Consider the following 55,618-nt stretch of genomic DNA (forward strand, 5'->3'; position numbering starts at 1 on the left):
CAATGTCATCAGCGAACTGAATGGCGAGCGTTACGTCGATCACGATGTTTTGAAAACAAACTAATCAGGTTAGAAACACCTTCTTACCATTTGGAAGAAGGTGTTCTCTTTTTTCTTCCACTTGCTTACGTCTTCTTGGCAATATGAATCGCTTGTATCGTGATCTCGTTTTTGACATAATGAAGCTAATTGTGCTTAGCGAAGAGAAGAATCCTGTCAGGTTGAAGAGCGTTCCTGTATACGGATTCTATTTTTATCTAGATTGCCCTATGTAAGAAGGGAGGGAGACAGGTAGCATGTTCGTCAATCATGTGGTGATAAGCTTGATCGTTTCTTCCTGCACGATGGCCCTTATTTTCTTGATTCGAAAAGTATTTCGCTCCCAGCTGTCGGCTAGATGGCAGTACAATTTGTGGTTTCTCTTGCTGGTCGCTTTGACGCCAGTTTTTATTCCGAATTACTTTTTTGATTTTGGAAATCTATTTGTCTCAGGCATGAATCAGCGTAATGTAGCCGGTAGCTCGACGCTCGCTGCGCAAGCTCCTGTGTTTGAAAATGCGAATTGGGTACAGGATTTAACGTTGTCCGTAAATCGCTATACACCTGACTCCTTTCCTACGATTCTCGTCGGCATATGGGTAGTCGGCATGATCGTTTGTGCTTCGATCACGTTATCCGCCTGGTTAAAAATCCAGCAGATCAAGCGAAGAGCTTCTCTGATCACCAATCAAGAAATCATCGATTTGTTTGAACAATGCAAGAAGGATGTAAAAATAAATCGGAACATCGTGTTAGCAGAATCCAAGCAGGTCAAGTCTCCGATGACGTTTGGCGTTTTTACGACGTATGTTGTTCTTCCCAGTCATTTTGATGAATGGCTGTCGAGCAATGAAATGAAGTATATCTTTTTGCATGAACTCATGCACAAAAAAAACAATGATATCGTCATGAACTACGTGACCGTCGTGTATCAGCTTTTGTACTGGTTCCATCCATTAGTCTGGCTGGCTTTTCGGGAAATGAGAGTGGACCGTGAAATTGCTTGTGATGTAGCTGTGTTGAACTTTTTAGACAAGCGAAATTATGTGGAATATGGTCATACCATCATTAAGTTTTTGGATAAAGAAAGTCGAGCCGGAAATGTTGTTTTGGCCAATCAGTTAAACGGTTCCAAGAAGGCAGTGAAAAAACGAATCGAGAAAATCGCATCCCACAAGACTGAATCAAAGCTGTTGCAGTTGAAAAGTACGTTCATTTTTTCTATGATGGGCGTCTTGGTTGCCAGTCAGGTTCTTGTTGGTTCCGCTTTAGCTGACGATCGCAGTCGCTATCATTTTCAAGATGATCGAACGATTTACGAGGATTTGGACAACTACTTCCGTGGTTATGAAGGTAGTTTTGTCTTATATGATTTGAAAGCCGACCAGTATCGGATTTACAACGAGGCAGGAAGTACACGAAGAATTTCACCGGACTCCACCTACAAGATTTTTCTCACCTTGTTTGGATTGGAGACCGATGTGATTTCGAGGGAAGATTCCCTGTTAAAATGGGATGGAATCCAATATCCGTATGAGCAGTGGAACCACGATCAAGATCTATTTACCGCGATGCGAAACTCCACAAACTGGTACTTTAAAGAGTTGGATAAGAGCATCTCGCTGGATATGATTCAAGATTATCTGGAACAATTGAACTATGGGAATTACAATACATCTGGTGGAATCGGCGAATATTGGATAGAATCGTCCTTGAAGATTTCTCCGGTGGAGCAGGTACAATTGTTAAAAGCGTTCTATACAAACCAGTTAAGTTTTCAAACAAACAATATCCAGACGGTGAAAGATTCCATCCGGTTATCGGAAAAGGCGGGTTCGACTCTTTCCGGTAAAACAGGTACGGGCACCGTCAATCAAAAAGATGTGAACGGTTGGTTTGTCGGATATGTAGAGAACAAGGAAGGCACCTACTTCTTTGCTACAAATATACAAAGCGAAGATTACGCGAATGGACCTGCAGCAGCAGAAATAACCTTGTCCATTTTGAAAGCGAAAGGTCTTTACTAGCCTTTGTTATATTAGTCATGATTATCGAAAGGGGGAGAATTCATGTCTACATCCATGCCAAGTATTTCAGAAGCGGAATGGCGAGTGATGAATGTGTTATGGGAAAGGTCACCGCTGACGGCCAACGAAATTATTTCCTCCTTGGAAGGTCAAACGGATTGGAACCCAAAAACAGTACGTACTCTTTTGAATCGTTTGGTTCAAAAAAATGCCGTTGGCGTCAATCAAAACCAAAGAGTCTATACGTTTTATCCGTTGTACTCACAAAATGAATGCCAGCACGCAGAGGCACAGTCTTTTCTGGAACGGATTTACAGTGGAGCTCTAAAATCGATGTTGGTTCAGTTCATCCAGAAGGAATCCTTATCGGACGAGGAGATTCAGGAGTTGCGTTCCATATTGGATGCGAAACAAGCATCGACTGAACATCCTAAAAAATAAAGCACGCCCTTTCAAGCTGACTTGGAGAAACCATTTACGGTTATCCAGTTTTCTTGAGAGGGCGTCTTTTTTATTTTAAGAAAGAATGGATGTAACTCTTTTCCTAACAGAAAAAAGGAGATTGACACTCTTGGATTACGCGTGTAATATTATCGTGAAATCAATTGATTACAAATGTAGTATGATATTACCAATGTAATCCGAAAGGGTTATCTTCTTAGAAAGAGGTTTGTTATTCCATGAAAATTCACCGTTCTAAATTGATCGGATTCACAGTGAATACGATTTTTCTCACGCTTCTCACGCTCACTGGTTGCTCTTCTCCAGAAGCACCTGTCGTAAAAACGGAAACGCCAGCATTTGCACTGGATCAAAAGTTCGCTGCGCTGGAAACCAAGTTTGATGCGAGACTCGGCATATATGCGATCGACACCGAAACCGATGTGGTAGTTGCTTATCGCGAAGATGAACGATTCGCTTTTGCCTCTACGTACAAGGCTTTAGCCGCAGGTGCAGTCTTGCATCAGAAACCGCTGGAAGAGCTCGACAAAGTCATCACCTACACCAAGGACGATCTCGTTACTTATTCACCCATCACAGAAAATCACATAGCGACCGGGATGACTCTTCGCGAGGTTGCAGACGCCGCGATTCGCTATAGTGACAATACGGCGGGAAATCTGTTGTTCAAAGAATTAGGTGGACCGAAAGGCTTTGAATCAGCTCTGAGACAGATTGGTGATAGTGTGACAACATCCGAGCGCTATGAGACGGAATTGAATGAGGCTAAACCAGAGGATACTCGCGATACAAGCACACCAAAAGCACTTGCAGCGAACCTAAGAGCCTATACGGTAGGGGATGTGCTGTCGTCTGACAAGCAAAAGATTTTCATCGAGTGGCTGCAAGGCAACACGACGGGAGATAAGCTGATCCGAGCGGGCGTACCCAAAGACTGGAAGGTCGGAGATAAGACGGGAGCTGCAAGCTACGGAACGCGAAACGATATCGGTATCATATGGCCACCGAATAAAAAGCCCATTGTCATTGCAGTGCTGTCTAGCAGAGATAAGCAGGACGACACTTATGATGATGCGCTCATTGCTGAAGCTACCAAGGTTGCTGTTGACGCACTGACGGCTGTAAAACCGTAACAGATCAACAAGTGAGGTGATCACCAGATGATAGACAACGGTGCATACTTACTCGTAAAAAAAGGGGACCCCACCCCATTTACCACACGCAAATATCTCACCAAGGATCGCTGTACAATCGGGCGGAGGGGAACTGGTTTTCAACTGGACATTACATTTTCCAGTCCGTACATTTCGAGAATGCATGCAGCCTTTCAAAGGATCGGGAATGATTACAAGATTATCGATCTAGAAAGCAAGCATGGCACAGAGGTAAACGGGACGCCCCTTCATTGTTCCTCTCTTATTCTTCGTCACGGGGATCAAATAAGCTTGTCAAAAGGGATAGCCGAGCTCGTCTTTTTACGAGAGACCAATAGACTTGATGATACAGTGGAGCTCCCTTTCACGCAGTCGGAGAACGCGTCGCTTTTGCCAGGATTGGAGTTTCGTTTGGAGAGAAGAGAAGTTCGTCTCGATGGGACTAGACTGCATTTGACCGGAAAAGATATGGACTTGCTGAAGCTTCTATACCAAAAGGCGAACAGCGCCGTTAGTTTTGAAGAAATCATGCTGACAGTATGGCCAGAGCGAATGCTGCATGAGGGGAATGTCCCAGATGTTGGACGAGTGGAAGTCAATGCGCTCGTCTATCGATTAAGGAAAAAGCTTCGGCGCTACGGGCAGCATATCACGACAATTCCACGATATGGATATCGCTTAGATGTTTGATACAGGGAAAAGAAAAATCCATGTTGAAAGGTGAGATTCGTTTGAAGATTCATAAGGGATGGATAGGGAAAGTTGTATGTAGTTTGTTCCTGACAGTCGCCGTTGCTCTAACACCGTTTCCTCATCAAACGATTGCCCAAGCTACAGCATCAACTCCCACTAAGATTACCAATCCAGGGAAAAGCATTGTGTTAACAAAATTGAATGACAAAGTATGGTTACATACATCCTATAATGAATGGAATGGCACAACCTACGACCACAATGGCTTAATCGTTTCTACGTCCAAAGGGATCGTCCTGATTGATACAGCATGGGGGGACACCCAAAAAACGGAGGAGCTATTACAGCTGATCAAGAAGCATTGGAAGAAGGACGTTGTGTTGGCGCTGATTACACATGCACATGATGACAGCATTTCAGGTATCCGTGCGTTACTCCATCAAAAAATAGATGTACGCAGTACACGTTTGACGGCAAAACTAGCACAAGAATATGGATATCCTTCGCCAAATCCGACCCTCGATGAAAAGCCCGTAATAAAGGTAGGCGACACCATCTTAGAAGCCTTTTATCCTGGGGAAGGGCATTCGAGTGATAACATTACCGTTTGGCTTCCCGAATCCAAAATATTATTCGGTGGATGCTTCGTCAAATCATTAGATGCCAAGGATCTCGGAAATCTTTCAGATGCCAATGTAGAACAATGGGATGGCTCCGTTCAGAAGGTAATCGAAAAATATCCACAGATCGAGACCGTTGTACCTGGACATGGAAACACGGGAGGCAAAAACTTGCTTGATCACACCATTGAGCTAATCAAACAACATTTACAGAAGCAAGCAGCTGCCTTGAAATGAATATCCTTCAAAACAAACTCCTTCTCAAAATCAACCTGAGAAGGAGTTTGTTTATGTAAGGTGTTTTCTTTTTTCTTCCAATCGTCTAAACTTTTGATATAGGCCAGAAGTCATTGCTCTATTGCCACAATTATTCAGTCATAGGAGTCCTCATTATGAAAAAAATCGTAGGTATTGCCTTGATGGTCGCTTTACTAGGCTTCAACGCCTATTTGTGGCCGACACTGATTCACGCGGTAAAAACAGATGGACGAACGGATACGAAAACAGCATCTGTCTCGCAAAAAGCAGGTACGGCAAAGCCCGCTATGGATTTGGCCAATCAAGGTCCGCGTGTCGGTAACGTTTCTGCCTATCCGGTTGAAAAGCCTGTGGCTGTGTCAGCACCTGCACCAGCGTCAGCGCAGAAACAAAGCGAAGGAAAGCCAAAAACAAAAGCGGTAGCAACTGCTAAAACGAACACACCGAAGAAGAAAACCCAAAAGACGAAAAACGCGACAAAACCAGTCAAGAAACAGACGGCACGTCCTCCGGTAAAAAACGTGCCAACGTATCCGGCCTGGGATGATAACGGCCTCTATGTCGTAGACGATGGAGGACCTGGCAGCAATTGGGTGAGGCTGTCGGATGGTTCTTTGCTGCGTAAGAGCGACGGGACAAGAACGTTTAACTTGCCCTATGATAAGAATCCATTCACTGGGGAGATTAAGCCGACAGTGGAGCCGATGTCAGAAGCGGCGTATAAAATGTGGAAGGGCAATCAAGCCCAGCAGCCTTCGCCATTCAGCCCGTCACCGTTCGGGCAATAATAGATTGTGAAAAATTGCTCCGCGAAAAGGAGCAGTTTTTTTCGATAAGTAGTCAAATTTGAATATAATAATGTATAGTACTTTGATTTGACCACTCAGGAGGGTGAAGCAATGATTGCAAGAGAAAGTAAAGTGAATAGGGTGGTAGCGGGGCTGCTGCTTGGTCTCCTGATGGCTTCCATGGACAATACCATTGTCGCGACGGCGATGGCTACGATTGTCGGTGAGATGGGCGGCATGGATAAGTTTGTTTGGGTGACATCAGCGTACATGGTCGCTACGATGGCGGGGATGCCGATTTTCGGTAAACTCTCCGATATGTATGGGCGAAAACGTTTTTACGTATTTGGTCTCATTGTATTTTTGTTAGGGTCCATTTTATGCGGGACGGCAAACAGCATCGTTGAGTTGAGCATTTATCGGGCGATTCAAGGGATTGGCGGCGGAGCGCTCATGCCGATTGCCTTCACGATTATTTTTGACGTATTCCCGCCGGAGAAGCGTGGAAAGATGACGGGACTTTTCGGAGCTGTATTCGGTACGTCCAGCGTATTTGGACCTTTGCTGGGTGCGTATATTACCGAATATGTCAGCTGGCATTGGATCTTTTACATCAATGTACCGATTGGTGCTGTGTCACTCTGGTTGATCTCGATGTATTACAAGGAGACGCTGGAATATCGCAAGCAGAGCATTGACTGGTGGGGAGCGATTACGCTGGTCGGTGCTGTAGTGAGTCTGATGTTTGCACTGGAGCTGGGCGGCAATCAATACGCGTGGGATTCGATGCAGATTATTGGATTGTTCTCTTCCTTTTTCTTGTTGTTTGTGATTTTTCTATTTGTCGAGAAGCGGGCATCTGATCCAATTATTTCGTTCTCCATGTTCAAGAAGCGGTTATTTGCCGCGACAAATGCGATTGCACTGTTGTATGGATCTGCTTTTATTATTGCTACAGTGTACCTGCCGATTTTTATCCAAGGGGTATATGGAGGGTCAGCGACGAATGCCGGATTGCTGTTGACACCGATGATGCTCGGCTCGGTTGCTGGCAGCCAGCTAGGCGGATTTTTGACGACGAAGACCAGCTTCCGCAATATTATGCTTCTGTCCGCAGTATTTTTCATACCAGGTATTTTCCTTTTGAGTACACTGACGCCTGATATTCCTCGTTCAATCGTTACGCTTTATATGGTGATTGCAGGGTTTGGTGTGGGCTTTTCTTTCTCCACCTTGGGAATTTCAGCGATTCATGGTTTTGATATGCGTCAAAGAGGATCGGCCAGTTCGACGAACTCTTTTTCCCGTTCATTGGGGATGACATTGGGAATCACCGTGTTTGGTATCTTGCAACGCAATTCGTTTGAAAACGGCATGTTCTCTGCTTTCGGGGGCCAAGGGATGACGAATGCTATTACGGACCCGCGAGCGATTTTGACACCAGCAGCGCGCGAATCCATTCCGGGGCCTGTTTTGGATCAAATGATCGATATTCTCGCTTCATCGATTGCGAACACGTTTATGTGGGCGCTCGTTCCTGCTGTTCTTGCTCTCGTGTGCATTTTGCTGATGGGAAATGATCGGGCGCTGGCAAAATCGCCTTCCGCACCGAAACCGAAACTGGAACGCGGGTAGAGGAGAATCGTCATGAGTCTAAAATTGCTTGTTCTGGGATTGCTGATGGAAGGGGAGAAGCATCCCTACGAGGTTCAGCAGCAGGTGAAGGCCAGGGGAATGGATTGTTACATGAAATACGCCAAAGGCTCCCTCTACTATGCCTTCGACCAACTGGAAAAGAGCGGGATGATTGAGGTCAAAGAAGTCATACGTGAGACTAGCCGCCCAGATAAGACGATGTATGGGATCACACAAAAAGGCGAAGAGCAATTTCAACAGCTTCTCTTGGAAGAACTGCAAAAACCGATGCAGCTGACCAATCCGATCTACGCGGCTCTTACGTTTGCTTCGTACGGTGATCCAAAGAAAATGGATAAGGCCTTGGAAGTGAACATCCAGGAGGTAAGACGGTTAGCTGGATTATTGGAATCGATCCAGGAGGAAAAAAGAGAGAGGCTTAGCTGGGGTGCACGAACGATTCTGATCGGCGCCATTGAGCATTTGCACGCAGAAATGCGCTGGATGGAACGCATCCGAGAAGAAGCTTGGGGCCGTTGATTTTGAATATATTATGAACATTGGACTATTTTCATCATTATGATAGTTTTTCGTTTATAATAGTGGTAATTTCAATGGCAAGGATGGTACCCACACATGATGAACTCTGCCCTCGGACGCTTCCGTCTCATCGGCCTGATCGAAGGTATCTCGTATTTGGTACTTCTCGGAATTGCTATGCCGCTTAAGTATTTTTGGGATTATCCAGACGCAGTAAAAATTGCTGGCTCGCTTCATGGATTGTTTTTTGTCCTGTATATTTTGGCGTTGGCACATGTTACAATGACCAATAAGTGGTCCTTCATGAAAGTAATCGGGGCATTTATCGCTTCATTACTGCCATTCGGCAACTTCGTTCTGGATGCACGCCTGAAAAAAGAGCAGTAAGTATACACATTACACATTATGTAAGCACTAGAAGGCGGGTCATTGTACCCGTCTTTCGTACATATTCAAAAGAGAAAAAAATGGAGGGGATCTATGTGGAGACCAGAATTTTAGCAGGAATTCTTTTGTGGGACAAAGAGGGGCAATATGTTCTCGAAACCGTGATGGAGGATCGTTACAAGCTGGTTCTACCGCAGATTATCACGCTTGCAAGCACAGAAGAAAAGGTAGCGACGGATGAATTGAACGAACAATACTTCGGTCAAAATGTCATTGCCAGATGCTTTGTTTGATAGGTACAGATAATTCAGAAAAAAGGTGTGGGTAGGTGTGGAGTTGCGTGACCGCTATGCTGGAAGTTTGCTTGGATTGGCCGTTGGAGATGCACTCGGCACTACTCTAGAATTTCGCAAACCGGGTACCTTCGAGCCGCTTACAGAAATGATCGGGGGAGGACCATTCGATTTAAAGGCGGGGGAATGGACGGATGATACGTCGATGGCCCTGTGTCTGGCTGAGAGCTTGATTACGAAAAATGGCTTCGATCCGGTTGACCAGATGAATCGATACGTAGCCTGGTTTCGAAATGGGTATATGAGCTGCAAGGATCATTGCTTCGATATCGGGAATATCACCAAAGAAGCGTTGTGGCGTTTTGAGCAGACGAAAAATCCATTCAGCGGATCTGACCATCCGATGTCGGCAGGGAATGGCTCCATTATGAGGCTAGCACCTGTCGCACTCTATTATGCCAATCAACCGGAGCTCGCCATCGATTACTGCGCGCAAAGTTCTCGCACTACACACGCAACGGCAAAGGCAGTAGACGGCTGTCGTTTTTTCGGGGCATTGCTCCTGGGGGCTATACAGGGTATTTCCAAAGAGGAGTTGCTTGCTGATTCGTTCTCTCCTGTAGCCGATCTATGGGAAAAGCAACCGCTTGATCCTGATATCGCCCGTGTCGCGAATGGCTCCTACAAAGAGAAAACAAGAATAGAGATCAAAGGATCGGGATATGTTGTCGATTCGCTTGAAGCGGCACTCTGGGCTTTTTATTCCTGTCGTTCTTTTGAAGAAGGCCTGTTCCTAGCCGTAAACCTCGGTGATGATGCGGATACGACGGGAGCTGTCTACGGTCAATTGGCAGGTGCTTATTACGGAGTAGAAGGCTTGCCTAAACGGATGCTTACGCTGTTGGCCAAGCGAGAATTGATGGAGGAGTTCGCACGGAAATTGTATCAAAACAACCAAACTTTACCGCTGTTATAAAATTACCTTCAATTATATGATTATCACGATTACAAAATCATCATAGTACCCGGTCTGGGTGGGGGTAGGAGAGCAATGGGCTTGGCGTTTGTTTTGATCATCATCGGGATCAACATTTTGTACGTTTCGTTTTTTACGCTGCGACTACTGATGGTGATCAAGGGCTATCGGGTGTTGGCATCCCTATTAGCGATGGTGGAAGTATTCGTGTACTTGAAAGGGTTAGAGATTGTTCTGGACAACCTGGACAATCCGATCAATCTCGCAGCCTACTGTATCGGTTGGGGAATGGGTGTATTCATCGGCAGCAAGATCGAGGAGTATTTGGCCTTGGGCTATGTCACGCTGCAAGTCGTTGTGGATTCCGTTGACTTGGGGGTTCCTGCGAAGCTGCGTGAACATGGCTTTGGCGTTACTTCCTGGGTAGCAGAGGGACGTGACGGGCATCGTCTCATGATGCAAGTGTTGACGAAGCGCAGCAATGAGAAAAAACTGTGGAACCTCATTCATGAGATTGCACCAAAAGCATTTGTGATCTCTTTTGAGCCGAAACATTTGAAGGGCGGCTTCTGGGTGAACCGCCTGCGGGGATAATCCCTTGTGACGATAACAAAAAAGCAGCCAGTCCTCTTTTGCAGATACAAAGCAAGAGAGGGCTGGCTTTTCGTATGGTTACTGCTGGCTTGCTTTTGCAGCCTGGAGCAGCATTTCTTTAGAAACTGTTGGCGAATCGGTACCTACACGATACATAATCGGTTGCTCTCCATCTTGATCCAACCAAGACAGCTCTTGATACTGACCGGATTCACTAAACAAGAACTGGTCGTTTTTCGTGTAATGCGCTTTTTTTCCGCTGACAGTGACTGCGTCGTATTTCGTTGTTTCTGGCGTGCTCAATTGTACATCTAGCTGTTCCTTCGGGAATTTCTCTACCGTGACAAAGATGCGTTCTTTTTGCTTGTTCTCATACAGGCTCGTATACGATTCGATAGGTGAAGTCGCTTGTGGAACGACTTTCCATACGATACTTTTACCTGTTTCCTTGCTCTCTTTTTGAAGCTCATGCAGCCACTGCTGTCCTTCTTGACCCATCATGACACCGTAGGGGGTACCTTGTTTGCCCTCAAGGAATGAAAAGCTGTCAGGAAGCTGGTGTGGCAAGGCATGTGAGAGTGAAGCTTCATCAATTAGGATGGCTGTCCATTCTTTCCAATCTTTCACGACATTCGGCTTTTCTATGCCGATCATGGGGTTTTGTTGAAAGAGAGGGTGCTTCTCTTTTTCCAGCGCTGCGAAATAGACGAGGGCGGTTTCGCCTGTTGCCAGTTTGTTCTCTACGTTTTCCAATTCCTGTCTTATTTCTTTAGGCGTTATTTGCGTCAATGTAAAATCCTTATGTGCTTGAACTTCCATACGGACAGAGCCTTCATCCATTTTGTACAACAAGCTGTGTGTCGCATAACCAAAACCAGTGAGTAGGGCGAACGCTGCTGCAGCATGTACCAGCTTTGGACGAAAGCGCGTTCCTATGTGCAAACGCCACTTGCCAGCTAACTCATTTTTGGCGATTCGTTCGATTTTGCTGTCCAATGCAGGATCAATGTGGAGCCCCCCTGCTGCGGATTCATACTCATTTCTCAGCTTTTTTTCAATGTACATGAAAAGATGCCTCCTCACGATTAATGCGATGCTCAAAATGCTCTCTCAACTTTTTCATCGCCAAGTGGTGTCTCGATTTCACCGTTCCGAGCGGGATTTGTAGAATCGCTGCAATTTCCTCCAAGGAACAGTTTTGATAGTAACGCAGTACGACGATTTCCTTGAGCTTGAAGGATAATTTCTCTACGGCAGGAATGACCTCCAGCTCATCACTGATTGCCCCCAGCTTATCCTCCATACCTGCGACAGGTGCTTCGTAGCCTTTTTCCTTTACCCGCTCCAACAGGCGGAATCTTCGCCAAATGCTTCGATTCCAGTTGCGAACCTGCCGCACAATCAATCCGTTGAACCATGGGATAAAGGGTTGCTCCACATCGTACCTGTCGACGCTTCGAATCAACTCCACATACACTTCACTCATCATGTCGTCTACATCCTGTTTGTGTGGCGCCAGAAAATAGATCAGGTTGTAGGCGTATGTGCGAGTTGCTCGATAGACTTCTTGAAAAGCTTCTTCTTCTCCTCGGCGCATCCGGATGAGCCAAGGCTTTACGTTTTCCTCTTTCATAGGCCGGCCTCCATTCAGGTGTTACATGATATATTGGCTCCCATTCGCCTGGGAGGTTCACTTTATTTTTTTATTGCTCATTATTAGAAAATTATAAACAGAAAAACTTTTCTTTGTCTTTTCCAGTAGTTTTGAGTAGTTCGACATTAGTATACAAAATAAGACATAGAGCAAGGGGGGATTCTGGTTGATCAGTTTTCATCAAGTAAATAAACATTACGGAAGCTTTCATGTCCTCAAAAACATCAACCTGCATATCAACCAGGGAGAAGTCGTCGTGGTCATTGGCCCGTCAGGATCGGGTAAAAGCACGATGGTTCGTTGCATCAACAGATTGGAAACGGTTACAAACGGAGAATTGGTGGTAGACGGGGTGAAAGTGAACGATAAAAACACCGATATCAACAAGCTGCGTCGGGACATCGGCATGGTGTTCCAGCACTTCAATCTATACCCGCACAAGACCGTATTGCAAAACATTACACTGGCACCAACCAAGGTTCTGGGCGTATCGCAGAAGGAAGCCGAAGAAACCGCTCTCTACTATTTGGAAAAGGTAGGGATTCCGGAAAAGGCAGAAATGTTCCCAACGCAACTCTCTGGCGGTCAACAGCAGCGCGTAGCGATCGCACGCGGACTGGCCATGCGACCAAAAATCATGTTGTTTGACGAACCGACCTCTGCGCTTGACCCAGAGACGATCGGCGAAGTGCTCGACGTCATGAAGAAGCTGGCGAAGGAAGGTATGACGATGGTGGTCGTGACGCACGAGATGGGCTTTGCCCGCGAAGTAGCAGATCGCATCGTATTTATGGATCAGGGCACAATTCTCGAAGATTCTACACCAGAGGAGTTTTTCGCAAGTCCGCGTGAAGAGCGTGCGCGTTTGTTCTTGAGTCGGATTTTGAATCACTAAAAAAAGAAAACGATAGAGAAAAGGGGTATTCAGATGAAAGCAAACAAGCTTTGGAAAAAAGTAGCGGGTATGGGTCTCGTTCTGATGCTAAGTGCAACTGCGTTGGCAGGCTGTGGTGGGGGTAGTACAACAGAAAGCGGCGCAAAAGGCACACCAGCTGGTACAGGCACATTGGCAAAAATCAAAGAAAGAGACAAATTCGTAGTCGGAGTTAAGTACGACCTGAATCTGTTCGGTTTGAAAGACCCGGCAACCGGAAATGTAGAAGGCTTCGATATCGATATTGCAAAAGCAATTGCGAAAAAAGTGCTCGGGGACGAAAACAAAATCGAGTTGAAGGAAGTAACCTCCAAAACGCGTATCCCGATGCTGAAAAACGGAGAAATTGACGCGATCATCGCAACGATGACCATTACAGAAGAACGCAAAAAAGAAGTAGACTTCTCTGACGTGTACTTCCTGGCAGGTCAATCTTTCTTGGTGAAAAAGGACAGCTCCATAAACGGTCTGAAAGACATGCAAAAAGGCATGAAAATCGTGACCGCAAAAGGTTCTACTTCTGCGAAAAACATCAGAGCGAGTGCTCCTGATGTAGAAGTACTTGAATTCGAAAACTACGCGGAAGCCTTCACAGCACTCAAAGCTGGTCAAGGTGACGCGCTGACAACTGATAACGCTCTCCTGTACGGCATGGCGAAGCAAGATCCGAACTACCGTGTAACAGAAGAGGCCTTCACGGAAGAGCCATACGGTATTGCAATCAGCAAGGGTGACGCTGAATTCGCGAAAACCGTGAACGATTTGCTAAAAGAAATGAAAGAAAACGGCGAATACGACAAGATTTATGAAAAATGGATCGGAACAAAACCTAAAAAATAATGCGGTTCGACTCCACAAAGAATGAGCGGTTTACTCTGCCGCTCATTCCCTTATATTCCTAACAGAATTTTGCACACAAGGGGGATCGCATAAGAGATGATCGATTTTTCTATCTTGTTTGATCACATGGATATGTATCTCGAAGGCTTTTGGAACACCTTGCAGGCGAGCCTGCTTGCTCTCGTTGGGAGCTTTGCACTGGGGACGCTCTTTGCGATCTTTCGGATTTCTCCGATTCGACCACTCAAGTGGATCGCTACGGTTTACATCGAGTTTGTGCGTAATATCCCGCTGATTCTCGTCGTTTTCCTCTTTTTTGTGGGCCTGCCGGCAATTGGTATCGTGCTGGAGCCTTTCATTGCAGGGACGCTCGGCTTGACCGTGTATACGGCAGCATTTATTGCGGAGACGATCCGCGCAGGTATTTTGGCGATTCCAAAAGGACAGACAGAAGCCGCTCGTTCCTCGGGATTGACGTACGGACAAACGATGCGCTATATCATTTTGCCGCAAGCGATCAAGGTCGTAATCCCGCCGATGGGTAACCAATTTATCAATCTCGTAAAAAACTCTTCGGTATTAGGTGTGATTGCAGGTCTTGACCTGATGTACTTTGGAGACCTGATCTCCGCCGATACGTTTGTTACCTTTGATGTGTACATTTTTGTAGCTGTTTTCTATCTGATTCTGACCCTTCCGTTGAGCGCGTTCGTCAGTTATTTGGAGCGACGCTTGGCTGGAAGCCGCTAAGAAGGAGGGGACATCATGGACTTTATCGGAGCCTATACGCCCAGTCATTTGACCTTCCTGCTCGAAGGCTTTTGGGTCACCTTGCAGGTCGCTTTCTTGTCAATTGTCCTCAGCTTTACCATTGCGATTCTCGTAGGGGTTTTGCGTTACGCAAAAATTCCCGGAGTTTCACAAGTTCTCGGGACAATCGTAGAGCTGATTCGCAATTTGCCGCTCTTGTTGATTATTTTCTTTACGTATTTTGCTCTCCCGGAAGTGGGAATCAAGCTGGACAAGTTTTGGGCCGCTGTTCTGGCGTTGGTTATTTTCGAAGCAGCAATGTTGTCGGAAATCGTACGAAGTGGTTTAAATTCGGTCGAAAAAGGACAGATTGAAGCTGCACGTTCTTCTGGTCTGAATTATGTCCAGACACTATGGAATGTTGTCCTTCCACAGGCTCTTAGAAGAATGGTTCCGCCGATTGTGAGCCAATTCATTTCGCTCTTGAAGGATACGTCGCTGGCTGTTGTAATCGCTTTGCCAGAGCTGATGAACCATGCGCAAATTATCAACGGACGCAATGTCAACTACGTCATCCCGACCTTCCTGATGGTGGCAGTGATGTACTTCGTCGTCAACTATGCGTTGTCAGTCGTCTCCAAGCGACTGGAAAACAAGCACGCTTAATCGTTCTATCTTTGCAGATCTCCGATTCTTAGTAAAATAAGAATAGGAGATCTTTTTCCGTAAGAAAGGAGCAGCTATGCGAGAACGCCTTTTGATCCTGTTTATTATCATGCTGGCAACTGCTTTTTTTGGAGAGATGAAGGTAAACCCCGTAGGAGGGTCGTTTCGTTTTTCCTTGGGCATCGCTGCTTTCTTTTTTGGATTGTTGTGGTTTTCGTCCGTACCTGTATTGGTGACGGGATTTTTTACAGGGACGTTTATCTTCGGATTTCGCGTCGGAATGGATGTCTTTTTTGCGTACCGTCCGTACATGGAGAGTGTGGCTGCGCATCTTCCCTCAGCCTTCTTCTATTTCAGCTTTACCGTTCTGTTTTATTTGCTCCGTGCGCGAAGCTATCGCGAGTTCCCCCTATGGTTGGGGCTGATAGGTGCATCCATTGATTTCGTCTCCAATGTGGTAGAGATCCAAGTACGACAGTATTTCACTGATTTTCCGCCGATCACTTGGCAGAGCTTTTTGATGCTTCTCTTCTTTGGGGTCCTGCGCAGCTTTTTTGCTGTCGGCTTGTACAACAGCTTTTCGATCAGGCAATTGCGGGCAGTGGGAGAGGTGAGGCAGCAGGAGCTGGAGCGTCTGCGGATGATTAATACGGAGCTGTATGAAGAAGCCTTTTACTTGCGCAAATCGATGACGCATCTGGAGGAAATCACGCGCGAAAGCTACCAGCTCTACAGGCGTCTGCTCACCTCGGATCATACGGAATCCCCGACGGCCTTGGCGATTGCCGAGAATGTGCATGAGGTGAAAAAAGATTCGCAGCGGATGCTGGCGGGGATTTCCAAGCTGATTAATCAAGAGGGGCTAGCACCACAGCTGCCGATCAAAGAGCTGTGTGAGTTGGTTGCCCGCGCGAATCAGAAATACGCAGAGATGTTGGGAAAAGATATACGAATGGAGTGGAGCTGTAACATCAACCTGTCGACCAGCCAAATCTATGCGTTGCTATCCGTGCTAAACAACCTCGTAGCAAATGCAGTAGAGGCGATTCCCACGTCTGGACAGATTGAGCTGAATGTGAAGCTGATTCATCGTCATCTGGTGTTCAGTGTACTTGACAGTGGTCCGGGAATTCCGCTAGAAGAGCAGGAATGGGTGTTTCAGCCCGGCTATACGACTAAATACGATGAGCAGGGCAATGCATCTACCGGAATTGGACTGACGCATGCCCGCGGAATTGTCCAAAGTCTGCAAGGAAGCTTGCGTATTTTACCGGATCAGAAGCAAATGACGCACTTAGAAGTACAAATTCCGACCGACCAATTGCTCGGAAAGGAGGGAGTGTAAGCAATGATACGTTTCTTTTTAATTGAAGATGATGCTGTAGTACGCCGCATGCTCGAACGGATTATTCAAGACAGCGGGTTGGGCGAAATTGTAGGGCAAGCTAGCGATGGCAGTCACGTATCGATTGATCAACTGTATGGGGTCGATGTCATTTTGATCGACTTGCTAATGCCGGGGCTTGATGGCATCCAAACGATCAAAAAGTTGCAGGCAGATGGCTTCGCGGGCCGCTTCATCATGGTGTCACAGGTGGAAAACAAAGAAATGATCGGGGAGGCTTATTTGCAGGGGATTGATACCTTTATTCAAAAACCGATTAACCGCTTGGAAGTCATGGCTGTGCTGAAGCGGGTATCGGATTACTTGTCCCTGGAAGCATCTTTGCAAACCATCCGCAAATCATTGCAAATATTGGATGTCAAAGCAAAAGAACCGCATATCGGCGGCTCGAAAAGTCAGTCTTCCGATCAGGACAATCTGGCACAAAAAGCGAGAAAACTGCTGTTGCAGCTAGGGATCGCGAGTGAAGCCGGGGCTCCCGATCTACTATTGATCATGGAATGGCTCGTACAGGATGAGCGACAAGGAGACAAGCTGCACGAATTGCAGCTCAAGGAACTGTATACACAAATCCTACTGAAGGTGCATACCAGCCTGAATGAGCATGGGATTACCAAAGAGGTGCGTGCCATGGAACAACGGATTCGCCGGATGGTCCTGCAAGCCTTTACGCATCTTTCCTCATTGGGGTTGACCGACTATGCCAACCCGACCTTTGAACACTTTGCACCACGACTGTTTGATTTTCAAGAAATTCGCCAACGGATGCAAGAGCTGGAGGCGGGCGAAAAAACGACGAAGTGCCGGATTAGCGTGAAAAAGTTTTTATCTGTCTTTTATATGGAAGCAAAGGCGCTATAAATAGCAAAAACGCGGGAGCCGATCGTAACAACGATCCAATCTCTCGCGTTTTTTTATTCATGCCTTTGCCTGATGAACAAGCTCAGAAAAGGCACCATACAAACCAATTGCCCCATACTGTTGTTGGTACTCCTCTATCGACCCATCGCGCACGATTTTCCCGTTCATCAGAAAAATTGCCCGATCGGCTACCGCATCTGCCACCTGCAACTGGTGAGTCGTAAAGAGAACGGATTGACCCGCGAGCTTTACTTCCCGCACGAGATCGACGAAGGCATCCATCCAATACGGATCGAGTCCATTGGTCGGTTCATCGAGGACGACGAGTGCAGGCTTGGCCAATATCGCTTGGGCAAACAAGAGGCGCTGCTGCATCCCTTTGGAGAACTGAGACACCCGTTTGTTTCTCACTTCGTGCAAACCCACCATTTTCAGCAGTCGATCTGCCTCTTCTGGGGTGCGATTGCGCAGGGAAGCGTAAAATTCGAGCGTCTCTCTTGCAGTAAGTCCCGCAGAAAATGTAAAGTGATCCGGCATATAGCCGATTTCTTGAAGATACTCCACGCGATTATCGTTCCAGTTCAACCCGTTTAGCTGAATAGTTCCCGATGAAGGCGGGAGAATACCTACCAGCATCCGCAGGATCGTACTTTTCCCTGCACCGTTACCGCCGCATAAGGCGACGACCTGACCGGGTGCAATGTCCATACTGAATGGGTGGACGATTGTTTTTCCATTGATTTCCTTGGTGACCTGATCGATGGTCAGACCTAACATATTCATCGCATTACCTTCTTTCCCATACCCGGATGGCTATGAACAAGGTCGCACTGATCCAGAGCAGACTGAGTGCGACAAAGATGAGATCACCAAGCGGAGAATCAGCCCAGTACACCCATTTGTAGTATTCAGGTCCAAAGATCGAGCCACCGCCTAATCTGGCAACGGAAAAGATTCGTACAAACTCCGCCGGGTTGAGAAATGTTGCAAGCTGAAGCAGAGGCTTGATCCATGTATAAGGGACGAAGCTGAGCATAGAGATGAGCAGAGTCGGCCATGCCAGAATATAGAAGAACCAGACGCTGACCCCCATTGTCAAAGCCTGCCAACGGTTTTTACTGATGGCGCCAATCAGCATGGCTAGACCTAAAAATAACAGAATGAGACAAACGGAAAAGGCAAGCAAAAACAAGAGAGTCGAAAATGCAAAGCTTTTTCCTAGCAGCATGCCAGCTACACCAGACAACCCATACCCGAAGCTGACGATCGCGACTAATACGAGTGCTTGTCCCAAGTATTTCCCCAATAAGAAGGAGGAGGTTGTCATGGCGTAAGTAGAGAGGAGCTGCCAGCTTCCCTCTTCTTTTTCCGCCGTCAAGGAAAAAGAGGAGAGAAGCATCGTCATTAGTGGCAGCAAATACAAAATCAGATTCAGCATGGTACCTGTCGTATACGTATAACCCTTCATGTAGGACTGCGATTGGATGATCAAGAGTCCCAAACTAAACAGGGAGAACAGAGCCATAAACGAGTAGGACCATGGATTGCGAAAGCCTACCTTCACTTCTCGTTTGGCAATCAGACTGATGTGCAAAGACTCCACTCCCTCTGTTAGTTATGTGTGGTTGGGGTAGTACTGTTGCTTCCATGATCAGCTGGTTTGCTTTCGTGACCGCCATTATGTTGACCTTCGGAAGACTGACCATCTTTGTTCATGTGCTTGCTCATGCCGTTTTCCCAGCTATGATTTTTCAACTCTTCCGCACTCATGACAATACCTTTCTTTTGCTCTTGAACGAAGCTGTCTGCAGCAGACTTCTCTTTGAAGGAATAGATGCCATACGTCATTGGCGTTTTGAAGTCTTTATCGTAAGCGTAGGTAGCTTGCTCTGCTTTTGTCCATTCTGCTGTGTAGTAATCGCGGACAAATTGTACAGCCACGTTATCGGTTCCATTTTCTTTCGTCCAGTTGTTCAGGCAGCCGAGATCATCAAACTTCAGTGTTTTTCCATCTTTTAAGACGATTTCAGTAGCATTGTGATCGTTAGGGACATGCATTTTGCAAAGGTCGCATTTGTCTACACCTTCCGCGATATCTACTGGTTTCGGCTCTTCGTTTCCGCAGCCGACCATAAGCAGGCTGATACCGATAATTGCTCCGATTGTTGTGCACCATTTGTTCATTTTATTCATGATTTTTTCACTCCTATATAAATGATCGAACAGCTTCCTAATAACAAGATAAGTCCAAGAATGCCAGCACCCCAACCACTCGTTTCCCCGGATTCAACCAGCACAGTGTCCGACGGCATCATCAAAGGAGATGCGTCCTTGATTGCTGAGCCGGCTCCACTTGTAAACAAGCCTTCCAGAAACACGAATCCCGGGGCTTGGAAAAACAGCTGGTAGGCAGGAACCGCATCGGTCAAACCCAGGTAAAAAGGATTCATCTCGTACGGCAAATCACTGCGGGAATCCCCGTTCACATCGAGTCCTTGCAGATTGTCCCAGTAGTTTTTATTTAAGTTGTTGTTCTGACTATCCTGGGCTTGCGCTTGGATGACGTTGGAGACAAATTGGTTATCGGTTAATACGTTGTCAGAAGAGGACAAAAACTGCATGCCGATAAAGTTGAGACTGAGTAAATTGTTTTTGACCGTAATTCCGGATGATTGCTCTAAGTACAGTCCAACGCGGTTGCCCTCAATCGTGTTGTTTGCAATCAGCGTATCCTGTACGGTAATGAGAAGAATTCCTTGCGAGCCAGGATTTTTTTGCGATTTCAAAAATTGATTGCCGGTAACCGTCAGTTTGCGCGACTCCATAAGCTGGGAGCCTGTCACATTTTCCATTCCAATGTTGTTGATGACCGTCGTATCAGAGGTGCCCATGAAGTGATAGCCGTACCGCGAGCTCGTCACCAGATTTTGTTCCAGATGGTTTCGATCGCTATTTTCGACGTAAAAGCCATCTTCGACATTCGTCACCTGATTTTTAATGAAACGGTTATGATGCGATTCACGGACGTCAATTCCGTTTCCTCGTCTCGCCTTTTCCGTTTGCTTTGGCTTTACTTCAGGCTGTGCTCCGTGATTATGTCCAGAACTGGTCGTTGGGCTGCCATCACCTTTGATTTTTCCAATGACTTGAACGTTGTGAAGCGTGTTGTAGTCTGCTTGCCGTAATTGAATACCGATCCCTTTCGTTTCAACGATGACATTCTCCAGGAAGTTTTGATCGCCACGGATGACAAGCGCGGCTACGTCACTGTTGATTCGCTTGTCCACGATATGGATTCCTTGCACGCTCACATTGTCGCTTTCAATCGTGAGCGTTGCCTCCTCCTCGGTCGGATTGATGATCTTCACTGGATCATTGGCTACCAATTGAATCGGCTTGGTAATGCGGATAGGACCTTTGTACAAACCATACGGGATGGTAACGGTATCGTTAGGGCGTGCTTGATCAATCATCGCCTGCAAGGAGTCAGAATCTGCAGGCGTCGCCTTGGCTGTGATTGGCAGCTGTAGAGCAACGATACAAATGACGGAGACGAAAAGTAGCGGGAGAGATAATTTTCGATTGTTCCATCGTAATGACAGGGTGCATCCTCCCCTATTCCACTAGAGAGCTCTCTTGTTTGTTGCCGGATAATCGGCTGCTAGCTACATTTAGGATAACAGCCTCTTTTCATTTTCGTATGACTCAACCGGGCTATAAAACGTGTCAAAAAACGCAACGATTTTAAAAAATGGAAGGGTGCGAGCGGCTTACACCTGAGGTGGCATTGTGCAATCAAAGCGGTCATACTAAATGGGAGAGAAGGAAGAGACGAAAAGGAGAGACGATAAATGGATACAAACATAGAGAAAGCACTGCGCACGACGCTGGAATATTGGGATCGGATGAAAAAAAGCCACGAGGACGACGCGGAGGACGATGCGAATCAGTTTGAGGCTTCGTTTTACCGTATGATGGAGCAAATCCGCGAGTGGTACGATCAACTGGAGACGAAACCTGATACGCTAGAGGATGCACTGCTTCTTCCAGACATGGCAAAGGTTGCGGAGCAGTTGCCTGTAGAGATCATGCTGAATTTTGAAACGGAGCTGGAATTGATCGTAGATGGGCAAATACGGGAGGATGATGAGAAATACGATTAAAAACAGAGAACTTGTTGCATCCTATCCTTGACATGATTTACTAGAATATTGTGTTTGGGGAGGGTAAGAACAAGTGGTACCTACTCTGTTATGCGTCATTATCTTCATCATTCTTTTACCACCCATTGTATTTTTCGGTTACATGTATGCCCTGTCTAAACAGCCGAAGCACTCTATTATTCGGTCTCATCCGTTTTTGGGGTGGATGCGTTATTTGTTGGAAAAGCTCGGGCCTGAGCTTCGCCAGTATTGGTTTGACGATGATACAGACGGTAGGCCGTTTTCCAGAGCTGACTTCGTGGGCCTCATGTATGCGTCAAAATACCGGACGGACCTGATCTCGTTCGGAAGTAAACGTGATTATGAGAAGCCCGGCTTCTATTTGTCCAATGCGATGTTCCCGAAGCTGACAAGTGAACTGCGTATTGATAATGAAAAAGTCGTCCCCGGCAGAAAATACGAGATTACCCACGAAGGACTGTTCACGAGAAGGGAAAAGTTTATCGAGGAACAAGAGGTAAAACCGTGGTTGCTGCATGACGAGGACGTCATTGTCGTGGGAGAAAACAGAAGGCAGCCCTGGCGGCTGAAAGGGATGTTTGGTGCTTCAGCTACCTCCTTTGGCGCAGTGGGAGAGAACTATATCATGTCCACGGGGCATGGGGCACGTATGGCAGGCGGCTCTTGGATCAATACAGGAGAGGGTGGCGTCGCAGAAGTTCACCTCTCGACAGACGCGGATATCATTTCGCAAATCGGGCCGGGGATGTTCGGCTTCCGTGATGACAAGGGCAAGTTTTCGATCGAAGAATTCAAGAACAAGGCTAACATTTCTAACATCAAGGCGTTCGAGCTGAAGTTTCATCAAGGGGCCAAAATACGCGGAGGTCACCTCGAGGGCTCCAAGGTTACGGAAAAAGTCGCGGCAGCAAGGCTGGTACCAGTGGGACAAACGGTCAATTCACCGAACCGCTTCGAGTTTCTCACCAATCCTGAGGAAGCCTTGCAATTCATCGACAGTTTGCAGGAGGCGGGGGGCAAGCCTGTCGGTGTGAAAATCGTCGTCGGCGATCCGAAGCGATTGGAGCCGTTTTTTGAGAAGATGGTGGAGCTGTCGATTTATCCGGATTTTATCACGGTAGATGGCTCTGAGGGTGGGTCGGGTGCGATGTATAAGGCAATGGCAGATGGCATGGGCTTGCCGCTTTTCGCCGCGCTCATCATTCTCGATGATACGATGAGGAAATTCGGCGTACGGGACCGCATCAGGATTTTTGCTTCCGGCAAGCTCGTTACCCCTGACAAAGTAGCAATCGCCATGGCATTGGGAGCGGATTGCGTCAACTCCGCACGCGGCTTCATGATTGCAACTGGTTGTATTATGGCGATGCAATGCCATACAGGCAAATGTCCGACAGGGGTCACTACGACGGATTCCAAATACCAGGAGGCGTTGGTTCCGGCAGAAAAGCAGTGGCGTGTCATGAATTATATTTTGCAGTTGAGGGAAGGCTTGTTCTCGCTGGCGGCAGCATGTGGCTTGGAGAGTCCGACTGAGCTTCGGAGAGAGCATGTCGTGTTTACCAACGAAAGCGGAGAGACCATGCGTGTGGTTGACTTGTTTCCGTACCCGGTTGTGTCCAGATAATGATTTACAAAAGAGATAAATAATGGTATGGTGAATGAATCAGGCTATAGTACACCTTCCTTCTAACCCAATCCGATTCTAGGGGTACTGCTTTCCTGATTTTTTTATGCCTATTATTAAAATGAGAAGGCCGTATGATCCTGTGTAAGCGATCATGCGGCCTTTGTTTATGTCGATCGATTAGGAAATCGTGTTTTGCCCAGGCTTCCAGTCCATTGGGCACAATCCGCCTGATTGCAGAGCTTCGATTACACGGAGCGTCTCATCTACGCTTCTACCAACCTTGGAGTTGGAGATGACTGCGTATTGCAGGATGCCTTCTGGATCGATGATGAAGCTGCCGCGCAGCGGAGCTTTGGTTGCTTCGTCCAACACACCGTACGCCATGGTCGCTTCTTTGCTGTAATCGGAAGCAAGTGGGAACGAGAGTGGACCGATGCCATCACTCGATCTCATCCATGCTTTGTGTGTATGTATACTGTCGCCGCTAATACCAAGCACCTCTACATTCAAATCCGTGAACTCCTTGATCCGGCGGTTGAGGCTGAGGATTTCCGTTGGGCATACTTTCGAAAAGTCAAACGGGTAAAAGAACAAAAGAAGCCATTTTCCACGATAGTCTACCAAGCTCTTTGGCAGGGGAAATCCGTTGTCAAACGTAACGGTGTCCATCGTAAAATCAGGTGCAGGAAGGCCAATACGTGCTGTCATAGATCGATCTCCTCGTTTCTGATACCGTATGTCGGGTACTGGTATCAAAGTATCACGAACGATCGAGACAATCAATTAGTTCTGAATATCAGAAGTATGGTGGAGCTTTTTTGCATCGTTCTTTTGTAGAAGGAAGAAAACGATCGGAAGGAAGGCTACCAAGAAACAACAGGCGGCGAGAATCGGAAATACGGACATTTCCAAAACAGCACGACCGAGATAGGTTTGCCAGCCGATTACAGCTAAACCGAGCAAGTAGGCGATACCTGCGAGATGGATGAATCCAGTACGAGCGGTGGACACATGCTTTTTACGTTCAGCTAACCAAGCGACAAAAGGTACTGCTTGCAGAGCATGAAAGCCAATACCATGGAGCCAAATGATATTCCCTTGTTGCCCGACCACTCGACCATCATTGAATGAAATCCAGAGGCCTGCCGCAAACGATAGCATAACCGCAATCAATGCATAGCGAATGCCGACTGCCAGCTCTGGGTGTAGGGAATAAGCTTTTCTGCGGAAAAACTGAATGGCTATGAATACATAAAAGAGGACCAAGAGAAGAGCCACAAAAGTAAAAATGGAACCGACAGCGACGTCGAAGGGTGTGCCATTTTTGACGAACCTCGGGTCCACGCCGCGGAAGTTTTGTATGGTTTCCGCTCCGTACGAGTAGAAAGCAAGCAGGATATACGGCCAGCGAAAGAAAGCTTTACTTCGTGTGCCCATGGCAGATAACGGAATGATTGCGGCTGTCGATAATAAAAATATTCCGAGTGCGGCATTAAAGGAAAACGCTTTCGAGACATCGCCATTTGGAGCGACCGGTCCTCCGTACAGCATGACCCAGATTGCGCATATGGCAGCCAGTAAGAAGCCAAGCAGGCCAGTAAACACTAACCATTTCTCCCCTTGAAAGAAAGGGGGTGCTGTATGACTTTCCATAACAGATTGATTCATGAATCGAGTTCTCCCTCCTGTAAGGTTTTGGTACTCTGCTACTCACTTTACAGGGATGAAGAATACGGAATAACGGGCAGCGGAATGAAATCGAATTAGGTCCGGGGACGGATTTATGTCTCGTTCTTGCCGGAAAGCTTTACCATCTGGCAAAGTTGAAGTAAGATGGTTAAAAATTACAAAAAGGAATAAAAAATCAGGCTATTGTACACCTTCCTTCTGAGCTAAAGGTTTGGTTCACCATTAGGGGTACTGCTTTCCTGATTTTTTTCGTGATGCCAATGAAAAATCAAATCTACCTTCGCCGGAAAAATAAAATCATCGTACAGCAGGGGCAGCATGAACTGCCTACCTCTTATTTAGCTGCGGCTTTGCGCAACATCGAGAGCTTGGGCTATACCTTTTCACTGGAATTGCTAGAAAGAATCCGAACGCTGTCGGAAGGAGAGTTTTTCGCGCTCTATTCGGACGTGGTAGCTGTCCTAAAGGTAAAGATCGGGGCATCCCGGCAATACAAGCCGATGTATCCGAATTTTCCTAAGCAAGTCATGGAGGCTAGCGAGGGTGAGCTGTTTGTAAATGCGATCATTCATTATTTGACGTTGGACCTTCCTGTGCACGAAGTGAAAAAGCGGTTGCCTTTGCTGAAAGAATCGCGCCTGAAGTTGATACATATGGGCACAGACGAAGAGCTGCTACAGATAGGAATGAACTTGCTGCGCTCCAATAGCTCGCTGTCTGTTACTGACAGGGAAGACTTGGAGGGCTTGATTCAGGCCTATGAAGGAATCGCAGAAGCTCTCCCAGGCGAGATTCCCCAAAAGGAAAACGTGGCGATTGCTGCTAGCCTGTTGCTCAAGTATGACAAGCTACCTGCTACCTTTTTGGCCCACTACTGCAAGACAGCGACAGATGTACTACGTCTGGCAGTGGCACTGTCTGACGGGGATGTGAGCTTGGCAGAGCCTGCGAAATTTCGCAAGTTCAAACGCGGCGAAAGAAGACTGCTTCTCCGACTGCTGGAAGCCAGCTCGAATATCGTAGAAGACATGAATCGTTACAAAAACAGATGGATCCGTCTCGGGGAAATCTTGCATCCGTTTGAATATAAGGATCGCTATCCGAAAGCGGCAGAAGCATTCGATATTTTGCGCAACAATCACAAGTTCGAGACGTTCAATAGCCAAGTAGAGCAGGCGCTGGTCCGTGCGGATGTGAATACGGCGATCAAGCTGCTTGAACAGCGTCCTGGGGAATTTGCCCGGCGCCTGGATCATTTGCTGCGTTTGACGGAGCTGGGTAGTTCAGTCCTTTCTGCCTTCGAGAAGATTGCGGATGGTGTATCGACTCCAGTTCTTTTGCAAGTCATGAATCACTTTGACAAACGGGATAGCTACGGAGAATGGCGAACCTTTTTTCCAAAAGGGCAAGTGGCGAAAGTACAGGCAATCGAAAATCGAGTGCCAGAGCTGCAAGAGGACATCAGACAGAAGGCAGCGGATATATGCCGGACATCGTTGTTGAACCGTTTTGCCAAATTGCCATCGCTGGGTAACGTCTATATCGACCCGCGACTGCAGGAGCATCTCGTTCCGTTTTCGATGCGATCCGCCAGCAAAGCACTACGCACGATTGCACGCGGCTCCCGGCTATCGATTCCGGACGGAGGGACGATTCGCTTTTTCCTGTGGTGGAGGGAAGGGATCGTCAACGATGTCCCTACAGGCAGAGTTGATATCGATTTGTCTGCCGTGCTCTATAACGAGGATTGGAAGTACATGGAGCATATTTCCTATACCAATCTGCGTTCCGACAAGTATCGAGCGTGCCATAGCGGGGATATTGTGGAGGCTCCCAAAGGCGCGTGCGAATTCATCGACATCGACATTGATTCTGTCATCCACTATGGCGGTCGATATGTCGTCATGAACCTGTATTCGTTTACGAGTCAGCCTTATTGCGATTTGCCTGAATGCTTCGCTGGTTGGATGATTCGTTCCGCGCCACAGACAGGAGAAATTTTCGAGCCGCAGACGGTACAGGACAAGATTGATCTCGCCGCAAATACGCGGATTTGTATCCCGGTCATTCTGGATCTCGTGGAGAGAAAAGTGATTTGGACGGATATCGCCCTGAATTCCGATCCGTGGTTTGCCAACAATGTGGAGTCCAATGCCGGAGGGGTGGAGCTGATGGGAAGAGCGCTCACCTCGTTGGTGAAGCCTACCCTGCATGAGTTGTTCATGCTTCATGCACAGGCGAGAGGGACGCTGACTGATCAGGCGGAAGAGGCAGATACGGTATTTTCCTTGGAGGAAGGCATTACCCCGTTTGATACGGAGATCATCATGGCGGATTTTATGCAGTAAGGTTGGCGGGGTGTAAGGCGTGAGTTCGGTATTATACCGGACTCACGCCTTTTCACTTTGTTATTCTAGCCTGAAAAATTTTCTGTTTTGTTCATGAAAATTTCAAATAAAACCCAATTAATAGTCAGAACGAGCTATTTTTTTGCTAGTAACTGGAACTCTATAATGGCAAATGTAATTGGTCAATTCGATTTGGAAAGAGGAGGAAAAAGAATTGGAAGCAGATTTGTTTTATTGGGAAATGGTCAAGAAAAATATTGGGGTGTATACCACTGAGGAACAAAAACGCTTAAAGGACGGAAAGATCATCATATTTGGACTCGGCGGTGTTGGGGGGATGGAAGCGATTCTTTGCGCCCGCATGGGGATCGGGCAAGTCACCGGAGTAGATCCTGATGAATTCGAAGTTTCTAACATCAATCGTCAAATGCTGGCAACGGTACATTCATTGGGTAAATCAAAAGCGGCGACGGCTGAAGAAGCTCTTCAATCCATTAACCCATACATATCTGTTCGATGCGTCCAAGCAAATGTTGATGAAGACAATGTGCTTGAACTGATGAAAGGGCATGATCTGGTGATTGAAGCAGTGGACGATATACCCTCGCGCGTCATCATCCACCGGACCGCGCGTGAGCTGGGCATACCAAGCGTGGGCATGTCAGGGAGTCCCCCAACCCGTGGGTTTGTCTCTTCCTTTTTTCCAGACGGCATCTCGTACGAAACAGCATTGAACATTCCAGGAGCAGGGGAGAAGTTGACCAATGAAGCGCTACGCCAAGAGATTGCTGACATAAAAAAAGCCAGGGCCTGGCACTCTGTCAAAGAAGGAGCTCCAAAGGAATGGGCAGAGGATTTTTGTGAGGGAAAGGCTGGCTGGATTATTACACCAGTTCGTGCCCATCTCATAGCGCTTTTCAGCTTTCATGAAGCCGTGCAAATCTTAACGGGCAGAGAACCGTTGGCACGTGCACCCAAAGGCGTTCTCATTAATCTAGATACGGACACGCCGGTAAAAGTGACCACTCCCCCTGATGGAACGTGGAACTATGCAACACTATAACGATTTTGAAAGAACCAAGGAGATGATCGTATGCCGTTGATAGAAAATAGCCAATTATACAACAACAGTTTCACCCGCAATTTCGGAATCATTACGAGTGAGGAGCAAGCCAAACTGCGGAATGCTAGAGTAACGGTGGTAGGTGCAGGCGGCGTGGGAGGAATCACATTGATTCAACTCGCCCGTATGGGTGTAGGCAAGCTTCATGTCATCGATCAAGACTCGTTTGAGGAAAGTAATCTCAATCGCCAAATGCTCAGCTTTGTCAGCAAAATCAACTCTCCCAAGGCGGAAGTAGCGAAGGAAATACTTCACGATATCAATCCAGAGCTGGAAGTAAAGGTAACAAGGGAGTTTGTTACCGAAGAAAATGCACATGATTTGCTGGGTGATACAGATGTGATTGTAGATGCTACGGATAATCTGGTTGCACGGGTAATCATCCATAGAACTGCGGCTGATATGGGTATTCCCTCCATCTGGATTGCGGTAACACCACCTTTCCGTGGAGGAGTCATGTGCATGACACCCGACTCCGTGCCCTATGAGGTCGCCATGAGGCACCCTTCCTATCAACAGCCTCTCACGCCAGAGATGCGTGAAAAAATTAATCAGATCAAAGACGAGCGTGCAAAGTATTCCGTATCGCAAGGTGCCCTGCCTGAATGGGCAGATGCCTATGTAAAGAGAGAGGCTCCATGGGCAGTGCTTGCTCCGGTAGCGAATATCGTCGGCGTATTGGCTAGCTTTGAGGCATTCAAACTAATCATTCAGAGACCAGACCTATTGCCAGCCGTTGCTCCCAATCTAGTCAAAGTCAATTTAGCTTCCGTCCAAATGGTACAGGTAGAAGCCCCGGCAGAGGGAAGCTGGGATAACACGCTACTATAAGGACTCCTATGTTGCCTACCACCATTATCTTACTGGTAATCGCCCTCTTGTCATTAGTGGCAAAGGACCTGGTTCTCGTCTACGCTTCCCTCTTGCTGCTCGGATTATCTTTGCTAAAAGCAGTGCCTGTCATGGATGCAATCCAAAAACCAATTTTCCATGTGGGTCTGTTTTGTCTAATGGTATTCTTGTTGATTCCGATTGCCAAAGGAAAATATGATTTCATCTCTCTTGGCAAGGAAATGGTCAGTTGGAAAGCAACGATAGCCATTTTAGCAGGTTTTATCATCTCTTATGTCGGGGGAAAAGGCTTAAGTATTTTGCCAGATCAACCGGTTGTTTTCATAGGCGTAACACTTGGAACACTTTTGGCAGTGCTACTGACTAATGGGCTGCCCGCAGGCTTAATCATTGCAGCAGGATGCATTGCGTTGCTGTCGAGAATCTTCAATTTCTAGCACCCTCTAAATCTATTTTGAAAGAAGTGCCAAACTATGAATTTCAATCATAAAAAGAAAAATCATTTTCTTATGCTAGTCCTATCTTTAGGGCTACTTGTTCAAGGGTGTTCAACTCCTGATTCCCCCAATCAAAATAGTACAACACAAGCTCAATCAGTAGTGGAATCAACCAATGAGATCGTAACGGAAGAGCTGAAAGTGCCAAGTATCGATCAGGACGTCTCCTTATATGTGAGGCATATGAGTGCCAAAAACAAGGAAAAGTTCACCAACAATGAGGTTGTATTATTTCTTGAACCGTTTAGCGTACCTACTGCCCAAGCATTTGATGTTCCGGGATACTCATGGATGGAGGAATACGCAAAGCAAGGTTACGACACATGGGCGATGGACTTCCGAGGGTTTGGGCAATCTACCCGCCCACCTGAAATGGATCAACCGCCTGTAAAGAATGCTCCTGTCGTCCGTGCCACTGAGGCGGTAAAAGATTTGGAGGCTGTGGTACAGTACATCAAGCAAAAGCGGCAAGTCGAAAAAATCAGTATTGTAGGATGGTCATGGGGTGGAGTTGTTGCAGGAATGTACGCGACTGAACATTCCGATGATATTGAAAAACTCGTGCTTTATGGTGTTATGCATGGTTTTTCCTTACCTTTGATGGCAACTCCATTTGAATCAAAAAGCAAGCCAGGTGAAATTAATCCCGATTTACCAGCGTACCAGGTTGTCCAGTTTGACAAGGCCATGCACCATTGGCACATGATGCTAGATAAACGCGACCTGGTTTCTGGTGAGGCAATGAATGCTGTATCCAAGGTCTTCGTAAACTCTGATCCTAACAGCAGCAAGCAACCAGAACAGTCCATCCGCCGTCCAATGGGACCTTTGGTAGATCTGTATTACATCTGGACGGACAGACCAATTTTTGATGCAGCGAAAATTACGACGCCAGTGTTGATCATTCGAGGAGATCTGGACTTTTTTGCAGATAAGTCCCTCTTCCATAAACTGACCAATGCATCTGCAAAACAAGAAGTGGTTATCAAAGATGCAACACATTGGGTGTTGTACGAAAAAAATCGTGATCAACTCTTGCGTGAAACAGACGAATTCCTGAAAAAGTAAGTAAACCCGTAAGGATGTGCTGGAAATGAAGTCGTTTCAAATTTTGGATGCAACACTGCGAGAAGGAGAGCAGCAAGCAGGCGTTCGCTTCACATGCGAAGACAAGATTCGCATACTGCATCTCTTGGAAAGCTATCAGATAGACCTCATAGAAGTGGGCCACCCTGGAATTTCTGCCCTAGATGAAGAAATCTGCCGAAAAGTGGCTCAATCGGCAAGACGAGCGCAAATATTAATGCATGCGAGAGCTACTGTTGAAGAAGTACATGCAGCAAAGCGCGCCAAAGCAGACTGGGTGGGGATATGGGCTTCCATTAATGATGTGTCTATCCAAACCAAATTCAGTCATCACCAGGAAAGCTATATACAAGAGAAGGTCGAACAAGCTGTTATCGAAGCAAAAAAGCTTGGCTTACAGGTTAGATTCACGATTGAAGACGCTTCACGGACAGAGTGGGAAAAGATATCCAGCTTAGGTCATGTTGCTTTGCAGGCAGGTGCAGATCGCATTAGTTTGGCAGATACTGTCGGGATATGGGAGCCTGATACCTGCAAAAAAATCGTAACTCGTGCCATTGAGGAATTTGGATGCGAAATTGAAGTTCATCTGCATAATGATTTCGGTCTTGCTCAAGCGAATGCGCTGGCGGCTATTGATGCAGGTGCCTCTGTCATTGATACGACGATTTTAGGAATCGGTGAAAGAGCTGGCATTACTGACTTGATCCAGCTTACTGTTGCGTTGCAAAAGCTGCGAAATGATCAACGTTATTCTTTGGATAGAATTCCCGAGCTTGTACAAGCGATACGTCTGACGACAGGGTATAGACCGGACGAACTACGCCCTATCACTGGGCAAAATGCCTTTACGCATACATCGGCTTACCATGTCCAAGCGGTAAAGAGAAATTCCAAAGCGTATGAGCCATTTCCTCCCGAAACAATAGGAAGAACACGGCTTCTCGAAGAAAAGCGTCCTCCAATAGGAAGCCCAAAGCTGCCTGTTTCCTTACAGGTAGGAAAGCCGTTTCCCAAAGGTGCTTCAGAGCTACAGTATCATCGTGACGGTCCAGGGATTCGCTGGGTTATGATGGATTCACGTGTTGATGAGCGAGCCTCATTTTATGTGATCCAAAGGATATTTGGATTATGCGATTTGTCCGGTGTTCCTGAAAAACATGTAGACAGACATGCGCATCATTGTGACAGTGCCTTCCTCTTTTGGGGAGATGCACCTGATGGCACTGGTCTGGTGTGTCATGTTCAACTCGGTGAAGAAGAGAAGACTGTTGAGAGTCCAGCAGCTATTTTTATCCCAGCAGGCGTCGAGCATTCCTATCACTATGTGTCAGGGCGCGGAACTTATACAAATATTGTATTGTCACCTGAATACAACAAAAGCTTATTGGTTTCAGCAGCAACTTCTGAAATACCAGTGACCTAAGAGGTACAGGAAGTTGTTGAGTTTGAAGAGTGGGCAGCCATCTGGGCATGAGTACGGTATCGACCGGGCTCATGCCTTGTTTGAGTATTTGTGGTTACATCGACAAAACCCCGCCATAGATCGGTTCTTGCTGCGTTTTTTGTCCCCAAGTGCGCGTTCCGTATTCGAAATGCCACCATTCTTTTGGATAGTTGACGAATCCGGCAGCGGTCATCAAATGATAGAGCAGTCGGCGATTTTCTCGAATCTCGATGTCTTTTTGTGTAGGTTGTACGAGTTCCTCATAATATCGAGTGGAAGCCAGTTCACTGAAATCATCGAAGTCTGTCCCCATTTCCAGCCAGCCATTAGGCCCTGCGATAGTCAGATCGACTGCGCCACCGGATAGGTGAGGGGACGGTTTTGAGAGGTCTGTTGTTGGATAAGCGACGAATTTGCTCAATTCTTCCGTGAGGGAGGGTCCTTCCTGCCAGCCTTGTAAAAGCAAGGCTTCACGGAAACGTTCATACAAAGATGCCTGTACCTCAAACGAGCGCCAGCCGTCCAACACGACGAGCTTGTAACCAACTGGCAGTTGTGAGGCTGCCGTGGTGAGCTTGCGTGCTGCCTCTTCTCGCAAAAAGGCTTCTGGCTGTGTTCCGGCATAGCCCTCGTGATAGTAGGCTGGATAGACCGTGATTTGTTCACAAAGGGAAGAGAGGGGGATCATCGGCTCGCCGCATTCCTTGATCGGCAGTGGGCTGGGCAGGACCATGTCTGTTATTTTTGGAATCGGAGGAAATAGCATGACTGCACACCACTTTCGATTGTTTTGCCAATAGGGTAACGAAAATTTTCAAGTAAGTAAATGGTGATTATCTTAAATTTTCTGCTAATAGTCCCTAGCGACAAATCGGCAGCTTTTGCTTGAATCCTCGGTAGCTTTTGCTATTATTAAAGCAAGTGCTTGTCAACGGAACGAAAGACATTTACATATGGAAGAAACAGGTCCTTGTTTTTGCGAAGCCGATTTGCAGGAGCAAGGTTAAAAGGGAAGTTTGGTGAAAAGCCAACGCGGTCCCGCCACTGTAAGAGAGTAGCTGTTCTTCAAGGCATCATGCCATCCACTGCCCATCTGGGAGCGGGAAGGAGAAGAAAAGCGATAATCCTCGAGCCAGGAGACCTGCCTGTTTTATGTTTACACTGATTTCCTTCGGGTCAAAGGAAGAGGTGAGGATAGTTGCTTTTCAGCTATCCGCGCTTTGTTTTTCCTTACGTACTGGGGGAAACAGGGCGCTTTTTTTATGCTTCGGAAAGTATTTGGAGGAAACAGCGGAGTAAAATACGTCACTTTTTGAGGTGGTCACGATGGAGAAAAACGATAAGAAGCGGGGATTGACTCTCGTATACACAGGAGATGGCAAAGGAAAAACGACAGCAGCAGTCGGGTTGGCTGTGCGGGCAACAGGGCGCGGGAAAAAGGTGCTGATGGTTCAATTCATCAAGTCGCCGGAGCGTACATACGGAGAAAAGATTATTTTCGATAAGTTGGGCATTGAAATTGTGCAAATGGGCGTCGGCTTCACATGGACGAAGACACCAGAGGAGCATCGGCATGCATTGAAAGAAGCTTGGGCGTTTGCGAGCGAAAAGCTTTCTTCCGGAGCGTACGATGTCGTCATTTTGGATGAGCTAAATAATGCATTGGCGATTGACCGCTTCCCAATTGATGATGTATTGCCATTGTCCGATGTATTGGAAGCGATTCAAAACAGGCCAAGTCATATTCACCTCGTGATTACGGGACGGGCAGCAAAGCAGGAGATTTTGGACATCGCAGATTTGGTGACAGAGATGAAGCCAATCAAGCATTACTACGATGAAGGGATTCCAGCTGTGCTGGGGGTAGAGTTTTGACAAGCGCAGGTGTAATAGAGATGTACGGTCATGGCGGAGACTTGCTGACCGCTGCGCAGCGCTTTGGTCGAGAGCCCGGGGAGTTTCTGGATTACAGTGCCAATATTAATCCGCTGGGGATGCCAGCAAGCGTCCGTGAGATGCTATTGGCTTCGCTGGCTGCTGTAGCGCATTACCCAGACCCAGGACATCGTGTGTTCCGTCGTGCGCTGGCGAAACGGCTGCAAGTGCCGGAGGAATGGTTACTACCTGCCAATGGTGCAGCGGAGGCGATGGCACTGGCCATTCTCGGTCTTTTACCGCAAACGGTTGGTGTGGTATATCCTTGCTTTTCGGAATACGCGCAACTTTCCGAGCAGTATGGTGCCCATGTCATTGGCTGCTTCGGGAAGGAAGCGAACGGGTACAAGCCCGATCCTATAGAGCTGCACACTCTTTTTACGCAGTCTGATCTCGTATTTGTCGGGTCGCCAAACAATCCGACCGGAATCCTGTATCAACCGGACGAGCTGCGGCAAATGGCAGAATGGACGAAAGAGACCAATACGTGGCTTATCGTGGATGAGGCTTTCCTCGATTTTGTGGAGGAGGAGCGGCAGTATACATTGGCGACGCAGCTGGAGCGATTTCCCCGTGTCATTTTGATGCGCTCGATGACGAAAATGTACGCGATCCCGGGATTGCGCCTGGGCTATGCGATTGCGCATCCGGATGTCATTGCGAGGATGCGCCAGAAGCAAGTGAGCTGGAGTGTGAATGCACTGGCCCTCTTAGCTGGAGAACTGTGCTTGCAGGAGCAGGCATACGAGGAACAGACGCGCAGGCTCATAAAAGCAGAACGTGCGTATTTGATCGATTGCATCAGCGGTGAGTTGGGCTGGCAGGTATGGCCAGCGGAGGCTAACTTTTTGCTGGTGCGTTCGCCAGAAGGATTGCCAGCCGAACAATTGCAGGCGCGGCTCGGCAAAAAAGGTGTTCTGATCCGCAATTGTGCGATGTATCCCGGTTTGACGGCACATGATGTGAGAATCGCAGTGCGGGGACGAGAGGAAAATGAAAGACTTCTGGCAGCGCTCCGCGAGGTCCATGCGGAAGGAAGTGAACAGCGATGAGCTTGGTGCTGGTAACAGGCGGTGTCCGTTCGGGAAAAAGCCGCTACGCGGAAGAGCTTGCGATGAAGTTGAGCAATCGAGTCCTGTACGTGGCGACAGGCAAGGCCTGGGATGATGAAATGAAGCAGAGAATCGAGCTGCATCAGGCACGTCGTCCGCTGGAATGGGGCTGTGTGGAGGTAGGAGAGCGATTAACTGATTACCACACATTCAGTGAGCAGTACGATGTAGTATTGATCGATTGCCTGTCCACCTGGGTGAGCAATCGATTAATGAGCGTGGATGAGTCGGAATGGAGAAGTCCTTCTCACACGCAAGCCCTGCTGCAAGAGGCAGAGGCATGGCTGTCCCTTGTTCACAATTCCCCGCAACAAGTCATTGCCGTCACAAGCGAGGTCGGATTGGGCGGTGTAGCCTTGAGTCGTTTGGGCAGATGGTTCGCGGATGTGCTGGGCGACGTCAATCAGAGAAGTGCGCGACAAGCGGACGCCGTCTACGCTGTTTTGTCGGGGATACCGTGGAGGATCAAAGGATGAATGCATTTTTACACGCGATCTCGTTTTTTACGCGTATTCCGGTTCCGTGGCTTCGCCCTTCAGAGGAGGCGTGGAGAAAAAGCGTCAACTGGTATCCCGCAGTTGGTTTGGTCATCGGTCTATTGCTATGGGGTGTGCATCAGGCAGGACTGGTGTTGTTTAGTCCATGGATCGCCGCTATTTTGACGCTGGTCGCATGGGTCTACGTGACCGGTGGTCTTCATATGGATGGGTGGATGGATCTCGCGGACGGTCTTGGCAGCAGCAGACCGAGAGAGCAAATCCTTACGATTATGAAGGATAGCCGTGTAGGTGCGATGGGCGTTCTAGCTGCAATTATGCTGTTGCTGATCAAGGCAGGTGCAGTCGCAGAGCTCGGACATCCGGGATGGGGCAGCTTTTTGATCATAGCACCAGTAGCGGCGCGGACACATGTGCTTTTGTCGATCAAGCTCTGGCCGTATCTTTCGCCAGATAAAGGGATTGGAAAAGGCATCAGTGCTGGGCTTTGCGTTTCCTCTATCATCGTGAGCTACATCATCGTGTTTGCCGCAGGTTGGTATCTTGGGGGCTTGCAGGTCATCACAGCCATTTTCCTGTCGCTGTTGTTTGCTCTCTTGTTTTCACGTTCGGTTTCAAAAAAACTGGGCGGTTTAAATGGGGACTGCTACGGGGCTGTTATCGAAAGCAGTGAAGCAGTCGTTCTCTTGGTGTTAGTCGGGAGCTGGTGGTTATGAAACTGGTTTGGATACGTCACGGGGAGACAGACAGCAATCGTGAGCATCGATATTTGGGGCATAGTGACGTTCCTTTGAATGAACACGGGTATCTGCATGCGAGTGAGTTGGCAAAGGAAATACCTGTGCTGATCAAGAGGCCTGCTGCGATTTACTCAAGCGACCTGCGCAGATGCACTAAGACTGCCGAACCGCTCGCAGCTGCTTGGGGGCTATCGGTTATTCCGGAGCCAGCACTCCGAGAGCTGTCTTTTGGTGAGTGGGAGCTGATGACCTACGATGAGCTGATGCAAACGGACCCTGTGCGAGCTACAGGCTGGTACGACGATCCTTTTCGAAATCGACCTCCACAAGGGGAGAGTCTGGAAGAACTGGGGATGCGCGTGGATCGCTGGCTTCGTTCCTTGTTGGAGAGATCGAGCAAGGAGGAGGCATCCGATACAGTCGTCATCGTCACACATGGCGGCGTGATCCGTTGGTTCCAGGCCGCGTGGCTCGAAAACAATCCTGACCGATATTGGCAGGTCGATGGCGTTAAGCATGGGGAGGCTCTGATCGCAGAATGCTTGGATGCAGTAGGGCGGAGCTGGATGCGTCAACCGCTGAAGAGTAAGAGAGGGACAACATGACTGAAGTATGGATTTTATGCGCGGCCTACTTGATTGATCGAGTCGTAGGAGACCCCCGGAGCCTGCCGCATCCAGTAATCATCATGGGCTGGTGGATTACGCGATTGGAGCGGGTCATACGTTCTGTCGTCAAAGAGGAGTCGCATTTGAAGCTGGCAGGAGTCCTGTTCCCGCTCGTGATCGTTGGTGGGAGCTACGCTGTCGTTTGGCTGCTTTTATGGGGAGCGACGTTTATCCATCCGGTTCTTGCCTGGATCTTGGGCGCCTGGTTGATTTCCACAACGATTGCGACAAAAGGTTTGGCTGATGCCGGGATGGAGATTGCCCGTCATCTGGTGGCTGGGGATATGGAAGCGGCGAGACGCTCCTTGTCCATGGTAGTTGGAAGGGATACAGAGCGGCTAGATGAACCGGAAGTATGTCGTGGAGCCGTGGAAACCGTGGCGGAAAACATCGTCGATGCGATCGTCTCTCCGCTGATTTTCGCAGCGATTGGAGGAGCACCGCTGGCAATGGCGTACCGTGCCGCTAACACCCTCGACTCCATGGTTGGCTATAAAAATGAGAAGTATAGGAATCTCGGCTGGGCGTCTGCCCGCTTTGACGATGTATTGAACTATATACCCGCCCGTTTGACAGCTTTGTTGCTCGTTGCCGCAAGCTGGCTGCAGCGATTGGATTGGAAGCAGTCCTGGGCAATGATCAGAAGAGATGCGCACTTACATCCGAGTCCAAACAGTGGTTTGCCAGAAGCCGGAGTTGCTGGGGCATTAGGCGTGCAGCTCGGGGGACTGAATTATTACCAAGGTGTTGCATCGAATCGGGCAAAAATGGGAGATGCGAAGCGGCCATTGCAGGCAAGTGATATCGTCGCGACGATTCGTTTGATGTATCTCGTTTCTCTCTTATGTCTGCTCGTTAGCGTGATGATATCGATTTTATTATAAACAGGAAGCGAAAAGGGGAGGGCCTTATGAGCGGCAAGTTGTTTGTGATCGGATTTGGTCCAGGAAGTTTTGAGCATATCACCAAGCGGGCACGAGAAGCCCTGCAGGAGTCCGATATCATTATCGGCTATTCCACCTACGTAGATTTGATCCGCGGACTTTTGACGAATCAGCAAATCGTCAGCACAGGAATGACGGAAGAAGTGACGCGTGCACGGGAAGCCGTTCGTCAGGCGGAAGAGGAAGGCAAAAAGGTAGCGGTCATTTCCAGTGGAGACTCAGGTGTTTATGGGATGGCAGGTCTCGTATACGAGGTATTGGTAGAAAAAGGCTGGACAGAAGCTACCGGTGTACCAATCGAAATCGTACCGGGCATCTCGGCGATCAATTCCTGTGGGGCAATCCTCGGTGCGCCTATCATGCACGACGCATGCACGATCAGTCTGAGTGATCACTTGACGCCGTGGGAACTGATTGCCAAACGGCTTGACGCAGCAGGGATGGCTGACTTTGTTATCGCGTTGTATAACCCGCGCAGTGGACGACGTACCCGCCAGATTGTGGAAGCGCAACGCATTCTTTTGCAGTACCGCTCACCAGATACACCGGTCGGTATTGTGAAAAGTGCTTATCGCGAACGCGAAACGGTTGTCGTGACGACCCTGGCGCAAATGCTGGAGCATGATATCGGCATGTTGACCACCGTGATTATTGGAAATACATCGACGTTTGTATACGACGGCAAAATGATTACGCCGCGCGGCTACCAGCGCAAATACACGCTGTCTGCCGATGAACAGCCACTAAAGCCGCATCAGCGTCTGCGTGTAGAAAATGAGCCCTGGTCGCTCGAGGCATCCGAGGAGAGTAGCCTAGCTTCAGCTCCGGCAGCACCAGCAACACCGAAGGCAGAAAGACCAGTAGCCGTTGCCGAGGACAGAGTAACTACTACAGAATCAGCAAATCTTGCAGCAACAAGCACGGCAGTATTGGAAGCGCCGCCTGCAACAGACATCGAAGCACCAAAAGCTCCTTTCGCATGGGCCATGGAGGCGTTGACTGCTATCAATGCGGCGAAAGGCATTGAAACCAAGCCCGCTTCTGGGCAGGTCCATCGTCCGGTATCTACCTTCACGCCAGAGATGATCTTCGAATGCGCGGTAAGTCCGGGTGTCGCCAACAAAAAAATCACACCGTTGCAAATGATGGCGATTGCCGAAGTGGCTGGCGAAAAGGGCGAGATCGAATACACTCCACACCACCAAATGATTTTACGCGTGCCGACTGCCAACCCTGAGAGCATCACTAGCCGCTTGCGAGAGCTTGGATTGATTCTCAGTCCGATCGGAGATGTTTTGCAGGTAAAAGCGTGTGACTTCTGCGACGGCGAGAAAAAAGACAGCATCCCTTATGCTGACGAGCTGCATCAAAAGTTGGGTGGAAAAGAAATGCCGAAGGAACTGAAGATCGGCTTCAACGGCTGTGGGATGGCGTGCTACGGCGCGGTTCAAGAGGATATCGGGATCGTGTTCCGCAAAGGAAAGTTCGATTTATTCCTGGGAGCAAAAACAGTGGGACGCAATGCACACTCTGGTATTCCGGTAGCAGAAGGCATCGAAAAAGAAGAGATTGTTCCACTCGTGGAGCGAATCGTGAACCGATTCAAAAAAGAAGCATTTCCGAACGAGCGGTTCCACAAGTTTTTCCAACGTGTAGGTGAGCTGGAGGGCTACGCATGGTACGAGCCAGCAAAAGCTGAGATCGAGAACGCAGCATGCGGAGATTAATGCAAGAACACTGAATAAAAAACGAGGGGGAAATAAAATGGACGCAGTATTATTTGTAGGACATGGAAGCAAGGACCCGGAAGGCAATGAAGAGATTCGCCAGTTTGTGGCGACACTAACACCGGATTTGGATGTACCGATAATCGAGACATGTTTTCTGGAGTTTGCCCGTCCTGATATGCTGCAAGGCTTGAATACTTGCGTGGCTAGGGGAGCGACCCGTGTAGCGGTCATTCCAATCATTCTGTTCTCTGCCGGACATGCAAAAATTCATATTCCAGCTGCCATCGACGAGGCGAAAGAGCTGCACCCACACGTTCAATTCATCTACGGACGCCCGATCGGCATTCACGACGAAGTCATCAATATTTTGACCGCTCGCATGGAAGATGCAGGCTTTGCCACCGGGGCAGACCATGATGATCTGGCTGTACTCGTAATCGGACGCGGGAGTAGCGATGCAGATGCCAATAGCGATATTTACAAAATGTCCCGCCTGTTCTGGGAGCGCTACAAGGCCAAGTGGGTAGAGACTGCCTTCATGGGCGTAACGTATCCACTGTACGACGAGGGTGTTGAGCGTTGCCTGAAGCTGGGTGCGAAGCGCATCGTTCTCTTGCCGTACTTCTTGTTCACGGGTGTCTTGATCAAACGGATGAGCGACCAGCTGGAGAAGTTCCGCGAGCAATATCCAGAAGCCCAGTTCGAAATGGCCGAGTATTTTGGCTTCCATCCGTTGTTGAAAGAAGTGCTCAAGGATCGTGTGGTGGAAGCGTTGCACGGTGAAGTGAAGCTGAACTGTGATACCTGTCAGTACAGGCTGGCAGCGATGGAGCACATCGACCATCATCATCACCACCATGATGACGAGGATGGACATCATCACCACCATGGTCACCATCATCACCATCATCATCACGACCATGACCACGACCACGATCATGACCACAAGCATGATCACAAGCATGATCACAAGCACGACCACGTTACCAAGTAGGAGGAGACAGCATGATTCTGGTACTGGCTGGAACGAGTGACGCACGCGAGTTGGCTCTACAAATCAAGGACAAGGGCTACGAGCTGTTGACGACGGTAGTCACTGACAATGCTGCGAAAAGTATGGAGGAGGCGGATGTGCCTGTGCAGGTCGGACGCCTGACCGCCGAAGATATTCAGCAGCTGATCCAAGAGAGAGCCGTGCAATGCGTGGTCGACGCGAGTCATCCCTTCGCAGAGGAAGCCTCCAAAAACGCCATGGCAGGAGCACAGGGCGCGGGAGTCCCCTACATTCGCTACGAGCGTGAAAGCCTCTCCTCACCGGGCAGCGAGAAGCTGATTGTAGTAGAAGACTACGTCCAGGCGGCTGAGCTGGCGGCAGAAAAGCGCGGTGTCATCATGCTGACGACAGGAAGCAAGACGCTGAAAACGTTCACGGATCGTCTGCTGGGCCTGCCGGATACTACGGTGGTCGCCCGAATGCTGCCCCGTCTTGACAATATGCAAAAATGCGAAGAGCTCGGTGTCGAGCAAAAAAACATCGTCGCGATGCAAGGTCCTTTTTCCAAGGAGCTGAACAAAGCGCTCTACGATCATTATGGGGTTACGCTGATGATCACCAAGGAGAGCGGCAAGGTAGGCGCTTTTGACGAAAAGGTGGAAGCGGCACTGGAAATGGGCATTGAAACAATCGTCATCGGTCGTCCGAAGATCGATTATGGAACGAAGTTTTCGGATTACGCCAGCGTGCTGGGCGAACTCAAACAAGTGACTGGAGGAAACTAACCATGGATTTCAAAACAGAATTTAAACCGATGACCGTACAACCGCAAGAGATTGAGGAATTGAGCTTTCAAATCATTACAGATGAGCTGGGCGAGCATTCTTTTACGGAAGAACAATATCCGGTAGTACAACGCGTCATCCACGCATCCGCAGACTTTGACCTCGGTCGCAGCCTTGTTTTCCACCCGGACGCAGTAAAATCGGGAATCGAAGCGATCCGCAGCGGCAAAATCGTCGTAGCAGATGTACAGATGGTGCAAGTCGGCATCAGCAAAAACCGCATTGAAAAATTCGGCGGACAAGTGAAGGTGTACATCTCTGACCGCGATGTGATGGAAGAGGCGAAGCGTCTGAATACGACCCGCGCGATCATTTCCATGCGCAAAGCGATCAAGGAAGCAGATGGCGGTATCTTTTGCATCGGAAACGCACCTACAGCACTCCTGGAGCTGATTCGTATGGTGAAGGAAGGCGAAGCAAAGCCAGGGCTCGTCATCGGGATGCCAGTTGGCTTCGTATCAGCGGCAGAATCCAAGGAAGAGCTGGCGAAGCTCGATATCCCATTCATCACGAACATGGGACGTAAAGGCGGAAGCCCAGTAACAGTAGCAGCATTGAATGCCATTTCAATCATGGCGGAACGGTTGGGCTAAGCAGATGGCAGCCAAAGCAGCATCGGACGAAAAAGAGGCAAAGCCCCTCCGCCACGGATATACGACTGGATCATGCGCAACGGCGACGACCAAGGCTGCTTTGATCGCGTTGATTACCCAGGAAGAGCAAAATCAAGCGACGATTCGCCTGCCAATCGGTGAGGATGTCACCTTTCAGATGGAGAGCTGTGAATTTTCATTGGAGAGGGCGACAGCAGGAACGATCAAGGATGGGGGAGACGACCCTGACGCGACACACGGTGCCCTGATCCTCTCTTCCGTAGAATGGTCAGATGAGCCCGGCATTATTTTGGATGGCGGACTCGGTGTGGGACGGGTGACCAAGCCAGGTTTGCCCGTTCCGATTGGCGAGGCAGCGATCAATCCCGTCCCGCGCAAAATGATCAGGGAAACCGCGCAGGCTGTTCTGGATGAGTACGGGACGAAACGCGGGATCAAAATCGTCATCTCCGTGCCTGCGGGCGAGGAAATCGCAAAAAAAACATTGAATGGACGACTCGGCATACTCGGCGGCATCTCCATTTTGGGGACGCGCGGAATCGTGGTGCCGTTTTCCACTTCTGCCTACAAGGCGAGTGTGGCGCAAGCGGTCAATGTCGCCAAGGAAGCCGGCTGCGATCATATTGTGCTGTCGACGGGTGGAAAGAGTGAATCTTACGGGGTCGCTACTTATCCAGAGCTGTCGGAAGAAGCATTCGTGGAAATGGGCGATTTCGTCGGCTTTTCCCTCAAACAGTGTAAGAACAAAAAGATGCGCAAAGTGACCTTGGTCGGGATGATGGGCAAGTTTTCCAAGGTAGCGCAGGGCGTCATGATGGTTCATTCCAAAAGCGCACCCGTCGACTTCGGCTTCCTCGCTCATATGGCAGCAGATGCGGAAGCTTCGCAGGAGCGTATTGACGAAATTTTGGGGGCGAACACCGCTTCGCAGGTAGGCGATATGATGGTGGACACGCCCGCCTTTTTCGAGATCATGTGCGAAAACTGCTGTCGCGCTGCACTAAAGGAAGTGGGCGGCGGCATCGAGGTTGAGACCATCATCATCACAATGAAAGGGTCCCTGTTGGGAAGGGTGACGATCAATGACACAGGCGATGAAAGTAATTGGAATCGGGGATGATGGACAGCAGAGCCTGCTGCCGTTGTACCGGACTTGGATAGAAGAAAGTGAACTGTTGGTTGGAGGAGAGCGACACCTCAGCTTTTTCCCGGAGTATAAAGGGGAGAAGCGTGTGCTGAAGGGCGGTCTGACTGCCATGGTGGAGGAGCTAAGCACGGAGACGCGCAAGACAGTCATTCTGGCGTCAGGTGACCCGCTCTTTTACGGGATCGGCAGCTTACTTGCAAAAAAGCTGAACGTGGAGATTTACCCGCACCTAAGCTCCATCCAGCTCGCTTTTGCCAAAATGGGAGAAGCATGGCAGGATGCGACACTTGCTAGTGTGCACGGACGCAGTATCAAAGGTTTGGCACAGCGTATCGACGGGAAGGAAAAGGTCGCACTGCTGACGGATCGGGAAAACTCGCCAGCAGCGATCGCCAAGTACCTCCTTTCGTTCCATATGACCGAGTACGATGCGTTTGTGGCGGAGAATCTCGGCAGTGCCGAAGAGCGGACAGGCTGGTATTCCCTTGAGGAAATGGCGGACGGTGCCTTCTCTGATCTGAATGTCGTGATTTTGAAAAAACGCCGTCCAAGCCCAGTATGGCCGTTCGGAATCGCAGACGAGGAGTTCTCCCAACGCAAGCCGGACAAGGGACTCATTACGAAAAAAGAAGTGCGCATTTTAAGCATTGCGCAGCTGCAATTGCATGCCAAAAGCATCGTCTGGGACATCGGCACCTGCACAGGCTCTGTCGCCATTGAAGCGGCACGAATGGCGCGTGAGGGTGAAGTGTACGGCGTAGAGAAGAACGCGGACGATCTGGAAAACTGCCGCCAGAACATGGCGAAGTTTCGCACGGATTTGACAGTAGTTAATGCACGCGCCCCACATGGCCTCGATCAATTCCCAGACCCGGACGCTGTATTCATCGGCGGTAGCGGTGGAGAATTGCGCGAGCTGTTGAATATCTGCTGCACACGTCTGCGTCCAAATGGCCGGATCGTGGTAAACGCAGCGACGATTGAGACACTGTACGAAGCGACACAGGCATTTGCGCAGGAGGGCTTCGAGACATCGGTCACACTGGCGCAGCTATCACGCAGCAAGCCGATTTTGAATCTGACGCGCTTTGAAGCGTTGAATCCGATCTACATCATTACAGCCTGGGCCAAGCAGGCAGAAGAACAAGGGGGAGACAACAAGTGAGCAAGATCGGAACATTGTACGGATTAGGAGTAGGTCCCGGCGACCCTGAATTGATTACGGTGAAGTCATTCCGTCTGTTGCAGCAATCGCCAGTGATTGCGTACCCGAAAAAACGGATGGGCAGCAAAAGCTACGCGCATCAAATCGCAGAGCTGTATGTGCAGTCCCCAGACAAGGAAATGCTCGGACTCGTATTCCCGATGACGCGGGACAAAGAAATTTTGGAGCGCGAGTGGAACAACACGGTAGAGATCGTTTGGGAGCGTCTGTCTGAAGGCAAGGATGTTGCTTTTGTAACGGAAGGCGACCCGATGTTTTATAGCACGTTTATCCACATGATGCGCGTCATGCATGAGGAGCACCCGGAAGTGCCAATCGTGACCGTACCAGGCGTCTCATCGTTTCTGGGAGCAGCTTCTCGCTTCAATCTGCCACTGGCGGATGGTGACGAGCAGATCGGCATCATCCCGGCAACAGAAGACAAGGAAGCCATGCGCAAAGCGCTTGAGAACCACGATACCGTCGTGTTCCTGAAGGTAGCAAAAGTACTGCCAATGATCATTGGCTTGCTGAAAGAAATGGGGCTGGCTGAAAAGGCAGCGGTAGCGACCAAGGTCACTTCCTCCGAGGAAATGGTTTGGACCGATATGCGTGAACTGGAGCGGGCAGAGCTTAGCTATCTTACACTGATGGTGGTGAAAAAGTAATGAAACTGTACATTGTGGGTGCGGGTCCCGGCGACCCTGATTTGATTACGCTAAAAGGCTTGAAGCTGCTGCAAAAGGCAGACGTTATTATGTATACCGATTCTCTCGTAAACGAGGAATTGGTTGCACTCGGCAATCCCAATGCGGAAGTAATGCAAAGCTCGGGTATGGCATTGGAAGAAATGGTAGAGCAATTGGTAGACCGGATTAGCAGTGGAAAAACAGTCGTACGCCTGCATACGGGCGATCCATCGATTTATGGCGCGATCATGGAGCAGATTGCCCTGTTAAAGGAAAAAGGAATCGAGGTAGAAATCGTACCGGGTGTGAGCTCAGTATTTGCGGCAGCGGCAGCAGTAGGAGCCGAGCTGACGATTCCTGATCTGACACAGACGATCATCCTCACACGCGCAGAAGGCCGCACGCCTGTACCGGAAAGAGAAAAGCTGCGTGCACTCGCTGAGCATCATTGCACACTGGCTCTATACCTTAGCGCGACTTTGACGAAAAAAGTAGTCCGCGAGCTGGTGGAAGCTGGCTGGAGCGAGGACACACCTGTCGCAGTCGTACAACGTGCGAGTTGGCCGGATCAATTGATCGTCCGCACGACGTTGAAAAACTTGGACGAAGACATGGGTAAAAACGGCATTCGCAAACACGCAATGATTTTGGCTGGCTGGGCATTGGACCCGAACATCCACGACAAGAGCGAGCAGTACCGTTCCAAGCTGTACGACAAAACCTTTACGCACGGGTTCAGAAAAGGTGTGAAGGAATAATGAAGATCATCGAACTGATCGAGGGAGAAATCCCTGTTATCGAACAGCGCGGAGACTATGCCATTGTTGCGATCACAAAGCACGGGGTGGAAATGGCGCGTGATTTGGCGCAAAAATTTCCTGGAACAGACCTGTACTACATGAGCAAATTCGAGCGTGGAGATGAGGAAGCGCGCGGCATCCAGCTGTTTTCGAACAGTGTGCGGATGCTGTTTCCTGCTCTCTGGCCTGCTTATAAAGGTTTAATCATCATCATTTCACTGGGTGCGGTTATTCGGATGATCGCACCTTTGCTCGAAGATAAAAAGAAAGACCCAGGTGTCGTCGTCGTCGATGACCGTGGGGAGAATGTCATTAGTGTGCTGTCCGGTCATTTGGGCGGTGCCAATGAGCTGGCTCGCGAGGTAGCGGCAGTCATGGGTGCTCGTCCGATTATCACGACAGCGTCTGACGTACAAAAGACGATTCCGGTGGATCTATTCGGTAGACGTTTTGGCTGGGAGTGGGATTCCGCTGAAAAGCTGACCCCTGTTAGTGCTTCTGTCGTAAATGAAGAGCGCGTAGCTGTCATCAATGAATCTGGTGAACGCGACTGGTGGATGCATGACACACCGATGCCACCGTCCATCAAAGAATACGCGACAATCGCTGAGGCAAAAGCCGATCAACCGCAAGCTGCTCTAGTAGTTTCTCATCGCTTGCTCACATCGGAGGAACAATCGATTTTGGACAACGGCGTCCTTTATCGTCCGAAGGTAATCGTGCTCGGGATGGGCTGCAACCGTGGAACTTCCGCAGAGGAGATCGAAGCAGTCATCAAAGAAACGCTGGATGAACTGCAATTTTCGATCAAAAGTGTAAAAGCATTGGCTACCATCGAGCTGAAAAAGGATGAAGCGGGTCTGATCGCTGTTTGCGAAAAATACGGCTGGCCATTCATCTGGTATTCGCCTGAAGAGTTGAATCAGGTAGAAATCAGCGATCCGTCTGATACCGTCTTCAAATTCACTGGAGCGTACGGAGTAAGCGAGCCCGCCGCAAAGCTGTATGCTGGCGCAGACGGACTCGTTTTGACTAAGAAGAAGTCGGGCAACACCACCATTTCGGTCGGATTGATGCCCTATCATGAGGAGGAGCGCGCATGACGGATAGTCGCCGTATTGTGATTGCCGGAACAGGCAGCGGAGCGGGTAAGACAACCGTTACCATCGGACTGATGGCTGCTCTGAAAAGAAAAGGGCATACCGTACAGGGCTTCAAGTGCGGACCTGACTACATCGATCCCACGTATCATACGGCTGTAACGGGGAGAGCTTCGCGCAATCTGGACAGCTTTATGCTGGAGCACGAGATCGTGAAGGAGATTTTTGTCCGTGGCAGCGAGGGTGCAGACATCTCGATTATCGAAGGTGTCATGGGTATGTATGATGGCAAGGAAGCGACCAGTGATAAAGGCAGCACGGCCGAAATCAGCATCCTGACTGGCTCTCCGGTTCTGTTGGTGGTCAATTGTCAGAGCATGGCGCGCAGTGCGGCTGCGATTGTCAAAGGCTTTCAACTGCTCAATCCACAGGCGAGAATCGTCGGTGTCATCGCGAACAAGGTCGGAAGTGAAGGGCATCACAAAATCGTCAAGGCAGCGATCGAGCAGGAGTGCGGAATTCCGGTCGTTGGTTACCTGAAACGGGAAAACGAGCTGGAAATACCGGAACGTCATCTCGGATTGGTGCCATCTGTCGAGCGTGGAGAGCTGACTCCGCTGTTTGAAAAGCTGGCTGATCTGATCGCGGAGACAGTCGATTTGGAGCAAATTTGGGACTTGGCAAAGGCAGAGCCACTGCAAGCAGAACCTACGCTGTTTGCTCCGCGAAAAGCATCTGCCGATGTCACCATTGCTGTAGCGAAGGACCCTGCTTTTCATTTTTACTATCCGGAAAATTTGGAGCTGCTCGAAGCATATGGCGCGAAGCTCGCGTTCTTTTCTCCGCTGGCCGGAGAGGGAGTGCCTGAAGACGCGGATGGCTTGTACATCGGAGGAGGCTTCCCAGAGGAATTTGCGGCCGAGCTATCGCAAAATGAAGCGGTGAAACAATCGATCCGATCCGCGATCACAAAAGGCTTGCCTACCTTGGCTGAGTGCGGCGGCTACATGTTTTTGACAGAGGCAATCGTGACGACCGAGGGTGACAGCTATCCAATGGTGGGGCTCATCCCAGGCAAGGTGACCATGCAGAAAAAGCTCGCGGCGCTTGGCTATCGGGAAGTGCGCGGCAAGGAAGGCAATTTCTTGCTCGGCACCGAGGAACAGGCAAAAGGGCATGAATTCCATTACTCTACGTATGCTTCGGAACAAGAGCTGCCAGCAGCATATGAGACCAAAGGACTTCGCGGTACGAAGCCGGAGGGCTATGTCCAAGATAATCTGGTCGCAGGCTATACTCACCTGCATTTCGGCTCCAATCCCGAACTGGTTGAGCGTTGGTTGAACCGTTGCGCGGAGGTGGCCGCTCGTGCCTAAAACCCTCCCGTTGATGGTACAAGGTACTAGCTCGGATGCAGGAAAAAGTGCGATTGCTACAGCGCTGTGCCGGATTTTTGCCCAAGATGGCTACAAGACAGCTCCGTTCAAATCGCAAAATATGGCGTTGAATTCCTACGTGACGCTGGATGGAAAAGAAATCGGCCGGGCACAGGGCGTTCAGGCAGAGGCAGCGGGAATTCTGGCGACGACTGACATGAACCCCATTTTGATCAAGCCGACGCGGGATTCCGAATCGCAAATTGTCGTCAACGGCGAGCCATATGGCAACATGAAAGCTTTTGCCTATCGGACGGAATTTTATCACGAGGGTTTGCGGATCATTGAGGAAGCGTATCAACGACTCGCCAACTCCTATGAGCGGGTCGTCATTGAAGGGGCTGGCAGTCCGGCAGAGGTTAATCTGAATGACCGCGAGCTTGTCAATATGAGAGTCGCTCGTCTCACGAACGCGCCTGTCATTTTGGTGGCAGACATCGAGCGTGGGGGTGTGTTTGCTAGCTTGGTCGGTACCCTCCAGCTGCTCGAACCCGAAGATCGGGACCGCGTGATCGGAGTCATCATCAATCGTTTTCGCGGTGATTTGACACTTTTGCAGCCGGGGCTGGACTGGTTCGAAGAATATACGGGCAAGCCTGTCCTTGGTGTCGTGCCATTTATTCCAGACTTGTGGATCGATGCGGAGGATTCGCTGATTTTGCACCGTTATCAAGGTCAGCGTGAGACACCGCGAGAGATTGACATTGCCGTTTTGCGCTACCCGCGAATTTCCAACTTCACTGACGTGGACCCGTTTTTTGTAGAGCCGGATTGCCGGATGCGTTTTGTGACACGTTTGGAAGAGCTGGGTGAACCAGACCTGATTGTCTTGCCTGGCAGCAAGAATACACTTGAGGATTTGCAATTTCTGCGAGAGACAGGTCTTGCCGCGGCGGTCAAAGACCTTCATCATAAAGGGAAGACGTATATCGTCGGTTTGTGCGGAGGCTATCAAATGCTGGGAGATTCTATTCACGATCCTGCTGGGGTCGAGTCTCCGTTGCAGCAGCTTGATGGGCTAGGTCTCATCCCGATGATCACGACGATGGAGCAGAAGAAAACGACAGTTTTGTCCAGTGGTGAAGCAGTATTTGCGAAGGAAAAACTGACGGTGGAAGGCTACGAGATTCACATGGGGCAATCTGCTTATTCTAGCAATGAGTTTCCTTTTATCCAGATGGAGGGGCGAACGGAGGGCTATTGTCAGGAGGAGCGGCAGTTGATCGGTACGTATTTTCATGGCCTGTTCCACAATGACCACTTCCGCACTCTGTTGCTGAATACCATCCGTGAGAAAAAAGGTCTCCCACCCATCACGGATCGCCCATCCTTTGTCGCTCTGAGAGAGCAGGGGTACGATCTGTTGGCGGATACCGTTCGTCGCCATGTGAAGTTGGATACGATCGAAGAGTACATGAAGGCTTTTCAAGAAAAAGAGGTGCAAGTATAATGTCAGTCATTTATCCGGCGATTGAGCCACGAAATCAGGAAGCAAGTGAGCAAACGAGACAGCATGTGGATCAGTTGACCAAGCCGCTTGGCAGCCTTGGTCGCTTGGAGCAATTGGCTATTGAGCTGGCTGGGATGACAGGTGAGACGATGCCTGTTGTGACACCGCCGGGCGTGCTTGTTTTTGCGGCCGATCACGGTGTGGCACGGGAAGGTGTCTCTGCCTATCCGCAGGAAGTGACAGCGCAAATGGTGCTGAATATGGTTCATGGCGGAGCTGGAGTCAACGTCTTCGCTAGACAAATCGGAGCCATCCAAAAAATCGTAGATGTCGGTGTAGCGGTCGAGGTCGAAGCACCGGGTGTTTACAACAAGCGAATCAGAGCAGGCTCGGGCAATATGCTGAAAGAAGCAGCGATGACCGCAGACGAAGCGCAGCGCTCCATCGCAGTTGGCCTTGAAATGGCAGAAGCGATTATCGGGGAAGGCGCCAAAGTCCTGATCGTCGGTGAAGTGGGGATTGGCAACACGACAGCTAGCAGTGCGATTCTGTCAGCCTTAACAGGAGCTGATCCTGAGCAAATCGTCGGACGAGGAACAGGGCTGGATGACGCAGGCTGGCAGCGTAAAAAGGCAGTTGTTCGTGACGTGCTTGCGCTGCATCGCCCGGATGCAACCAATCCGTTGGACGTTTTGGCAAAAGTCGGCGGACTGGAAATCGGAGCAATGGCAGGAGCGATCATGGGAGCAGCTTCTCGCCGTGTCCCTGTGCTGCTGGACGGCTTTATCGCTACAGTAGCGGCTTTGCTTGCTGTTCGCATGGAGCCACTCGTTGCTGATTACTTGATCGCGGGTCACCGTTCTGAGGAGCCGGGGCATGATTTTGTCCTGCAAGCATTAGGCAAGGAGCCATTGCTCAGTCTGAATTTGCGACTGGGAGAAGGAAGCGGCGCAACATTGGCGTTTCCAATCGTGGAAGCAGCGACACGGATGGTTCGTGAGATGGCGACATTTGCATCAGCAGGAGTAAGTGACCGATGAGCGGCGCGGGCAAAGTCTATCTCGTAGGAGCTGGCCCTGGCGATCCAAAGCTGATTACGGTAAAAGGAATGGAATGCCTGCAAAAGGCAGAGGTGGTTGTGTATGATCGTCTGGCAAATCCAGCCCTGCTGGAGTACGTGCCACAGACGGCAGAACGCATCTACTGCGGCAAGCTGCCAGATCATCACACGATGAGACAGGAATCAATTAACGAGCTGTTAGCGGAAAAAGCGTTGGAAGGAAAAGTTGTCGTTCGCTTAAAAGGTGGCGATCCTTGCGTGTTTGGTCGTGCGGGAGAAGAAGCGCAGCTTTTGGCTGAGCGAGGAATTGCCTTTGAAATCGTCCCGGGAGTAACAGCTGGAATTGCAGCCTCGGCGTACGCGGGTATTCCGGTGACACACCGCGATCACGGCTCGTCATTTGCTGTCGTGACGGGACATTTGCGCGAAGACAAGCCGGAGCTGGCTGTAGAAAAATGGCGTGCTCTCGCGAATGGCATCGACACTGTTGCCTTTTACATGGGGGTAGCCAATCTGCCGTTGATCCGCACCCAGTTAATCAGGCACGGACGCGATCCGCATACGCCAGTAGCCGTCATCTCTTGGGGAACACTCCCGCAGCAAGCGGTGGTAACAGGTACCTTGGCTGATATTGAGGAACGTTTGGCGGAAAACAGTCACATCACGAATCCAGCTATCATTTTGGTCGGTGATGTCGTGAAGATGCGTGAGAAAATCAACTGGTTTGAAGCTACGCTTGGAATGGAGCAAGTGCAACAATAGGAAGCCGAGGGGAGGGAACGCTCGTGACGCACTATGCCATGATGGTCAATCTACAAAACAAGCGTTGCTTGGTGGTCGGTGGCGGGCAGGTAGCTGAGCGGAAAATCGGCAGTCTGCTTGCTGCTGGTGCGGATGTCACCGTTGTGAGTCCCTCCTGTACGGCAACCATCCTTGAATGGGCACACGCTAAAAAGCTGATGGTAGCACTGCGCCCCTTTACCCCACAGGACGTAGAGGAGGCAGTGCTCATTATCGCGGCGACGAGTGATCCCGCCGTCAATCTGGCTGTATACGAAGCGTGCCGTCCGCAGCAGTGGATCAATATCGTTGATCGCCCCGACCTCTGTTCGTTTACTGTTCCATCCGTCGTTGCACGTGGAGACTTGCAGATTGCTATCTCTACGGGTGGGAACAACCCGGGTCTGGCGAAGAAAATGCGCCGCCAGCTCGAAGAGTGGGTGGGACCTGAATACGAGGACTACACGCTTTTTCTCGGCAGCATGAGAAGACAAGTACTCTCGCTGGTGGTAAGCGAAGCGGACAGACGGGCAATCTTGGCAGAGCTTTTGGACGACCGATTTTTACAATGGACCAAAAGCGGCGAAACCGACCGAAGGGATCGAGAGGCCGAGGCGCTGCTTAACAAAAGACTAGATCAACGCTGAAAATAGGATGGCTCTCACTTAGCTACTTAGTGGGAGCTTTTTTAGTTCTTTAGCCAGATCATTTCCAAATGCCTTTGGACCTCTTGAAAGCCGAGCTTGCTGTACATTTCCTGTGGCGTATCATCTGCATAGGTCGTCAAGTACATATGGGTGGCGCCGAGTTTTTTGGCGTCCTGCATCATGACCCGAATAATTTCCGTGCCGAATCCTCTACGCTGCCAGGCATCCAGTATAAAAAATTCCTCCATACGAACGAGCTCCTTGTAAAGATGCCATTCACATGCACCGACCAGCTCTTGATCGACAAAGCATACATACGGTATGATCTCGCCGTTTTCATAAATCTCTCTTTTCCGGTTCGCTTTTCGGACAGCAAAATCAGGATTGATCATGACGGAATCACTAGCAGTAAGACAGCGAATGCCTGCTTCCTTCACTTCGAGTGAATCCCCACGTAAAACGGAGCATTGTGGATTCGGCGCTAGTTTATCGGCAACCTCCAGCGGTGCAAGCATGTACAGCATCGTATTTACTTCAAACCCAAGTTGGGTGGCAAAAGACACGAACTCTTCTGAAAAAGGTAGCGACGGGTGCAGCTCCAGCTTCAAGTGACCGAGTTGCTGTTCTTTGGCATGATGTAGCTCTTGCTCAATGTAAGCTCGTAACCAGTCTTGCGTGGGAACCGATATAATTTCTGTATAATTATGGCTATACATGTCCGGGACCGATTCATCGCGGTATACGCGCACTTGTGGATGCTCCGTTCGTGTAGAAAAAGCAAGGGCATAGCGCTCCTGCAAAGTAAAAATATTTGTGAGCATTCCTTTATTCCCCATTTCCTGATATGGTGATAATTGTTTGGATACTTGTCTTCTCTAGAGTAAGACATTTTCCTGAAGGAGGAAACGAAAATGTCCGATGCTTTTCAAATGGGTCCCTTTTTATTGAAAATGAGCATGCTGGCGGTCATTGTTTCGCTTTCGCTCGGCTTTGTGGCCATTTCCGCTCAGCTTACACATAACCGAAAAATGAAATCAGCTGTTATTGAGCTGTTGAGTAATGCATTGCTGCTGGCGTTTCTCGTTTGGAAGTTCAGCTACGTCCTGTTTTATTTTTCAAAAGCGGTGGAAAATCCCTCGTCCATTCTCTATTTTTCAGGGGGAGAAAACGGAGCCATGCTGGCAGTCGTGGCAGTTGTCGTGTACCTCACCAAGACGGTACGCAAAAAAGCGATTCCTGTTCATTTCGTTGCCTTGGGAATGGCGACAGGCTTTCTCACTGCAACTGGTGTTTACCAGCTACTCACGGTCGTGTTAGAACAGAGCAGCATGTGGTATCACGTACAACAAGTCGCGATATGCGCCTTCTTTCTTTGGTGGCTGCATCGGGCAAAGGAAGGACTCATTCAACTTGCGGCTTGGCTTGCACCCGTGATGTGGTTTGCCATTAGCCAAGTCTATGTGCACTTCTTTGTTCCGAATCGAGAAGCTATGTTTGCAGGACTTTCCGGCGATCAGCTCATGTACTATGCATTCGCTCTCTTGCTGCTCTTTTTGTCCAGACGAGTGAAGCAGATAGGGGGAACGACCCATGAAGAAATATCATAATGCATGGGCGATCGTCGTACTCTTGGGGCTTTTGGGATGGGGCATTTTTGATGCGGAATTCTTGAATAGGCAGGAGCCCATTGCTTCATCTGGCGAGCAAGGCAACGGGCAGATTGGCATTGAAAAAGGAAATACCGCTCCGGATTTTGAACTGCAGCAGGTAGGCGGCGGTACGGTCAAGCTATCCGATTTACGGGGGAAAAAAGTCATTCTTAATCTGTGGGCGACGTGGTGTCCTCCTTGTCGTGCAGAAATGCCGGACATGCAGCGTTACTATGAAGAGAACAAGGAAAAAGGCGTCGTTATTCTCGGGGTTAATCTGACGGATACGGAGACGAGCCCGGAAGCGGTGGCGGATTTTGTGAAGTTATATGGCATTACCTTCCCGATCTTGCTCGATCCCGATAAAGAAGTGGCGAATGTGTACAAAGCCATTTCGATTCCGACCAGCTACATCATTGATTCGAACGGAGTGGTCCAGAATAAATACATCGGCCCGATGAGTGAAGAAATCATGGAGAACATGTTATCTGCGATCAAATAGAAAAACCGACAGCAGGCATATCTGCTGTCGGTAGTGATGTCTCTCCTATTATCCAGTGTCTGCTTTGTTTTCTGGTTCTTTGACTGGTGCCTTTCTATCCAGACGAAACACAGCATTGAGCAACTTGTAAATATGCTTGGATTCCTTGGTCAACAATGGACCCAAAATGGCGAGAATCAAAACGTAAAGAGCTGCAAAAGGCTGCAATATTTCCATGAGTGCGCCCGCTTTTCCGAGATTAGCCATGATGATGGAGAACTCACCGCGAGATACGATGGTCAGTCCAATATTGGTAGAAGCCTTGGGAGACAGTCCGGCGCTTCGGCCAGCCAAAAGTCCGGCCACGACGTTACCGAAGAGGGTAATGGCGACTGCAGCGATGGACAACCATACGGCTCCACCCAGCTCCAATGGATCAATCGTCAAGCCGAAGCTGAAGAAGAACATGGCTCCGAAGAAGTCACGAAACGGCAGGATGAGGTGCTCGATGCGCTTCATGTGTTGTGTTTCTGCCAAGACGAGACCTACGAGCAATGCTCCGATGGCTTCGGCAACATGGATCGTTTCGGAAAAACCCGCAATCAGAAACAGAGCGGCAAACACCGTAATCATAAACACTTCGTTTGATTTGATGTTCAATGCC

60 protein-coding genes and 1 riboswitch (2 of these 61 only partly in view) are annotated in these 55,618 nt (G+C 49.0%); of the genes, 49 read left to right on the forward strand and 11 right to left on the reverse strand.

From position 1 onward, the window contains the following. The 13 genes from ACQ5DJ_RS11975 to ACQ5DJ_RS12035 form a co-directional block, all read left to right on the forward strand. Positions 1 to 64, forward strand: the 3' end of a protein-coding gene (locus ACQ5DJ_RS11975; RefSeq protein WP_429842671.1) for an FAD-dependent oxidoreductase. Its footprint begins 506 nt before the window's first position; only the last 64 of its 570 coding nucleotides appear in the window; the start codon falls outside the window, past its left edge; its stop codon occupies positions 62 to 64. 232 nt (positions 65 to 296) lie between these two features. After that, positions 297 to 2,066 carry a BlaR1 family beta-lactam sensor/signal transducer gene (locus ACQ5DJ_RS11980; protein ID WP_429842672.1) on the forward strand — a complete coding sequence of 590 codons (1,770 nt, stop codon included), beginning with the start codon at positions 297 to 299 and terminating at the stop codon, positions 2,064 to 2,066. 42 nt (positions 2,067 to 2,108) lie between these two features. Continuing rightward, positions 2,109 to 2,507, forward strand: coding sequence for a penicillinase repressor BlaI (gene blaI, locus ACQ5DJ_RS11985; protein ID WP_429842673.1), 399 nt, complete (start codon positions 2,109 to 2,111; stop codon positions 2,505 to 2,507). Between the two features lie 239 nt (positions 2,508 to 2,746). Further along, the gene (gene blaBBI, locus ACQ5DJ_RS11990) at positions 2,747 to 3,661 is read left to right on the forward strand and encodes a BBI family class A beta-lactamase (RefSeq protein WP_429842674.1); all 915 of its coding nucleotides are present in this window, start codon (positions 2,747 to 2,749) and stop codon (positions 3,659 to 3,661) included. Between the two features lie 27 nt (positions 3,662 to 3,688). Further along, complete coding sequence (locus tag ACQ5DJ_RS11995; protein ID WP_429842675.1) at positions 3,689 to 4,372, forward strand: FHA domain-containing protein; 684 nt, start codon at positions 3,689 to 3,691, stop codon at positions 4,370 to 4,372. 41 nt (positions 4,373 to 4,413) lie between these two features. Then, the gene (gene bla / locus ACQ5DJ_RS12000) at positions 4,414 to 5,232 is read left to right on the forward strand and encodes a subclass B1 metallo-beta-lactamase (protein WP_429842676.1); all 819 of its coding nucleotides are present in this window, start codon (positions 4,414 to 4,416) and stop codon (positions 5,230 to 5,232) included. Between the two features lie 155 nt (positions 5,233 to 5,387). Further along, positions 5,388 to 6,041: a hypothetical protein gene (locus tag ACQ5DJ_RS12005; RefSeq protein WP_429842677.1), complete on the forward strand. Its 654-nt coding sequence runs from the start codon at positions 5,388 to 5,390 to the stop codon at positions 6,039 to 6,041. Positions 6,042 to 6,152: 111 nt separating this feature from the next. Then, positions 6,153 to 7,676 carry an MDR family MFS transporter gene (locus ACQ5DJ_RS12010; RefSeq protein WP_429842678.1) on the forward strand — a complete coding sequence of 508 codons (1,524 nt, stop codon included), beginning with the start codon at positions 6,153 to 6,155 and terminating at the stop codon, positions 7,674 to 7,676. A 12-nt stretch (positions 7,677 to 7,688) separates the two neighbouring features. Then, positions 7,689 to 8,216 carry a PadR family transcriptional regulator gene (locus ACQ5DJ_RS12015; RefSeq protein ID WP_429842679.1) on the forward strand — a complete coding sequence of 176 codons (528 nt, stop codon included), beginning with the start codon at positions 7,689 to 7,691 and terminating at the stop codon, positions 8,214 to 8,216. 96 nt (positions 8,217 to 8,312) lie between these two features. Then, entirely contained in the window at positions 8,313 to 8,603 is a 291-nt protein-coding gene (locus tag ACQ5DJ_RS12020) for a DUF3817 domain-containing protein (RefSeq protein ID WP_429842680.1), read from the forward strand. Between the two features lie 95 nt (positions 8,604 to 8,698). Then, positions 8,699 to 8,896 (forward strand): hypothetical protein, encoded by a 198-nt coding sequence (locus tag ACQ5DJ_RS12025; RefSeq protein WP_261375914.1) that lies wholly within the window; start codon positions 8,699 to 8,701, stop codon positions 8,894 to 8,896. Positions 8,897 to 8,933: 37 nt separating this feature from the next. Continuing rightward, positions 8,934 to 9,872 (forward strand): ADP-ribosylglycohydrolase family protein, encoded by a 939-nt coding sequence (locus ACQ5DJ_RS12030; protein ID WP_429842681.1) that lies wholly within the window; start codon positions 8,934 to 8,936, stop codon positions 9,870 to 9,872. Between the two features lie 75 nt (positions 9,873 to 9,947). Beyond that, positions 9,948 to 10,466: a DUF2179 domain-containing protein gene (locus ACQ5DJ_RS12035; RefSeq protein WP_429842682.1), complete on the forward strand. Its 519-nt coding sequence runs from the start codon at positions 9,948 to 9,950 to the stop codon at positions 10,464 to 10,466. A 78-nt stretch (positions 10,467 to 10,544) separates the two neighbouring features. Here ACQ5DJ_RS12035 and ACQ5DJ_RS12040 read toward each other — a convergent pair whose 3' ends face one another. Continuing rightward, positions 10,545 to 11,531: a hypothetical protein gene (locus tag ACQ5DJ_RS12040; RefSeq protein WP_429842683.1), complete on the reverse strand. Its 987-nt coding sequence runs from the start codon at positions 11,529 to 11,531 to the stop codon at positions 10,545 to 10,547. Then, the gene (locus ACQ5DJ_RS12045; RefSeq protein ID WP_144617317.1) at positions 11,521 to 12,099 is read right to left on the reverse strand and encodes a sigma-70 family RNA polymerase sigma factor; all 579 of its coding nucleotides are present in this window, start codon (positions 12,097 to 12,099) and stop codon (positions 11,521 to 11,523) included. Before ACQ5DJ_RS12045 ends, ACQ5DJ_RS12040 begins: the two co-directional genes overlap by 11 nt. Positions 12,100 to 12,286: 187 nt before the next feature. Here ACQ5DJ_RS12045 and ACQ5DJ_RS12050 point away from each other — a divergent pair, with 187 nt between their 5' ends. The 6 genes from ACQ5DJ_RS12050 (at position 12,287) to ACQ5DJ_RS12075 (ending at position 17,576) form a co-directional block, all read left to right on the forward strand. Next, positions 12,287 to 13,015 (forward strand): amino acid ABC transporter ATP-binding protein, encoded by a 729-nt coding sequence (locus ACQ5DJ_RS12050; RefSeq protein ID WP_106841425.1) that lies wholly within the window; start codon positions 12,287 to 12,289, stop codon positions 13,013 to 13,015. Between the two features lie 33 nt (positions 13,016 to 13,048). Then, on the forward strand, positions 13,049 to 13,894 hold the full coding sequence (locus tag ACQ5DJ_RS12055) for a transporter substrate-binding domain-containing protein (RefSeq protein WP_429842684.1): 846 nt from the start codon (positions 13,049 to 13,051) through the stop codon (positions 13,892 to 13,894). 96 nt (positions 13,895 to 13,990) lie between these two features. Beyond that, a complete protein-coding gene (locus tag ACQ5DJ_RS12060; RefSeq protein WP_429842685.1) occupies positions 13,991 to 14,644 on the forward strand; it encodes an amino acid ABC transporter permease in 654 nt (217 codons plus the stop codon). Between the two features lie 15 nt (positions 14,645 to 14,659). After that, complete coding sequence (locus ACQ5DJ_RS12065; protein WP_429842686.1) at positions 14,660 to 15,310, forward strand: amino acid ABC transporter permease; 651 nt, start codon at positions 14,660 to 14,662, stop codon at positions 15,308 to 15,310. Positions 15,311 to 15,386: 76 nt separating this feature from the next. Further along, the gene (locus tag ACQ5DJ_RS12070) at positions 15,387 to 16,655 is read left to right on the forward strand and encodes an ATP-binding protein (protein ID WP_429842687.1); all 1,269 of its coding nucleotides are present in this window, start codon (positions 15,387 to 15,389) and stop codon (positions 16,653 to 16,655) included. Between the two features lie 3 nt (positions 16,656 to 16,658). Next, on the forward strand, positions 16,659 to 17,576 hold the full coding sequence (locus ACQ5DJ_RS12075) for a response regulator (protein ID WP_429842688.1): 918 nt from the start codon (positions 16,659 to 16,661) through the stop codon (positions 17,574 to 17,576). Positions 17,577 to 17,633: 57 nt separating this feature from the next. Here the strand turns inward: ACQ5DJ_RS12075 and ACQ5DJ_RS12080 are convergent, their stop codons facing one another. Genes ACQ5DJ_RS12080 through ACQ5DJ_RS12095 form a run of 4 tightly spaced genes read right to left on the reverse strand, consistent with a single transcriptional unit; the run spans position 17,634 to position 21,058 of the window. Then, positions 17,634 to 18,359 carry an ABC transporter ATP-binding protein gene (locus ACQ5DJ_RS12080; RefSeq protein ID WP_429842689.1) on the reverse strand — a complete coding sequence of 242 codons (726 nt, stop codon included), beginning with the start codon at positions 18,357 to 18,359 and terminating at the stop codon, positions 17,634 to 17,636. 4 nt (positions 18,360 to 18,363) lie between these two features. Next, positions 18,364 to 19,170 carry an ABC transporter permease gene (locus ACQ5DJ_RS12085; protein WP_429842690.1) on the reverse strand — a complete coding sequence of 269 codons (807 nt, stop codon included), beginning with the start codon at positions 19,168 to 19,170 and terminating at the stop codon, positions 18,364 to 18,366. Between the two features lie 17 nt (positions 19,171 to 19,187). Beyond that, positions 19,188 to 19,769 (reverse strand): nitrous oxide reductase accessory protein NosL, encoded by a 582-nt coding sequence (locus ACQ5DJ_RS12090; RefSeq protein ID WP_429842691.1) that lies wholly within the window; start codon positions 19,767 to 19,769, stop codon positions 19,188 to 19,190. Then, positions 19,766 to 21,058, reverse strand: a complete 1,293-nt coding sequence (locus ACQ5DJ_RS12095) for a right-handed parallel beta-helix repeat-containing protein (protein WP_429842692.1) — start codon at positions 21,056 to 21,058, stop codon at positions 19,766 to 19,768. Before ACQ5DJ_RS12095 ends, ACQ5DJ_RS12090 begins: the two co-directional genes overlap by 4 nt. Positions 21,059 to 21,427: 369 nt before the next feature. Here ACQ5DJ_RS12095 and ACQ5DJ_RS12100 point away from each other — a divergent pair, with 369 nt between their 5' ends. After that, positions 21,428 to 21,739, forward strand: coding sequence for a hypothetical protein (locus ACQ5DJ_RS12100; RefSeq protein ID WP_429842693.1), 312 nt, complete (start codon positions 21,428 to 21,430; stop codon positions 21,737 to 21,739). Positions 21,740 to 21,812: 73 nt separating this feature from the next. Then, positions 21,813 to 23,387: an FMN-binding glutamate synthase family protein gene (locus tag ACQ5DJ_RS12105; protein ID WP_429842694.1), complete on the forward strand. Its 1,575-nt coding sequence runs from the start codon at positions 21,813 to 21,815 to the stop codon at positions 23,385 to 23,387. A gap of 180 nt (positions 23,388 to 23,567) precedes the next feature. Here ACQ5DJ_RS12105 and ACQ5DJ_RS12110 read toward each other — a convergent pair whose 3' ends face one another. Both ACQ5DJ_RS12110 and ACQ5DJ_RS12115 read right to left on the reverse strand, forming a co-directional pair. Further along, positions 23,568 to 24,098, reverse strand: coding sequence for a peroxiredoxin (locus ACQ5DJ_RS12110; protein WP_429842695.1), 531 nt, complete (start codon positions 24,096 to 24,098; stop codon positions 23,568 to 23,570). Positions 24,099 to 24,173: 75 nt separating this feature from the next. Next, a complete protein-coding gene (locus ACQ5DJ_RS12115; RefSeq protein ID WP_429842696.1) occupies positions 24,174 to 25,058 on the reverse strand; it encodes a hypothetical protein in 885 nt (294 codons plus the stop codon). Between the two features lie 281 nt (positions 25,059 to 25,339). Between ACQ5DJ_RS12115 and ACQ5DJ_RS12120 the strand changes: the two genes are divergently transcribed. The 6 genes from ACQ5DJ_RS12120 to ACQ5DJ_RS12145 all read left to right on the forward strand — a co-directional run bounded on the left by ACQ5DJ_RS12120 (position 25,340) and on the right by ACQ5DJ_RS12145 (position 32,411). Beyond that, positions 25,340 to 27,427, forward strand: a complete 2,088-nt coding sequence (locus tag ACQ5DJ_RS12120) for a hypothetical protein (protein WP_429842697.1) — start codon at positions 25,340 to 25,342, stop codon at positions 27,425 to 27,427. A 214-nt stretch (positions 27,428 to 27,641) separates the two neighbouring features. Next, positions 27,642 to 28,490 carry a HesA/MoeB/ThiF family protein gene (locus tag ACQ5DJ_RS12125; protein WP_429842698.1) on the forward strand — a complete coding sequence of 283 codons (849 nt, stop codon included), beginning with the start codon at positions 27,642 to 27,644 and terminating at the stop codon, positions 28,488 to 28,490. Positions 28,491 to 28,520: 30 nt separating this feature from the next. Continuing rightward, a complete protein-coding gene (locus ACQ5DJ_RS12130; RefSeq protein WP_429842699.1) occupies positions 28,521 to 29,381 on the forward strand; it encodes a HesA/MoeB/ThiF family protein in 861 nt (286 codons plus the stop codon). Positions 29,382 to 29,389: 8 nt separating this feature from the next. Beyond that, positions 29,390 to 29,839 carry a DUF441 domain-containing protein gene (locus ACQ5DJ_RS12135; protein ID WP_429842700.1) on the forward strand — a complete coding sequence of 150 codons (450 nt, stop codon included), beginning with the start codon at positions 29,390 to 29,392 and terminating at the stop codon, positions 29,837 to 29,839. Between the two features lie 36 nt (positions 29,840 to 29,875). Beyond that, positions 29,876 to 30,967, forward strand: coding sequence for an alpha/beta hydrolase (locus ACQ5DJ_RS12140; RefSeq protein WP_429842701.1), 1,092 nt, complete (start codon positions 29,876 to 29,878; stop codon positions 30,965 to 30,967). 25 nt (positions 30,968 to 30,992) lie between these two features. Beyond that, on the forward strand, positions 30,993 to 32,411 hold the full coding sequence (locus ACQ5DJ_RS12145) for a LeuA family protein (protein ID WP_429842702.1): 1,419 nt from the start codon (positions 30,993 to 30,995) through the stop codon (positions 32,409 to 32,411). 94 nt (positions 32,412 to 32,505) lie between these two features. On the opposite strand, the gene ACQ5DJ_RS12150 is transcribed toward ACQ5DJ_RS12145, so the two are convergent. Beyond that, positions 32,506 to 33,198 carry a M15 family metallopeptidase gene (locus ACQ5DJ_RS12150; RefSeq protein WP_429842703.1) on the reverse strand — a complete coding sequence of 231 codons (693 nt, stop codon included), beginning with the start codon at positions 33,196 to 33,198 and terminating at the stop codon, positions 32,506 to 32,508. 181 nt (positions 33,199 to 33,379) lie between these two features. Then, a riboswitch (cobalamin riboswitch) is annotated at positions 33,380 to 33,595 on the forward strand. Positions 33,596 to 33,758: 163 nt separating this feature from the next. Here ACQ5DJ_RS12150 and cobO point away from each other — a divergent pair. The 20 genes from cobO to ACQ5DJ_RS12250 are packed head-to-tail and all read left to right on the forward strand — an operon-like array spanning position 33,759 to position 52,824. Further along, a complete protein-coding gene (gene cobO / locus ACQ5DJ_RS12155; RefSeq protein ID WP_429842704.1) occupies positions 33,759 to 34,307 on the forward strand; it encodes a cob(I)yrinic acid a,c-diamide adenosyltransferase in 549 nt (182 codons plus the stop codon). Beyond that, complete coding sequence (gene cobD / locus ACQ5DJ_RS12160) at positions 34,304 to 35,419, forward strand: threonine-phosphate decarboxylase CobD (RefSeq protein ID WP_429842705.1); 1,116 nt, start codon at positions 34,304 to 34,306, stop codon at positions 35,417 to 35,419. Before cobO ends, cobD begins: the two co-directional genes overlap by 4 nt. Then, complete coding sequence (gene cobU, locus ACQ5DJ_RS12165) at positions 35,416 to 35,955, forward strand: bifunctional adenosylcobinamide kinase/adenosylcobinamide-phosphate guanylyltransferase (RefSeq protein WP_429842706.1); 540 nt, start codon at positions 35,416 to 35,418, stop codon at positions 35,953 to 35,955. Before cobD ends, cobU begins: the two co-directional genes overlap by 4 nt. Beyond that, positions 35,952 to 36,692 (forward strand): adenosylcobinamide-GDP ribazoletransferase, encoded by a 741-nt coding sequence (cobS, locus tag ACQ5DJ_RS12170; RefSeq protein ID WP_429842707.1) that lies wholly within the window; start codon positions 35,952 to 35,954, stop codon positions 36,690 to 36,692. Before cobU ends, cobS begins: the two co-directional genes overlap by 4 nt. Next, the gene (locus tag ACQ5DJ_RS12175; protein WP_429842708.1) at positions 36,689 to 37,321 is read left to right on the forward strand and encodes a histidine phosphatase family protein; all 633 of its coding nucleotides are present in this window, start codon (positions 36,689 to 36,691) and stop codon (positions 37,319 to 37,321) included. The genes cobS and ACQ5DJ_RS12175 overlap by 4 nt, the downstream gene beginning before the upstream one ends. After that, entirely contained in the window at positions 37,318 to 38,268 is a 951-nt protein-coding gene (gene cbiB / locus ACQ5DJ_RS12180; protein ID WP_429842709.1) for an adenosylcobinamide-phosphate synthase CbiB, read from the forward strand. Before ACQ5DJ_RS12175 ends, cbiB begins: the two co-directional genes overlap by 4 nt. Positions 38,269 to 38,294: 26 nt before the next feature. Then, complete coding sequence (gene cobJ, locus ACQ5DJ_RS12185; RefSeq protein WP_429842710.1) at positions 38,295 to 40,055, forward strand: precorrin-3B C(17)-methyltransferase; 1,761 nt, start codon at positions 38,295 to 38,297, stop codon at positions 40,053 to 40,055. Positions 40,056 to 40,092: 37 nt separating this feature from the next. Continuing rightward, positions 40,093 to 41,052, forward strand: a complete 960-nt coding sequence (locus tag ACQ5DJ_RS12190) for a sirohydrochlorin chelatase (RefSeq protein WP_429842711.1) — start codon at positions 40,093 to 40,095, stop codon at positions 41,050 to 41,052. 11 nt (positions 41,053 to 41,063) lie between these two features. Continuing rightward, positions 41,064 to 41,837: a precorrin-6A reductase gene (gene cobK / locus ACQ5DJ_RS12195; RefSeq protein ID WP_429842712.1), complete on the forward strand. Its 774-nt coding sequence runs from the start codon at positions 41,064 to 41,066 to the stop codon at positions 41,835 to 41,837. Positions 41,838 to 41,839: 2 nt separating this feature from the next. Next, complete coding sequence (locus tag ACQ5DJ_RS12200; RefSeq protein WP_106842033.1) at positions 41,840 to 42,490, forward strand: precorrin-8X methylmutase; 651 nt, start codon at positions 41,840 to 41,842, stop codon at positions 42,488 to 42,490. Positions 42,491 to 42,494: 4 nt separating this feature from the next. Further along, positions 42,495 to 43,631 (forward strand): cobalt-precorrin-5B (C(1))-methyltransferase, encoded by a 1,137-nt coding sequence (locus tag ACQ5DJ_RS12205; protein WP_429842751.1) that lies wholly within the window; start codon positions 42,495 to 42,497, stop codon positions 43,629 to 43,631. Beyond that, a complete protein-coding gene (cbiE, locus tag ACQ5DJ_RS12210; protein ID WP_429842713.1) occupies positions 43,594 to 44,823 on the forward strand; it encodes a precorrin-6y C5,15-methyltransferase (decarboxylating) subunit CbiE in 1,230 nt (409 codons plus the stop codon). Before ACQ5DJ_RS12205 ends, cbiE begins: the two co-directional genes overlap by 38 nt. Further along, positions 44,820 to 45,530: a precorrin-2 C(20)-methyltransferase gene (cobI, locus tag ACQ5DJ_RS12215; protein WP_144617285.1), complete on the forward strand. Its 711-nt coding sequence runs from the start codon at positions 44,820 to 44,822 to the stop codon at positions 45,528 to 45,530. Before cbiE ends, cobI begins: the two co-directional genes overlap by 4 nt. Further along, entirely contained in the window at positions 45,530 to 46,309 is a 780-nt protein-coding gene (cobM, locus tag ACQ5DJ_RS12220; RefSeq protein ID WP_429842714.1) for a precorrin-4 C(11)-methyltransferase, read from the forward strand. Before cobI ends, cobM begins: the two co-directional genes overlap by 1 nt. After that, entirely contained in the window at positions 46,309 to 47,454 is a 1,146-nt protein-coding gene (locus tag ACQ5DJ_RS12225) for a cobalt-precorrin 5A hydrolase (protein ID WP_429842715.1), read from the forward strand. The genes cobM and ACQ5DJ_RS12225 overlap by 1 nt, the downstream gene beginning before the upstream one ends. After that, positions 47,451 to 48,827: a cobyrinate a,c-diamide synthase gene (locus ACQ5DJ_RS12230; RefSeq protein WP_429842716.1), complete on the forward strand. Its 1,377-nt coding sequence runs from the start codon at positions 47,451 to 47,453 to the stop codon at positions 48,825 to 48,827. The genes ACQ5DJ_RS12225 and ACQ5DJ_RS12230 overlap by 4 nt, the downstream gene beginning before the upstream one ends. Next, positions 48,820 to 50,337 (forward strand): cobyric acid synthase, encoded by a 1,518-nt coding sequence (locus ACQ5DJ_RS12235; protein WP_429842717.1) that lies wholly within the window; start codon positions 48,820 to 48,822, stop codon positions 50,335 to 50,337. The genes ACQ5DJ_RS12230 and ACQ5DJ_RS12235 overlap by 8 nt, the downstream gene beginning before the upstream one ends. Beyond that, complete coding sequence (gene cobT, locus ACQ5DJ_RS12240) at positions 50,337 to 51,377, forward strand: nicotinate-nucleotide--dimethylbenzimidazole phosphoribosyltransferase (protein WP_106836443.1); 1,041 nt, start codon at positions 50,337 to 50,339, stop codon at positions 51,375 to 51,377. Before ACQ5DJ_RS12235 ends, cobT begins: the two co-directional genes overlap by 1 nt. Beyond that, positions 51,374 to 52,159: a uroporphyrinogen-III C-methyltransferase gene (gene cobA / locus ACQ5DJ_RS12245; protein WP_429842718.1), complete on the forward strand. Its 786-nt coding sequence runs from the start codon at positions 51,374 to 51,376 to the stop codon at positions 52,157 to 52,159. The genes cobT and cobA overlap by 4 nt, the downstream gene beginning before the upstream one ends. A 23-nt stretch (positions 52,160 to 52,182) precedes the next feature. Further along, positions 52,183 to 52,824 (forward strand): precorrin-2 dehydrogenase/sirohydrochlorin ferrochelatase family protein, encoded by a 642-nt coding sequence (locus ACQ5DJ_RS12250; protein WP_429842719.1) that lies wholly within the window; start codon positions 52,183 to 52,185, stop codon positions 52,822 to 52,824. Positions 52,825 to 52,865: 41 nt separating this feature from the next. Here the strand turns inward: ACQ5DJ_RS12250 and ACQ5DJ_RS12255 are convergent, their stop codons facing one another. Continuing rightward, on the reverse strand, positions 52,866 to 53,645 hold the full coding sequence (locus ACQ5DJ_RS12255; protein ID WP_429842720.1) for a GNAT family N-acetyltransferase: 780 nt from the start codon (positions 53,643 to 53,645) through the stop codon (positions 52,866 to 52,868). Positions 53,646 to 53,735: 90 nt separating this feature from the next. Here ACQ5DJ_RS12255 and ACQ5DJ_RS12260 point away from each other — a divergent pair, with 90 nt between their 5' ends. After that, the gene (locus ACQ5DJ_RS12260) at positions 53,736 to 54,431 is read left to right on the forward strand and encodes a hypothetical protein (protein WP_429842721.1); all 696 of its coding nucleotides are present in this window, start codon (positions 53,736 to 53,738) and stop codon (positions 54,429 to 54,431) included. After that, on the forward strand, positions 54,415 to 54,975 hold the full coding sequence (locus tag ACQ5DJ_RS12265; RefSeq protein ID WP_429842722.1) for a peroxiredoxin family protein: 561 nt from the start codon (positions 54,415 to 54,417) through the stop codon (positions 54,973 to 54,975). The genes ACQ5DJ_RS12260 and ACQ5DJ_RS12265 overlap by 17 nt, the downstream gene beginning before the upstream one ends. Before the next feature lie 48 nt (positions 54,976 to 55,023). Here the strand turns inward: ACQ5DJ_RS12265 and ACQ5DJ_RS12270 are convergent, their stop codons facing one another. Continuing rightward, positions 55,024 to 55,618, reverse strand: the end of a protein-coding gene (locus ACQ5DJ_RS12270) for a cation:proton antiporter (RefSeq protein ID WP_429842723.1). 638 nt of this gene lie beyond the right edge of the window; the window shows 595 of its 1,233 coding nt (coding positions 639-1,233); its start codon lies beyond the right edge, outside the window; its stop codon occupies positions 55,024 to 55,026.

Source organism: Brevibacillus sp. FIR094 (assembly GCF_050477165.1).
Classification (GTDB): domain Bacteria; phylum Bacillota; class Bacilli; order Brevibacillales; family Brevibacillaceae; genus Brevibacillus.

What these genes read in the sequence shown, in the direction of transcription:
- ACQ5DJ_RS11980 (WP_429842672.1), top strand. Translation starts at nt 297, where the DNA reads ATGTTCGTCAATCATGTGGTGATAAGCTTGATCGTTTCTTCCTGCACG.
- blaI (WP_429842673.1), top strand. Translation starts at nt 2,109, where the DNA reads ATGTCTACATCCATGCCAAGTATTTCAGAAGCGGAATGGCGAGTGATG.
- blaBBI (WP_429842674.1), top strand. Translation starts at nt 2,747, where the DNA reads ATGAAAATTCACCGTTCTAAATTGATCGGATTCACAGTGAATACGATT.
- ACQ5DJ_RS11995 (WP_429842675.1), top strand. Translation starts at nt 3,689, where the DNA reads ATGATAGACAACGGTGCATACTTACTCGTAAAAAAAGGGGACCCCACC.
- ACQ5DJ_RS12005 (WP_429842677.1), top strand. Translation starts at nt 5,388, where the DNA reads ATGAAAAAAATCGTAGGTATTGCCTTGATGGTCGCTTTACTAGGCTTC.
- ACQ5DJ_RS12010 (WP_429842678.1), top strand. Translation starts at nt 6,153, where the DNA reads ATGATTGCAAGAGAAAGTAAAGTGAATAGGGTGGTAGCGGGGCTGCTG.
- ACQ5DJ_RS12015 (WP_429842679.1), top strand. Translation starts at nt 7,689, where the DNA reads ATGAGTCTAAAATTGCTTGTTCTGGGATTGCTGATGGAAGGGGAGAAG.
- ACQ5DJ_RS12020 (WP_429842680.1), top strand. Translation starts at nt 8,313, where the DNA reads ATGATGAACTCTGCCCTCGGACGCTTCCGTCTCATCGGCCTGATCGAA.
- ACQ5DJ_RS12035 (WP_429842682.1), top strand. Translation starts at nt 9,948, where the DNA reads ATGGGCTTGGCGTTTGTTTTGATCATCATCGGGATCAACATTTTGTAC.
- ACQ5DJ_RS12040 (WP_429842683.1), bottom strand. Translation starts at nt 11,531, where the DNA reads ATGTACATTGAAAAAAAGCTGAGAAATGAGTATGAATCCGCAGCAGGG.
- ACQ5DJ_RS12045 (WP_144617317.1), bottom strand. Translation starts at nt 12,099, where the DNA reads ATGAAAGAGGAAAACGTAAAGCCTTGGCTCATCCGGATGCGCCGAGGA.
- ACQ5DJ_RS12055 (WP_429842684.1), top strand. Translation starts at nt 13,049, where the DNA reads ATGAAAGCAAACAAGCTTTGGAAAAAAGTAGCGGGTATGGGTCTCGTT.
- ACQ5DJ_RS12060 (WP_429842685.1), top strand. Translation starts at nt 13,991, where the DNA reads ATGATCGATTTTTCTATCTTGTTTGATCACATGGATATGTATCTCGAA.
- ACQ5DJ_RS12065 (WP_429842686.1), top strand. Translation starts at nt 14,660, where the DNA reads ATGGACTTTATCGGAGCCTATACGCCCAGTCATTTGACCTTCCTGCTC.
- ACQ5DJ_RS12070 (WP_429842687.1), top strand. Translation starts at nt 15,387, where the DNA reads ATGCGAGAACGCCTTTTGATCCTGTTTATTATCATGCTGGCAACTGCT.
- ACQ5DJ_RS12075 (WP_429842688.1), top strand. Translation starts at nt 16,659, where the DNA reads ATGATACGTTTCTTTTTAATTGAAGATGATGCTGTAGTACGCCGCATG.
- ACQ5DJ_RS12080 (WP_429842689.1), bottom strand. Translation starts at nt 18,359, where the DNA reads ATGAATATGTTAGGTCTGACCATCGATCAGGTCACCAAGGAAATCAAT.
- ACQ5DJ_RS12090 (WP_429842691.1), bottom strand. Translation starts at nt 19,769, where the DNA reads ATGAATAAAATGAACAAATGGTGCACAACAATCGGAGCAATTATCGGT.
- ACQ5DJ_RS12100 (WP_429842693.1), top strand. Translation starts at nt 21,428, where the DNA reads ATGGATACAAACATAGAGAAAGCACTGCGCACGACGCTGGAATATTGG.
- ACQ5DJ_RS12110 (WP_429842695.1), bottom strand. Translation starts at nt 24,098, where the DNA reads ATGACAGCACGTATTGGCCTTCCTGCACCTGATTTTACGATGGACACC.
- ACQ5DJ_RS12115 (WP_429842696.1), bottom strand. Translation starts at nt 25,058, where the DNA reads ATGAATCAATCTGTTATGGAAAGTCATACAGCACCCCCTTTCTTTCAA.
- ACQ5DJ_RS12120 (WP_429842697.1), top strand. Translation starts at nt 25,340, where the DNA reads ATGAAAAATCAAATCTACCTTCGCCGGAAAAATAAAATCATCGTACAG.
- ACQ5DJ_RS12130 (WP_429842699.1), top strand. Translation starts at nt 28,521, where the DNA reads ATGCCGTTGATAGAAAATAGCCAATTATACAACAACAGTTTCACCCGC.
- ACQ5DJ_RS12135 (WP_429842700.1), top strand. Translation starts at nt 29,390, where the DNA reads ATGTTGCCTACCACCATTATCTTACTGGTAATCGCCCTCTTGTCATTA.
- ACQ5DJ_RS12140 (WP_429842701.1), top strand. Translation starts at nt 29,876, where the DNA reads ATGAATTTCAATCATAAAAAGAAAAATCATTTTCTTATGCTAGTCCTA.
- ACQ5DJ_RS12145 (WP_429842702.1), top strand. Translation starts at nt 30,993, where the DNA reads ATGAAGTCGTTTCAAATTTTGGATGCAACACTGCGAGAAGGAGAGCAG.
- ACQ5DJ_RS12150 (WP_429842703.1), bottom strand. Translation starts at nt 33,198, where the DNA reads ATGCTATTTCCTCCGATTCCAAAAATAACAGACATGGTCCTGCCCAGC.
- cobO (WP_429842704.1), top strand. Translation starts at nt 33,759, where the DNA reads ATGGAGAAAAACGATAAGAAGCGGGGATTGACTCTCGTATACACAGGA.
- cobU (WP_429842706.1), top strand. Translation starts at nt 35,416, where the DNA reads ATGAGCTTGGTGCTGGTAACAGGCGGTGTCCGTTCGGGAAAAAGCCGC.
- cobS (WP_429842707.1), top strand. Translation starts at nt 35,952, where the DNA reads ATGAATGCATTTTTACACGCGATCTCGTTTTTTACGCGTATTCCGGTT.
- ACQ5DJ_RS12175 (WP_429842708.1), top strand. Translation starts at nt 36,689, where the DNA reads ATGAAACTGGTTTGGATACGTCACGGGGAGACAGACAGCAATCGTGAG.
- cbiB (WP_429842709.1), top strand. Translation starts at nt 37,318, where the DNA reads ATGACTGAAGTATGGATTTTATGCGCGGCCTACTTGATTGATCGAGTC.
- cobJ (WP_429842710.1), top strand. Translation starts at nt 38,295, where the DNA reads ATGAGCGGCAAGTTGTTTGTGATCGGATTTGGTCCAGGAAGTTTTGAG.
- ACQ5DJ_RS12190 (WP_429842711.1), top strand. Translation starts at nt 40,093, where the DNA reads ATGGACGCAGTATTATTTGTAGGACATGGAAGCAAGGACCCGGAAGGC.
- cobK (WP_429842712.1), top strand. Translation starts at nt 41,064, where the DNA reads ATGATTCTGGTACTGGCTGGAACGAGTGACGCACGCGAGTTGGCTCTA.
- ACQ5DJ_RS12200 (WP_106842033.1), top strand. Translation starts at nt 41,840, where the DNA reads ATGGATTTCAAAACAGAATTTAAACCGATGACCGTACAACCGCAAGAG.
- ACQ5DJ_RS12205 (WP_429842751.1), top strand. Translation starts at nt 42,495, where the DNA reads ATGGCAGCCAAAGCAGCATCGGACGAAAAAGAGGCAAAGCCCCTCCGC.
- cbiE (WP_429842713.1), top strand. Translation starts at nt 43,594, where the DNA reads ATGACACAGGCGATGAAAGTAATTGGAATCGGGGATGATGGACAGCAG.
- cobM (WP_429842714.1), top strand. Translation starts at nt 45,530, where the DNA reads ATGAAACTGTACATTGTGGGTGCGGGTCCCGGCGACCCTGATTTGATT.
- ACQ5DJ_RS12225 (WP_429842715.1), top strand. Translation starts at nt 46,309, where the DNA reads ATGAAGATCATCGAACTGATCGAGGGAGAAATCCCTGTTATCGAACAG.
- ACQ5DJ_RS12230 (WP_429842716.1), top strand. Translation starts at nt 47,451, where the DNA reads ATGACGGATAGTCGCCGTATTGTGATTGCCGGAACAGGCAGCGGAGCG.
- cobT (WP_106836443.1), top strand. Translation starts at nt 50,337, where the DNA reads ATGTCAGTCATTTATCCGGCGATTGAGCCACGAAATCAGGAAGCAAGT.
- cobA (WP_429842718.1), top strand. Translation starts at nt 51,374, where the DNA reads ATGAGCGGCGCGGGCAAAGTCTATCTCGTAGGAGCTGGCCCTGGCGAT.
- ACQ5DJ_RS12255 (WP_429842720.1), bottom strand. Translation starts at nt 53,645, where the DNA reads ATGCTCACAAATATTTTTACTTTGCAGGAGCGCTATGCCCTTGCTTTT.
- ACQ5DJ_RS12260 (WP_429842721.1), top strand. Translation starts at nt 53,736, where the DNA reads ATGTCCGATGCTTTTCAAATGGGTCCCTTTTTATTGAAAATGAGCATG.
- ACQ5DJ_RS12265 (WP_429842722.1), top strand. Translation starts at nt 54,415, where the DNA reads ATGAAGAAATATCATAATGCATGGGCGATCGTCGTACTCTTGGGGCTT.